The sequence below is a fragment of the Brachyspira suanatina genome, from assembly GCF_001049755.1.
GTDB classification, from domain to species: domain Bacteria; phylum Spirochaetota; class Brachyspiria; order Brachyspirales; family Brachyspiraceae; genus Brachyspira; species Brachyspira suanatina.
On record NZ_CVLB01000001.1, the window covers coordinates 1,499,310 to 1,556,980 of the forward strand.

The 57,671-nt window shown below is 27.4% G+C and carries 56 protein-coding genes (2 of these 56 cut by a window edge); 14 read left to right on the forward strand and 42 right to left on the reverse strand.

All coding sequences use genetic code 11. From position 1 onward, the window contains the following. On the forward strand, window positions 1-107 hold the 3' portion of the coding sequence (gene recO, locus BRSU_RS06390; RefSeq protein WP_048594432.1) for a DNA repair protein RecO. The gene continues 673 nt to the left of window position 1, outside the view; 107 of the gene's 780 nt are visible here — the last part of the coding sequence; its start codon lies off the left edge, out of view; the stop codon is at window positions 105-107. Here the strand turns inward: recO and BRSU_RS06395 are convergent. The 15 genes from BRSU_RS06395 to BRSU_RS06460 all read right to left on the reverse strand — a co-directional run bounded on the left by BRSU_RS06395 (window position 96) and on the right by BRSU_RS06460 (window position 14,933). Beyond that, window positions 96-761, reverse strand: coding sequence for an HAD-IA family hydrolase (locus tag BRSU_RS06395; protein WP_048594433.1), 666 nt, complete (start codon window positions 759-761; stop codon window positions 96-98). The two genes, recO and BRSU_RS06395, sit on opposite strands and share 12 nt — an antisense overlap. 25 nt (window positions 762-786) lie before the next feature. Further along, the gene (locus BRSU_RS06400) at window positions 787-1,752 is read right to left on the reverse strand and encodes a hypothetical protein (protein WP_048594434.1); all 966 of its coding nucleotides are present in this window, start codon (window positions 1,750-1,752) and stop codon (window positions 787-789) included. A 15-nt stretch (window positions 1,753-1,767) separates the two neighbouring features. Further along, window positions 1,768-3,747 (reverse strand): FapA family protein, encoded by a 1,980-nt coding sequence (locus BRSU_RS06405; RefSeq protein ID WP_048594435.1) that lies wholly within the window; start codon window positions 3,745-3,747, stop codon window positions 1,768-1,770. A 15-nt stretch (window positions 3,748-3,762) separates the two neighbouring features. Beyond that, on the reverse strand, window positions 3,763-4,581 hold the full coding sequence (whiG, locus tag BRSU_RS06410) for an RNA polymerase sigma factor WhiG (protein WP_041177314.1): 819 nt from the start codon (window positions 4,579-4,581) through the stop codon (window positions 3,763-3,765). 64 nt (window positions 4,582-4,645) lie between these two features. After that, entirely contained in the window at window positions 4,646-4,969 is a 324-nt protein-coding gene (locus tag BRSU_RS06415) for a sigma factor (RefSeq protein WP_048595144.1), read from the reverse strand. Window positions 4,970-5,024: 55 nt separating this feature from the next. Continuing rightward, window positions 5,025-5,684 (reverse strand): hypothetical protein, encoded by a 660-nt coding sequence (locus tag BRSU_RS06420; protein WP_048594436.1) that lies wholly within the window; start codon window positions 5,682-5,684, stop codon window positions 5,025-5,027. Window positions 5,685-5,706: 22 nt separating this feature from the next. Further along, complete coding sequence (locus BRSU_RS06425; RefSeq protein ID WP_048594437.1) at window positions 5,707-6,570, reverse strand: MinD/ParA family protein; 864 nt, start codon at window positions 6,568-6,570, stop codon at window positions 5,707-5,709. A gap of 50 nt (window positions 6,571-6,620) precedes the next feature. After that, entirely contained in the window at window positions 6,621-8,654 is a 2,034-nt protein-coding gene (locus BRSU_RS06430) for a flagellar biosynthesis protein FlhF (RefSeq protein WP_048594438.1), read from the reverse strand. Window positions 8,655-8,687: 33 nt separating this feature from the next. Next, complete coding sequence (locus BRSU_RS14585) at window positions 8,688-8,861, reverse strand: hypothetical protein (RefSeq protein ID WP_008725115.1); 174 nt, start codon at window positions 8,859-8,861, stop codon at window positions 8,688-8,690. Window positions 8,862-8,926: 65 nt separating this feature from the next. After that, the gene (locus BRSU_RS06435) at window positions 8,927-11,038 is read right to left on the reverse strand and encodes a flagellar biosynthesis protein FlhA (protein ID WP_209435148.1); all 2,112 of its coding nucleotides are present in this window, start codon (window positions 11,036-11,038) and stop codon (window positions 8,927-8,929) included. A 21-nt stretch (window positions 11,039-11,059) separates the two neighbouring features. After that, window positions 11,060-12,262 (reverse strand): flagellar biosynthesis protein FlhB, encoded by a 1,203-nt coding sequence (gene flhB, locus BRSU_RS06440; protein WP_048594440.1) that lies wholly within the window; start codon window positions 12,260-12,262, stop codon window positions 11,060-11,062. Beyond that, window positions 12,259-13,062 (reverse strand): flagellar biosynthetic protein FliR, encoded by an 804-nt coding sequence (gene fliR / locus BRSU_RS06445; RefSeq protein WP_048594441.1) that lies wholly within the window; start codon window positions 13,060-13,062, stop codon window positions 12,259-12,261. Before fliR ends, flhB begins: the two co-directional genes overlap by 4 nt. 49 nt (window positions 13,063-13,111) lie before the next feature. Next, on the reverse strand, window positions 13,112-13,381 hold the full coding sequence (gene fliQ / locus BRSU_RS06450) for a flagellar biosynthesis protein FliQ (protein WP_012669897.1): 270 nt from the start codon (window positions 13,379-13,381) through the stop codon (window positions 13,112-13,114). Between the two features lie 56 nt (window positions 13,382-13,437). Then, window positions 13,438-14,226, reverse strand: coding sequence for a flagellar type III secretion system pore protein FliP (gene fliP / locus BRSU_RS06455; protein WP_048594442.1), 789 nt, complete (start codon window positions 14,224-14,226; stop codon window positions 13,438-13,440). A 206-nt stretch (window positions 14,227-14,432) separates the two neighbouring features. Then, a complete protein-coding gene (locus tag BRSU_RS06460; protein WP_048594443.1) occupies window positions 14,433-14,933 on the reverse strand; it encodes a GNAT family N-acetyltransferase in 501 nt (166 codons plus the stop codon). Between the two features lie 402 nt (window positions 14,934-15,335). On the opposite strand from BRSU_RS06460, the gene BRSU_RS06465 reads away from it, so the two are divergent. The 3 genes from BRSU_RS06465 (at window position 15,336) to BRSU_RS06475 (ending at window position 21,228) form a co-directional block, all read left to right on the forward strand. Further along, the gene (locus BRSU_RS06465; RefSeq protein ID WP_048594444.1) at window positions 15,336-16,712 is read left to right on the forward strand and encodes an META domain-containing protein; all 1,377 of its coding nucleotides are present in this window, start codon (window positions 15,336-15,338) and stop codon (window positions 16,710-16,712) included. Between the two features lie 214 nt (window positions 16,713-16,926). Next, window positions 16,927-19,329 carry a penicillin-binding protein 1A gene (locus tag BRSU_RS06470; protein ID WP_048594445.1) on the forward strand — a complete coding sequence of 801 codons (2,403 nt, stop codon included), beginning with the start codon at window positions 16,927-16,929 and terminating at the stop codon, window positions 19,327-19,329. A 12-nt stretch (window positions 19,330-19,341) separates the two neighbouring features. Next, window positions 19,342-21,228, forward strand: coding sequence for a TraB/GumN family protein (locus tag BRSU_RS06475; RefSeq protein ID WP_048594446.1), 1,887 nt, complete (start codon window positions 19,342-19,344; stop codon window positions 21,226-21,228). A 63-nt stretch (window positions 21,229-21,291) separates the two neighbouring features. Here BRSU_RS06475 and BRSU_RS06480 read toward each other — a convergent pair whose 3' ends face one another. The 6 genes from BRSU_RS06480 to BRSU_RS06505 all read right to left on the reverse strand — a co-directional run bounded on the left by BRSU_RS06480 (window position 21,292) and on the right by BRSU_RS06505 (window position 26,872). Next, window positions 21,292-22,020, reverse strand: a complete 729-nt coding sequence (locus BRSU_RS06480; protein WP_048594447.1) for an outer membrane beta-barrel protein — start codon at window positions 22,018-22,020, stop codon at window positions 21,292-21,294. A gap of 131 nt (window positions 22,021-22,151) precedes the next feature. Further along, complete coding sequence (gene mnmE / locus BRSU_RS06485) at window positions 22,152-23,546, reverse strand: tRNA uridine-5-carboxymethylaminomethyl(34) synthesis GTPase MnmE (RefSeq protein WP_048594449.1); 1,395 nt, start codon at window positions 23,544-23,546, stop codon at window positions 22,152-22,154. Between the two features lie 9 nt (window positions 23,547-23,555). After that, window positions 23,556-24,587, reverse strand: a complete 1,032-nt coding sequence (locus BRSU_RS06490) for a hypothetical protein (protein WP_048594450.1) — start codon at window positions 24,585-24,587, stop codon at window positions 23,556-23,558. Further along, on the reverse strand, window positions 24,584-25,033 hold the full coding sequence (gene tsaE, locus BRSU_RS06495; RefSeq protein WP_048594452.1) for a tRNA (adenosine(37)-N6)-threonylcarbamoyltransferase complex ATPase subunit type 1 TsaE: 450 nt from the start codon (window positions 25,031-25,033) through the stop codon (window positions 24,584-24,586). Before tsaE ends, BRSU_RS06490 begins: the two co-directional genes overlap by 4 nt. Before the next feature lie 53 nt (window positions 25,034-25,086). Continuing rightward, the gene (locus tag BRSU_RS06500) at window positions 25,087-26,067 is read right to left on the reverse strand and encodes a WESB_1763 family membrane protein (protein WP_048594454.1); all 981 of its coding nucleotides are present in this window, start codon (window positions 26,065-26,067) and stop codon (window positions 25,087-25,089) included. 64 nt (window positions 26,068-26,131) lie between these two features. Next, window positions 26,132-26,872, reverse strand: coding sequence for a L,D-transpeptidase family protein (locus BRSU_RS06505; protein WP_048594455.1), 741 nt, complete (start codon window positions 26,870-26,872; stop codon window positions 26,132-26,134). A 110-nt stretch (window positions 26,873-26,982) separates the two neighbouring features. On the opposite strand from BRSU_RS06505, the gene BRSU_RS06510 reads away from it, so the two are divergent. Next, window positions 26,983-27,342, forward strand: coding sequence for a hypothetical protein (locus BRSU_RS06510; protein WP_047114229.1), 360 nt, complete (start codon window positions 26,983-26,985; stop codon window positions 27,340-27,342). A 7-nt stretch (window positions 27,343-27,349) separates the two neighbouring features. Further along, window positions 27,350-27,799 (forward strand): GNAT family N-acetyltransferase, encoded by a 450-nt coding sequence (locus BRSU_RS06515; RefSeq protein ID WP_048594458.1) that lies wholly within the window; start codon window positions 27,350-27,352, stop codon window positions 27,797-27,799. Window positions 27,800-27,855: 56 nt separating this feature from the next. Here BRSU_RS06515 and BRSU_RS06520 read toward each other — a convergent pair whose 3' ends face one another. Together BRSU_RS06520 and BRSU_RS06525 are read right to left on the reverse strand one after the other, a co-directional pair. After that, window positions 27,856-28,983 carry a hypothetical protein gene (locus BRSU_RS06520; RefSeq protein ID WP_048594460.1) on the reverse strand — a complete coding sequence of 376 codons (1,128 nt, stop codon included), beginning with the start codon at window positions 28,981-28,983 and terminating at the stop codon, window positions 27,856-27,858. A 164-nt stretch (window positions 28,984-29,147) separates the two neighbouring features. Continuing rightward, a complete protein-coding gene (locus tag BRSU_RS06525) occupies window positions 29,148-29,384 on the reverse strand; it encodes a hypothetical protein (RefSeq protein ID WP_048594461.1) in 237 nt (78 codons plus the stop codon). 277 nt (window positions 29,385-29,661) lie between these two features. Here BRSU_RS06525 and BRSU_RS06530 point away from each other — a divergent pair, with 277 nt between their 5' ends. From BRSU_RS06530 to hflX, 4 genes are all read left to right on the forward strand, one after another. Continuing rightward, entirely contained in the window at window positions 29,662-30,624 is a 963-nt protein-coding gene (locus tag BRSU_RS06530; protein ID WP_048594463.1) for an ABC transporter ATP-binding protein, read from the forward strand. 38 nt (window positions 30,625-30,662) lie between these two features. Next, window positions 30,663-31,658, forward strand: a complete 996-nt coding sequence (locus BRSU_RS06535) for an ABC transporter ATP-binding protein (protein ID WP_048594465.1) — start codon at window positions 30,663-30,665, stop codon at window positions 31,656-31,658. A 68-nt stretch (window positions 31,659-31,726) separates the two neighbouring features. Beyond that, window positions 31,727-32,296 carry a bis(5'-nucleosyl)-tetraphosphatase (symmetrical) YqeK gene (gene yqeK, locus BRSU_RS06540; protein WP_048594467.1) on the forward strand — a complete coding sequence of 190 codons (570 nt, stop codon included), beginning with the start codon at window positions 31,727-31,729 and terminating at the stop codon, window positions 32,294-32,296. A gap of 19 nt (window positions 32,297-32,315) precedes the next feature. Further along, a complete protein-coding gene (hflX, locus tag BRSU_RS06545; protein WP_048594468.1) occupies window positions 32,316-33,446 on the forward strand; it encodes a GTPase HflX in 1,131 nt (376 codons plus the stop codon). Here the strand turns inward: hflX and BRSU_RS06550 are convergent. From BRSU_RS06550 to BRSU_RS06595, 10 genes are all read right to left on the reverse strand, one after another. Then, window positions 33,435-33,887 carry a CAP domain-containing protein gene (locus BRSU_RS06550; protein ID WP_048594469.1) on the reverse strand — a complete coding sequence of 151 codons (453 nt, stop codon included), beginning with the start codon at window positions 33,885-33,887 and terminating at the stop codon, window positions 33,435-33,437. The genes hflX and BRSU_RS06550 overlap by 12 nt on opposite strands. Window positions 33,888-33,966: 79 nt before the next feature. Then, window positions 33,967-35,679: a DNA adenine methylase gene (locus BRSU_RS06555; RefSeq protein WP_048594470.1), complete on the reverse strand. Its 1,713-nt coding sequence runs from the start codon at window positions 35,677-35,679 to the stop codon at window positions 33,967-33,969. Window positions 35,680-35,758: 79 nt separating this feature from the next. Continuing rightward, on the reverse strand, window positions 35,759-36,952 hold the full coding sequence (locus BRSU_RS06560) for an ROK family transcriptional regulator (protein ID WP_048594472.1): 1,194 nt from the start codon (window positions 36,950-36,952) through the stop codon (window positions 35,759-35,761). A 91-nt stretch (window positions 36,953-37,043) separates the two neighbouring features. Continuing rightward, window positions 37,044-38,051, reverse strand: a complete 1,008-nt coding sequence (locus tag BRSU_RS06565) for an ABC transporter substrate-binding protein (RefSeq protein ID WP_048594473.1) — start codon at window positions 38,049-38,051, stop codon at window positions 37,044-37,046. Window positions 38,052-38,142: 91 nt separating this feature from the next. Then, window positions 38,143-39,156 (reverse strand): ABC transporter substrate-binding protein, encoded by a 1,014-nt coding sequence (locus BRSU_RS06570; RefSeq protein WP_048594475.1) that lies wholly within the window; start codon window positions 39,154-39,156, stop codon window positions 38,143-38,145. A gap of 72 nt (window positions 39,157-39,228) precedes the next feature. After that, window positions 39,229-40,176, reverse strand: a complete 948-nt coding sequence (locus BRSU_RS06575; protein ID WP_048594477.1) for a DUF7916 family protein — start codon at window positions 40,174-40,176, stop codon at window positions 39,229-39,231. 14 nt (window positions 40,177-40,190) lie between these two features. Further along, window positions 40,191-40,976: an ABC transporter ATP-binding protein gene (locus BRSU_RS06580; protein WP_048594479.1), complete on the reverse strand. Its 786-nt coding sequence runs from the start codon at window positions 40,974-40,976 to the stop codon at window positions 40,191-40,193. A gap of 49 nt (window positions 40,977-41,025) precedes the next feature. After that, entirely contained in the window at window positions 41,026-41,796 is a 771-nt protein-coding gene (locus BRSU_RS06585; protein WP_048594480.1) for an ABC transporter permease, read from the reverse strand. Between the two features lie 119 nt (window positions 41,797-41,915). Continuing rightward, on the reverse strand, window positions 41,916-42,899 hold the full coding sequence (locus tag BRSU_RS06590; protein WP_048594481.1) for an ABC transporter substrate-binding protein: 984 nt from the start codon (window positions 42,897-42,899) through the stop codon (window positions 41,916-41,918). 28 nt (window positions 42,900-42,927) lie between these two features. Further along, the gene (locus tag BRSU_RS06595; protein ID WP_048594484.1) at window positions 42,928-44,016 is read right to left on the reverse strand and encodes a hypothetical protein; all 1,089 of its coding nucleotides are present in this window, start codon (window positions 44,014-44,016) and stop codon (window positions 42,928-42,930) included. Window positions 44,017-44,274: 258 nt separating this feature from the next. Here BRSU_RS06595 and BRSU_RS06600 point away from each other — a divergent pair, with 258 nt between their 5' ends. Beyond that, complete coding sequence (locus tag BRSU_RS06600; RefSeq protein WP_048594485.1) at window positions 44,275-45,204, forward strand: tyrosine-type recombinase/integrase; 930 nt, start codon at window positions 44,275-44,277, stop codon at window positions 45,202-45,204. 82 nt (window positions 45,205-45,286) lie between these two features. On the opposite strand, the gene BRSU_RS06605 is transcribed toward BRSU_RS06600, so the two are convergent. Further along, a complete protein-coding gene (locus tag BRSU_RS06605) occupies window positions 45,287-45,955 on the reverse strand; it encodes a helix-turn-helix domain-containing protein (RefSeq protein WP_048595145.1) in 669 nt (222 codons plus the stop codon). A 139-nt stretch (window positions 45,956-46,094) separates the two neighbouring features. On the opposite strand from BRSU_RS06605, the gene BRSU_RS06610 reads away from it, so the two are divergent. Both BRSU_RS06610 and BRSU_RS06615 read left to right on the forward strand, forming a co-directional pair. Continuing rightward, on the forward strand, window positions 46,095-47,519 hold the full coding sequence (locus tag BRSU_RS06610) for an HD-GYP domain-containing protein (RefSeq protein ID WP_048594487.1): 1,425 nt from the start codon (window positions 46,095-46,097) through the stop codon (window positions 47,517-47,519). Between the two features lie 26 nt (window positions 47,520-47,545). Continuing rightward, entirely contained in the window at window positions 47,546-48,064 is a 519-nt protein-coding gene (locus BRSU_RS06615; protein WP_048594489.1) for a hypothetical protein, read from the forward strand. Between the two features lie 58 nt (window positions 48,065-48,122). On the opposite strand, the gene BRSU_RS06620 is transcribed toward BRSU_RS06615, so the two are convergent. From BRSU_RS06620 to BRSU_RS06640, 5 genes are read right to left on the reverse strand one after another with little or no spacing between them, the layout of a single operon-like run. Continuing rightward, entirely contained in the window at window positions 48,123-49,049 is a 927-nt protein-coding gene (locus BRSU_RS06620) for a UDP-N-acetylmuramate dehydrogenase (protein WP_048594490.1), read from the reverse strand. Further along, complete coding sequence (murC, locus tag BRSU_RS06625; RefSeq protein WP_048594491.1) at window positions 49,018-50,406, reverse strand: UDP-N-acetylmuramate--L-alanine ligase; 1,389 nt, start codon at window positions 50,404-50,406, stop codon at window positions 49,018-49,020. The genes BRSU_RS06620 and murC overlap by 32 nt, the downstream gene beginning before the upstream one ends. A 28-nt stretch (window positions 50,407-50,434) precedes the next feature. Beyond that, window positions 50,435-51,511 (reverse strand): UDP-N-acetylglucosamine--N-acetylmuramyl-(pentapeptide) pyrophosphoryl-undecaprenol N-acetylglucosamine transferase, encoded by a 1,077-nt coding sequence (locus BRSU_RS06630; protein WP_048594492.1) that lies wholly within the window; start codon window positions 51,509-51,511, stop codon window positions 50,435-50,437. Continuing rightward, window positions 51,508-52,602 carry an FtsW/RodA/SpoVE family cell cycle protein gene (locus tag BRSU_RS06635; protein ID WP_048594493.1) on the reverse strand — a complete coding sequence of 365 codons (1,095 nt, stop codon included), beginning with the start codon at window positions 52,600-52,602 and terminating at the stop codon, window positions 51,508-51,510. Before BRSU_RS06635 ends, BRSU_RS06630 begins: the two co-directional genes overlap by 4 nt. Before the next feature lie 14 nt (window positions 52,603-52,616). Then, the gene (locus BRSU_RS06640) at window positions 52,617-53,501 is read right to left on the reverse strand and encodes a hypothetical protein (protein ID WP_048594495.1); all 885 of its coding nucleotides are present in this window, start codon (window positions 53,499-53,501) and stop codon (window positions 52,617-52,619) included. Between the two features lie 181 nt (window positions 53,502-53,682). On the opposite strand from BRSU_RS06640, the gene BRSU_RS06645 reads away from it, so the two are divergent. Continuing rightward, window positions 53,683-54,705: a diguanylate cyclase gene (locus tag BRSU_RS06645; protein WP_048594496.1), complete on the forward strand. Its 1,023-nt coding sequence runs from the start codon at window positions 53,683-53,685 to the stop codon at window positions 54,703-54,705. Between the two features lie 243 nt (window positions 54,706-54,948). Here the strand turns inward: BRSU_RS06645 and pta are convergent, their stop codons facing one another. The 3 genes from pta to BRSU_RS06660 form a co-directional block, all read right to left on the reverse strand. Continuing rightward, entirely contained in the window at window positions 54,949-55,956 is a 1,008-nt protein-coding gene (gene pta / locus BRSU_RS06650) for a phosphate acetyltransferase (protein ID WP_048594498.1), read from the reverse strand. A 565-nt stretch (window positions 55,957-56,521) separates the two neighbouring features. After that, window positions 56,522-57,400, reverse strand: coding sequence for a DMT family transporter (locus BRSU_RS06655; RefSeq protein WP_048594500.1), 879 nt, complete (start codon window positions 57,398-57,400; stop codon window positions 56,522-56,524). Between the two features lie 76 nt (window positions 57,401-57,476). Beyond that, window positions 57,477-57,671: the end of an ankyrin repeat domain-containing protein gene (locus BRSU_RS06660; protein WP_048594502.1), read on the reverse strand. Its footprint extends 1,443 nt past the window's final position; only the last 195 of its 1,638 coding nucleotides appear in the window; its start codon lies beyond the right edge, outside the window; the stop codon is at window positions 57,477-57,479.

Here is a 57,671-nt window from a genome sequence, read left to right on the forward strand (position 1 = left end):
ATAAGTCTATAGATAATGTAAAAGACATCATGAATAAATCAATATTCAATCATATAAACAAAACAATAAAAAGTCAGAAAGTATTAGAAGAAATTTTACTTACTTAATATATCAAATATTTCTTTTGTATTATTAGCTATATAAGTAGCATTTTTGAACTCTTCATCATTTCCAAAACCATATTTAACAGCAATAGAATCAATACCTATATTTTTTGCTGCATCTATGTCATCTATTCTATCACCTATCATTATAGTTTTATCTTTAGCGAAATTCTCTTTTTCTAATGCTTCTTTTAATACATCTAATTTATTTTTAATTTTTCCTCCAAGTATAGGAGCATAAAAATTAGTAAAAAATTTTGTCATAGAAAAATGTTCTATTATTCTTAAGGCCGATTCTTTAGGCTTAGCAGTGGCTAGAAAAACTTTATAATTATTTTCAGAAAGGGTTTTAATCAAATCATATATACCATCATAAAGTGTACAATTAAATAAACCATCATTACCATTATAATCTTCTCTATAAAATTTTATAAAATCAAAAGATAATTTTTCATCATCTAAGCAATATTTTCTGAAACTAACATCAAGAGGAGGACCAATAAATTTTCTTAAAATAGTATAATCTGGAATATATATATTTAAATTGTATACTTCATTTATTTTCTTTATTCCATATAAAACAGCATTTGTTATACCAGGTGCTGAATCTGTAATTGTACCATCAAGATCAAATAATACATTAATATATCTCGGCATAATGACTCGCTTTATAATATAGAATCTATCGCTCTACAAAAATATATCCTGAAGCGGGTATAATTTCAAAATTTTCTTTAGTTTTATTTTTTATGGCTTTGAATAATAAATTGATTCCCAAACTATCGCTTGATATATGACCGGCACATACAATATTAATATAATATTTTTTACATTCATCTAAAAGCCTATCTGATATATTCATCATAACAATAGTACTCACTCCAGCTTTTGATAAAGCCTCAATCATTCCAACATCAAAAGAAGCTCCACCTGTCATATCAACTATAAATTTTCCTACTTTAGATTTACCAGAACCATTGAATATTTTAGGAGGATTAAATCTTTTAGCAGATATTTTATATTCATCTATTGTGTATAATAAATCAATAATATCTGATAATGTATATGGATTTTCTTTTTTAATATTTTCAGTTAAAAAAGATTCAACAAAATTATCAGCAACGGTATGCATACACATATAATTTAATTTAAGCAGTTTAGCAGAATCAACATCTCTATAATGATTAGAAGCAAAAACAGAACGGCTTACTTCATTAAGTCTTTTATTTGTTAAACCTTCAGAAATATTTATAGCTACATTATGCAAAGCATTTTTATCAGCCTGCATAAATATAACATCATAAAAATTAACAAAACCGTATCCATTTGGATGATGTGTTATAACTAAATCTATATTGTAGTTTTTTTCATTCAATCTATCTACAAGTAATAATTCAGATGTCTGCATATCTATACCACAGATAATTTTCTTTATATCTTTATCTTCTGCAATATTTAAAATCCTAGTATCTGAATAAGGATTAAAAAGTGTATCTTTATCAAAATATTCTTTCTTTTTATCATCTAATTTATCATAATATTTTTTTATGTTCCTAAGCTCTTTTTCTACAGTATCTCTTCCCCTAGGATCAGTATCAATTGCACAATCTATAGCAGTTCTGTAAAAATCATTTATTTTTAAAGCCATATTATATCCTATTTATCATTCATCATTATCAATCTTTCTTTCATTTTTAGGTTCGCCTCTATACTTCTCAGTTTGTATCATTCCATCTTGTTCAAAGAATGTTATAGCTTTATAACTTTGTCTTATAGAAAATTCTGCACTACCTATAACAAGCTCTACACCTGGGAGCATTTCTTTACCGGCGCTTACTGTAGAATCAACTTTTTCTATTTCCATTTCTTGAATTAATGCTTCTCTATTTAATACTATTTCTTCTCTTCTAGTATTAGCTTGTTCTAACTGCTCTTTATAACTTTGAAGCTGTTCTTTTTTTTCATCATCAAGTTTTTTAAGTTTTCCAGCCTGTTCAAGAGATTTTATATTTCTCTCTGTTTCTTCTATAGAAAGATCTAATTCTTCTTTTTCTTTATCCAAATCATCTATTGCACGTCTTTTTGCTGGGCTTATTCCTGTTTCTATGAATGTTTTAGCTCCTGCCTGAGAACCTAATACTTTACCATTAACTTCTCTTAAAGCTCTTAATCTTCCTCCGCTTGCTGAAGCTCTCTTACCTATAAGTATTATTCTATTATCAGCATCAATATTAGAGTTAAGTATAGCCTCAGTAACTACAACATTATTTCCAGCTTCAATATTTGAGAACTGTATAAACTTAGCAATAACATCTCCGCCAGCTTTTACATGGCTGTTTTCATTTCCTTGAATACCAAGCTTAACCATAATATCACCTTTAGCTTCAAGATCACATTTTCCAACAGTTCCATGTACATCGATATTACCTTCAGCTTTAATAGAATAGTTATCACTTACACTTCCTTTAACAACAACACTTCCTATAAAGTTAATATTTCCTGTTTCAGGTCCTACATCTCCTGACACTTCAAATATCGGTTCTACACTTAATAGTTTACCTTTAAGTACAACCTGTCCACTTATAGATGCTATTATTGATTCTCCGTCTTCTGACATCTCAACATTATCACCTACTACCTCTTTTATATCGATGTCTTTTCCGCTCTTAGTTTCTATCTTCACACCTAATACAGTTCTTCCAACTTCTCCATCTGTAGCAGGAGTTTTTCTAGCCAATTTCTGACCTTGCTCTACATTCTCAACTATAGTCAAATCTTTATAATCTATACTTTGATCTTCACCTATAAATTTAGGTATAACTTTTTTATTAACATTTACTAAATATTCTATTTTAGCATTCTGTCCGTTTACAGGCTGACGTCCTTCTGCTGCTAGTATAGGAATATTAAAAGTACCTTCTTCTAAGCATTTTGTAACATTCTCTTCCTGAAAGCCAAACGTTACACCACTATTCTCGAGAAGCTCTTTAACATCTTGTAAATCCATTTCTCTTCCACCTTTATTAGGATTAGTAACCGTAACATAAGCACGCATTTTATCTTCTGTTATTGTATAACTAATTTTAGCATTATTTGCAGATTTACTTATATCCCATTCAGCAATTTTTTCATATTGACCTGTCTGTTCCTGAAGCATTTTTCTAGCTAAATGAGAATCATATTCTTTTATACCTGCATCTATTAATTTTTCTTCTAATACAGTTATGTCTTCTATTCTTTTACCATCTCCAACAGGGGGATTAACTTTCAAAAATACTCCGTCTCTCTTTACTCTTACAATTATTTCTGTATCTTTATTAATTACAACTTTTTGTTGAACATTTCCTTCTGAATATATATCTTCATAAGTATTAGTACTAGCAACAGCTATATTAGACTTGTCATAAGTAATATGAGTATATCTCACCAAAAAAGGCTTAGCTCCTATATTAAAAAATCCCTTATTTCCGTCCTCAAGAACTTTATAACTTAATTCATAAATAGGACACTGGAATATAGCAGCTGCTTCCTGCATCCCCCTCTCCAAAGAAGCAACTGATAATTCCACTGAACGAGTATTTTTATTATTATAAATCTTTTTATAAAAATCACTTTGCAATATTTTTTTCTTTAATTCATTCATAAAAAATCACCTATTTTATAATAATTGTTTTTTTATCTCAGAAAGACTATATCTTAACTGCTGTATTGCTTTTGTATGAAGCTGAGATATTCTGCTTTCTGACACGTCTAATACCTTACCTATCTCTTTTAAAGTAAGGTCATCATAATAATATAATATAAGAACTTGCTGCTCTTTTTCAGGAAGTTTTTTCAAAGCAGCTATTATTTTATTTTTAACATCTTCCCTCTCTGCTAAATATTCAGGATTGGTTTTATCATTTGATTTCAATGTATCTATTACAGATATTTCATCAGAATCATCACCTACATACCAAACATCGCTTAATGAAGTAGGAGAAGCCTCTATATATCTTTTCATAGTTTCATTATATTTACTTATTGGTATTCCAAGCATATCCGCTATTTCCTGAGGCTTTATATTTCTGCTTAATCTAGCTTCTAATATTTCTCTTGCCTTTTCTATCTCTTTTACATCTTTACGAATAGATCTAGGAAGATAATCCAATTTTCTAAGCTCATCATATATTGCACCTCTGATTCTAGTAACAGCATAAGTTTTAAACTTAATATCTCTATTGGGATTATATTTATCAATAGCATCCATAAGTCCAAAAGAGCCGAATCCTACTAAATCTTGAAATTCAATATGTTTATGAGATCCCATATTAACGGATATCTTGCTTGCCACATACTTTACTAAAGGAGAATATTTAATAATTAGAGCTTCTCTTATATAAGGCGAAAGAGTCTTTTTAAACTCAAGCCAATATTCCTGCTCATTCTCATTAGTAATATTTGGTATTTTATCTTTGTCTTTTTTATTCATCTTCATAATGTTCACTCTAACTATTAAATTTTTATTTTTATTATATATTTTTACTTATTACATTATATTTTTAATCTAATCTTCTAAGCTCTTGTCTTATTATATCTTTGATTCTAGCAATAGCATAAGTTTTAAAGTTAATATCTATATTAGGATTATATTTATCAATAGCATCCATAAATGCGAAAGAAACAAATCCAACCAAATCTTGAAATTCAATATGTTTATAAAATTCCATATTAACATATATCTTACTTGCCACATATTTTACTAAAGGAGAATATTTAATAATTAGAGCTGTTCTTATACAAGGCGAAAGAGTCTTTTTAAACTCAAGCCAATATTCCTGCTCATTCTCACTAGTAATATTTGGTATTTTATCTTTATCTTTCATAATATTAACTCTAAATATTAATTTTTTATTTTTTAAATATATTACTTAATATATTTTATTTATCATCTTTTTCATCTTTAGCCATCATAGTTCTAACAGCTTTAGCAACTTTTTCAGGATCCTCTTGCACTTCTTTCAACATTTCACTATCTGAAACTTTTTTATCAGGAAACATACTGCTACTTGAACTGCTATAACTTGTATTGCTGCTGGAAGGAGATTTTCCAAATACTATATCTCCTATATCATCACCAGAACTAGCAGATGTATTTACTTTAGCTTTAGGTGCTCTATCAAGATTTATAGAATCAGGAGATATGGTTATATTATCTGGATTAAAATCTTTATTATTATTATTATTATTATTATTATTATTATTATTATTATTATCTATAATATTAGCAGAATTATCATTTATACTATTTACTATAGAATTGTCTTCTATTGGATTGTAATCAGTATCCATACTAGTACTAACATTACTGCTTTCTATAATATCTCCCAAATATCTTTTTAATAACATTCCTATCAAAAATAATATTACTAAAGTTATAATACCCGCTAATAGAGCTTTAAATAAAGATATATCTATTCTATTTTTATAGAGTACGGATAATACAAGTGTTATAATAAATGATAAAATAGATATTATACCATCTAATTTTCCAAAATTAGATGAAAAATACTGTTTTACTTTTTCTACTATACTATTCATAAATTACCTCTGCAAACATTTATCATTTCTTACTAACAAAAGATAATAAAGATTCCATAAATCCTCCGAAACCCTTTACCTCTCTGCCATCATCATACTCCATATCAATTATTCTTTTAGCTATATTATATATTGACATAGAAGCCTGACATTTATTATCATATTGATAGAATGGAAGCTGCTGAGACACCGCATAAGGAATTGTTTTATCTTCCATAACATGTCCCAAATATTTAACATCCATATCCAAATACTTTTTACTTGTCATAATAATTTTATCACTTACTTCTTTACCTTCAGAAGCCTTAATAACTCTATTAACTAATATTTTTATATCAGCATTAGCATTTTCAGGAGCTATTGATTTTATTACACCATAAGCATCTAATATAGCTGTAAGTTCAGGAGTTGTAACTACTATACTTTCATCAGAAGAAAGCAAGAAATACAAAACATTATCTGAAATTCCAGCACCTGTATCAACTATTATTATATCAGCATCATTCAAAGAATCCATGCTATTAACTAATTTAGTCAAAGCTCTTCCAGATAAATTAGCCAAAGAAGAAAATCCGGAAGCTCCTGCTATATATCTTATTCCATAATCTGTTTCAATTATAATTTCATGTATCTTTTTTACACCTTTAATAACATGATACAAATTATATTCAGGCATATTTCCAAGTATAACATTAACATTACCAAGTCCAAGATCTGCATCAACTAAAATCACATTCTGTCCAAGCTGCTGCAATGCTATGGATAAATTAATTGCTATATTAGTTTTACCTACCCCGCCCTTACCGCTAGCTATACTTATTATACGCTGAGGACGTTTATCTTTCATACTCATCATTTTTCTTAATTCATCAGCTTGATCTTTCATAATATTTTATAAATTTCCTAAATTATTTTTTATTTTTTGTAAAACTTTATTTAATGTCCAAATAACCCTTCCATTATTTTATAACCATATTTCTTGGCAGTAGATATATCCTTAGGAACACCCTGTCCATGAGTTATATAAGTAATAGGAAGTTTTTTCTTTGTAATTGCACAAATTGAAGAAGCCAAATAGTCTGTTTCATCAACTTTTGTAAGTATCACACCTTTATAATTTGTAGGCTTAAATCCATTTAATATTTTCAAAGCATCTTTATATTTTGCAGTAGCACTCATAACAAGCTGAATATCCATATCAAATCTTCCAACTGTTGTGAAATATTTTGACATAGCGACTATATCTTCAGCACCTTTAGGAGAACGGCCCATAGTATCTATGAATAATAATGAAGAATTATCCATCTTTCTAATCTCAGCTCTCAAAGCTTCAGGAGTGCTGGCACTATTAAATGGTACTTTCATTATACTGGCATATCTTTGAAGCTGATCTACTGCTGCTATTCTGTAATTATCTATAGTTACAAAAGAAACTTTTTTACCAGACTTCATATACTGAGCGGCTATTTTAGGTATTGTAGTTGTTTTTCCTACACCAGTAGGTCCTACAAACACTATTATTTTTTTCTTTGTTCCTACCTCTATACCATTAGAAAGTATTAACCTTTCAGCAAAATATTTTTCTACTTCTTCTCTTATAACATCTTTAGATTGGAAGAATCTAGCATTGCTTGAAGTAAGTAAATATTCTCTTAACTCAAGTAATATTTCTTCAGGAAATTCTCTGTCTCTTAAATAATTGAAACTCTCTTCCATTCCATCAGCAACATTAGCATCAGAAGTATTTTCAATATCATCATTTGAATCTTCATAATCTATATCTTTACTTTCATCTTCAAAGTAATCTCTAATGTTATTTTTTCTTTCTCTTACACTATTTTCTTCTCTATTGTATTTATGTGCTCTATTATCTAAATACTCTCCGTATTCTCTTCTTGATTCTTTTATTTCTTCTATAGCATTTTTTATTTCATCTTCAGAATCAGACACATAAGAAGCCTTATTTTGATATTTTGAATCTTCATTTATATTAGAATTACTGGAGTTATTTTTATTTAAATTTATATTAGGAATATTAGTCTCTAAATATTCTTTTATAATATCTCTTATCTGTTCCTGAACTAATTTTTTTACATTATCATCTACAGAATTATTAGAATTATTTTGATTATTATTATTTGAAGAGTTAGTATGATTATACATAACATTATTATTGAAGTTATTCATACCACTATTCATAAAGCTATTATTATTGTTATTATTATTAGGAACACTATTATTAAGAATATTATTATTGGCAAAATTACTGTAATTGTTGATAGGAGAAAAACTGTTATTATTAGAATAATCTGAAAGCATAGGATTTCTCATATTAGCAAATGTTGAGCCTTGAAAATTAGAATATTGATTATTACTAAAATTAGGCAATGGAATAAAATTATCAACACTTTTTTCTCTGGTATTATTATCTTCTGTTTTTTCTTCAATAACATTAACCTTTGAATTATTATTATTATTATTATTATTGCTACTGTCATTAAGCAATTCTTCAGGAATATCTTCATTTTCACTGTTATAAGAATTTTCTTGAACATTAGAACGAGATGCATTATTAGTATTATTAGAAAAACTATTATTTCTATTTGCACTCTTTTCTTTTAAAGCTTTAGTAATAGAAACTATTCTATCAGCCATTTCACTTGCATCTATAGTTTCAGATGAATGTTTTTTCATTTCTATTCTATCGCTTAAAAGTTTAGTTCTATGCATATCATCATCTTCTTCTGAATAAGAATCTCTATCTTCATTCATAGAATTATTCTTTCTATCATAAATAGAATTATTAAGCATGATTCTAAGTTCATGTTCAGTTTTCATTCCAAGTCCTAGAAAACCGCCCACTTTTACATCTTTACTAGTTAAAATAACAAAGTTACCACCGTATTCAACTCTGGCTTTAGCGAAAGCGTCTGTCTTATCCTTCCCTCTAATAGTGCGTATATCTACCATTTTATAACTCCTCTCTTCTTCTTTAAATCACTATTAATATTGTTCTAATATACCGATAGAAACTTCAAACTCTTTTTTAATCATTCCAAATATGTTTTTTCTTTTGCTCTCTCTCACACTAATAATAAAATAGCTTTCACCATACTTATCTCTAGCCTGTTTTTCAATTTCTTCTCTGTTTTTTCCAAAAATTTTTATTGTTTTCATCTTGTAACTCCAAGTAATATATTATTATTTATATCTTAATTGCCCAATAAGGCATTCATCATTCATTATTTTATACTAGCAATACCCTGTACATTGTATCCTTGCGCTATTTCAGTAGTAGCTATAACCTTGTACTTACCAATATTCTTAGCTATAAACTGATACAAAGGTCTTCTAATAATAGGAGAAGTTAAAAATACTATATCATCAACTCCTGAATCACTTACAAGTTTAACAGCATCTTTTATATTTTTAATTAAGTTCTGCATACTTTCAAAACTCATAGCTATCATCTGAGAACCTTGTAAATTACCTGTATTAGCAAGATTCTGAGCTATATTGTTTTGAAGCTGCTGACTTAAAGTAATAACTCTTATATTTCTATCCTGATCAGCAACCATCTGCGATATTTGAGATGCTAATCTGCTTCTTACCAATTCAGTAGCCTGTTCGCTTCCCATAATTGATATAGCATCAGCAACACCTTCTAATATAGCAACACTGTTTCTGATAGGTACTTCCTCCTGAAGAAGATTCTGCAATACTTTCTGTATATATCCAAGAGGACTTTCATTATGAGGCTTAGCTGCAAGTACTTCAGATACAAGAGCTTTATGATCATCTTTAATAAGATCAAGCATATTCTGTACTTCTTCACGTCCGATAAGAAGATTAGCATTTCTCTTAATAGTTTCGCTGAAGTGAGTAGCAATAACTGAAGTAGGCTGAAATAACATAAAGCCTTTTTTCTCAGCCATATCTTTTTCATCAACCTTAATCCAATAAGCAGGAAGTCCAAATGCAGGCTCTCTTACTTTCTCACAATCAGGAGAAGGTCCGTCTGGAGAATTAGCATTCAAAGCTAAAAGCATATTAGGACGAACAAATCCTTTAGCCATTTCAGTACCATTAATACTTACTGTATATTCATCAGGTTCTATTACACTGTTATCCACAATACGAACAGGAGGAACTACAAGTCCAACTTCTAATGCAAGCTCCCTACGAATCTGACTTATTCTGTTAATTAAATCTCCTCCCTCAGATTCCAATGCCAAAGGTATAAGAGAAGCACCTACTGAAAGTTCTATCTTCTCTACTTTTAAGAAAGGAGTAACATCCAAAGGCCCTTGCTGTACCTGTTCGCCAGTATCTGTTTTTGTACCATCTTCATTAAGTCCAAGTTCCTGCTGTTCTTTCTTCAAAGCATATCCTGCTAAAAATAAAGCTAAAGCTATTACAAATAATGCAATTTTTGGGAATCCTGGTAAAAGCATTAAGAAGAAAGCAAATCCAGCACCTATGAATAAGTTTTTAGGCTTAGCAAAAACTTGTACTGCTATTTGAGTAGACAAGTTATCTTCGCTGCTGCTTCTAGTTACCAACAAACCTGTAGCAAAACTCATAAAGAATGAAGGTATTTGGCTTACTAAACCATCACCAACAGTAAAACGAGTATAAGCATTTACTGCCTGAGTAAAACCCTCTCCTCTCATTGTCATACCAATGATGAGTCCGCCTACTATATTTATTACAGTGATTATGATACCAGCTATAACGTCCCCTTGTACGAACTTTGAAGCACCGTCCATAGTACCATAAAAATCACTTTCACCTCTAATCTTTTTTCTCTTCTCTTCTGCCTCTTTATCTGTGATAGCTCCTGCCTGAAGTTCGCTTTCAACAGCCATCATCTTTGAAGGCATACTATCTAATGCAAATCTTGCTGCTACTTCTGATACTCTTGTAGCACCTTTAGTGATAACAACAAATTGTACTATTATAAGAATGATAAATATTACAACACCTACAACAATATTTCCGCCTACTACGAAGTCAGCAAATGAAGTAATTACCTTACCATTAAAATTAGCTCCTTCAGTAAGAATCGCTCTAGTTGTAGATACGTTCAAAGCAAGTCTGAATGCTGTCATAACAAGGAGCACAGAAGGAAATACACTGAAATCATTAGCACTTCTTATACTAAGCACCATAAGCAATATCAATAATGATACTATAATATTTATTATAAGTAAGAAATCCAATATTATTGATGGTAATGGTATGATAAGCATCATAATTACCATAACTGCACCTATAGCAAACATTATATCGCTATGTCTGCTTAAATTGGAAGGCAGCTTTATATTATCTAAAATTGATTTAGCACCATTCATTGTTGCCACTTTTTATTCCTCCTATATAGCCCTTGCCATTTTTTCATTACGTAATCTATATACCTCGCCAAGTATCCTTGACACAACATGAAATAGCTTTTCAGGTATATATTGTCCTAACTCAACATTGTAATATAATTCACGGGCTAAAGGTTTATTCTCTACTATTTGAACATCATTTTCCCTAGCTATTTCTTTTATTTTTAATGCTATATGATCTGCTCCCTTAGCTGTTACTACAGGGGCATAATCTCCATTCTCATATTTCAAAGCAACTGCAAAGTGAGTCGGGTTTGTAATAACTACATCCGCTTCAGGTACAGATTTAAGCATTGTTCTGCTTACAATCTTTCTAGCCATCTCCTGCAATTGACTTTTTACCAAAGGATCTCCTTCCATCTCTTTAAACTCTTCCTTCATCTCATGCTTTGTCATTTTCAAACTATTAATGTATTGTCTTTTTTGAAAGAAATAGTCGAAAGCGGAAACTATTATCATAAATATAATTACTTTAGCAAGCATTTCTAAAACTATAAAGAAAAACAAATTCATAGCCTGACTCAAACCCATATTAACCATATTAAATAATTCTGTACGTTTTCCATATATAGTAGTAAAAGTAAGAAGTGATATAACTATCATTTTGAAAAGTATTTTTGCCAAATTCATCAAGTTTTGAGATGATATAAATACTCTTTCTTTGAAGTTAGACCAAGTAGGTGCTATTCTTTTAAAATTAGGTTTTAATTTCTTTGTAGTAAATAAGAACTGAGTCTGAGCTAAATTAACTCCAACACCAACTACTAAAGCAACAGCCATAATGATGCCCGCAGTTTTTGCTAAAAGAACAAATATCTCTAATAACATATCTGTATAAGCTGCATTATTTATTGAAGCATCAGCATTAGATATTTTATTCATTACGCTAGTAAAGAATTGTGCTACTGTATGAGTAAAATATGTAGTTAATAGAGCTATTACAGCTATTGAAACTGCTAAAACTAAAGTCTGGTTTATCTCAGCCGAGTTAACAACACGTCCTTCTTCCTCTCTAGCTTTTCTTTTCTTTCTCTCTGTAGGAAGTTCAGTTCTGCCTTCATCTTCAGGAGCAGCAAATAATGTTAATACATATCCTTTTCCTGTAAGACGCAAATATTTTCTGTATAGCTTAGCTTTTAATATAATGAACAATTCAAATATAGAAGAAAGTATTTTTTTTATCATACTGTTCCTCCGGATAAGAAAGTTATTATATTATTAACATCTGCTATAGTAGTTTCTAATACTTTCATAAAATTAGAAACAAGAACTGGTATCAAAATATAATAAGCAGCTACACCAACAGCTATCTGCATAGGAAAACCAAGCATTAAAATATTCATCTGAGGTGCCGCCTTAGCTAATAATCCCAAACTTAATGATAATAAAAATAAAGTAAGCATTATAGGTAAAGCTAATGAAAGAGCCACAGAAAATAAAGAACTCATATAATATATCATTCTATCTATAACGCCGTTAAACGATGAAGTAAATACTGCTTTTGAAGCATCGCTCAATACAGGCATAGCCTTAAAGCTGTAAAATAAAGTTCTGATAACCCAGCTAGGTCCGTCTATGGCTATAAATAATAATATAACTACTAAAGACTGTAATTGTCCTAGTACTGGTACTGTAACTTGAGATATAGGGTCAACAGTTTCTGATATACCGAATCCCATTTGTATTTCAAAGAAATTCGCCATAACTTGATAAGCAGTAAATATGATTGACATCAAGAATCCTATCAATATTCCTATTAATGCTTCATTTACTAATGTCAAAAAGTATTCAACAAAAGTAGGAGCCACCTGAACATTGATATTAGCAACTAATGGAAATATAGCTGCTGTAGCAATGAAAGCTAATGCCATTTTTATAGTATTAGGAATAACATTAGAAGAAAATAATGGAGCTACCATAAGTATAGCTATAAATCTTACCATAATGAGCAGGTAAATTTGAAAGAAATTCACGAAATTATCCATTATTAATTCCCTAATCGATTCTCTAAACTATTTTTTACACCCAACAAAATTATCTAGCTATACTTGGAAGTATGCTGAATAATCTAACAGTAAATGCACTAGTATAATTCAGCATCCAAGAAGCTAACATATATATCACTGCCAACATTGCTATCATTTTAGGAACAAATGTTAAAGTCTGCTCCTGAATACTTGTAGTAGCTTGAAGTATTGAGATTATCAATCCAACAATAATTGATACTCCCAAAACCGGAGCTGATAGCAACATGAATACCCATAAAGTTTCTTGCACTAAAACAATAATCGAAGTATCACTCATAAAATTTCCCTTAAAAAATTATTAACTATATAAAGCAGCAAAATACATTTCTATATTTATTGGAAACTCTGTACTATCTGAAGTATTAAAAGTTTCCATCCGTCTACCGCAACAAATAAAATTATTTTAAGCGGTAATGATATCATAATAGGCGGAAGCATTATCATACCCATTGCCATAAGTATGGAAGCAACTACCAAATCTATAACTATAAATGGAATAAACAAATATATTCCCATCTTAAATGCTATTGTAAGTTCATTAATAATGAATGCGGGAACAACAACAATGGTAGGAATTCTGTTTAAATCATCAACTGTCTGAATCTCTCTAAGTCTTATATCTGTATTACTTATACTCAAGAACAAATCCAAACTCTTCATACCATTCTCACCACGTAAAGAGTTAAACATAAACATTCTTATAGGCTGTATACCTCTGCTGTATAATTCATTGACACCTATAGTACCATTTAAATATGGCTGAAGTGCCTCATTATTTACCTGAGTTAATGTGGGCATCATTATAAAAAATGTCAAAAACAAAGAAAGCCCCATTATCAATGCTCTTGGAGGGGTTTCTTGTAAAGACAATGCCCTTTGAACAAAACTTAATACTATTGAAACTCTTATAAAACTTGTTGTCATTATTATTATAGATGGAGATAATGACAATATTGTTAAAAGAAATAATATTTGAAGCCCCAAGCTAACCTGCTGAGGTGTCTGAGCCTGAGTAACATTTAATCCTATTGTAGGTATTGGTATCTGAGTATTATCTTGAGCGTAAGCTACCGTAGGTATAAGTAAACATAATACCAAAAATACCATTAGAAACTTTCGCATCTTGAGAACTCCAATCTTATAAATTTTTTCCTAATCTTTTTTCTTCTGAAAACGATAATATTTAAGACTTCAATAAAGTTAACATATTATCATAAAATAGTCAAGCATTATGTTAACTAATTTACAATCCCTTATAATAAATTTTATCGATCCTATATTATTTACAGTATCAATACAGTGTACAAATTTTTTTATACAGTATTAAACTAAATAAATAATCCCATTATATAGCAATTGTAATAAACATCATCAATACAAAAAAAGCCTTTTATCTCTCCCTCTATAAAAAAACCAAGTGATTTATAGAGTTTTAATGCTCTTTCATTATCAGTTCTAACCGTTAATTCTATCTTTTTTATAGAATTTTCTTTAGCATAGGCTATAGCATAATTAATAAGCTTTTTAGCGATTCCATTACCCCAATATTTTTTTAATACACTTATTCCTAAATTTACCCTATGTTTTACCCTTTTCTTATCAATACCTTTTAAATTACATATTCCGATAATTTCACCGTCTATTTCGCATAAAAACATCTTAGTAGTTATGCTTTTTTGTATATTTTGTAAAAATTCCTCCTCTTTTTTTACATCTAATTCCCTTTCATTAGAATCAGACATCATAAAATTTGTTTCATCAGACACTTTGACTATGTAATTTACAACATTTTCAGCATCTTCTATATGTGCTTCTCTTATACTACACATAAACACCTGCAATATTGATTATCGGATTTTATTATGTAAACTATAATATGATAACTTATTTTTTCTTATTTTTCAATTGATTTTTTAGAATTTTATATTATTTTTAATATATATAAATTATACATAATATATATTTTTTTAATAATCAATATTATTAATTTTACTAAAAAGATTATATTTGGTTATAATAGTTGTATATGTATTTTTGTTAATAACTTATTTTACTAATAGATAGAAAATAAGTTATTATATTTAACAAAGCAATTATTCATTATTATCAGACTCCTAACACTATTATTGATGGGCTTATGGTTTTCCTTAATCATAAGCCCATTGTTTTATTGACAATAGTACTTTTTTAAAATAGAATATAAAAAATATAATTATTATTGGGGTAAAAAAATGAAAAAAACACTATTATTACTATCATCTCTATTCTTACTACTATCATGCTCTCAACAAAAGAATCAAAATATAAACATATTTGAAGCATTAAATGGCAGTGAATTCTATCTCACAAGCAATCCTAAAATAACAATAGGATTTGAAAACAGTAATGTTTATGGAAATGCAAGCATAAATAGATATTTCACATCATTCAGCATTAGCAATGATCAAATAATTTTAGGTACAAATATAGGAGCAACTTTAATGGCTGGAAACGAAGAAGATATGAAAAGTGAACAAGAATTTTTAACTGATTTAAGCAAAGCTAACTCTGTTTCATTAGATAATGATAAATTAATAATAAAAACTTCTGAAAACAAAGAATTATTTTTCATAAAAAGAAGTTTAAATTACAATGATTTATATGGCAGAGAATTCATTCTTGAAAATAAATACCCTGAAATCGGTATAACAATAGGATTTGACACTAATAAAGTTTATGGTTTTTCTGGAGTTAATAGATACTTTGCAGGATATACCTTAACTAACAATAATGTAATATCAATAGGGGCATTGGGTTCTACTATGATGGCAGGCCCTGAAGAAAATATGAAAGCAGAACAAGAATTTACAACATTACTTTCAGAAGCATCTAATATCACATTATCAATAACAAATTTAGAAATAACTACAAAATCAGGTGAAAAATTAATATTTAAAGATGATTCTATATCAGGCAATAAATTATTAGGAAGAACATTTTTATTGAAAAATTTCTATAAATATCCTAATGTAGAAATCACTATGTCTTTTTATGGTAAAGAGAATCAAGTAAATGGTTTCTCTGGTGTAAACACTTACAAAACTTCATATAGCAATATAAACGGCAATGAAATTAAATTTAATGGTTTAGCTATGACTAGAATGGCTGGTTCTGAAGAAAATATGAATGCTGAAGCAGATTTCTCAAAATATATTGAAAATGCTAAATATATGTACTTAAAAGGAAAAGAACTTATTATAATAGCTAATGACGCTACAATATTAAGATTCGTAGAAGATTATTTTGATGTTAATGAGTATTCAGGAAAAGAATTCAAATTATCAAATATGCTTGAAGGCACAGAAATCACTTTATCTATAACTAATAATTCATTTGTTGGAAAATCTGGAGTTAATAACTACAATATACCATTTGAAATAAAAGATGGTAAAATAACAATGAGTAAAACAGGAATATCAACTTTAATGGCAGGTCCTGAAGCTGATATGAATGCTGAAGATGAATATTTAAAACTTCTTAATAAAGCTAATTATATATCTTATAACAATAATACTTTATGCATAAAAACATCTGATGATGATATATTACTTTTTAACATGGTAAATTAAATATATTTTTACTGTTTCTTATTTATTATGTTATATATAGTATAGCTACAAACGTCATTTGTTGCGCTCTTAAGATATATATACAAACCCATTACTTTCACTCTATGAATTCAAATTTCATAGAGTGTTTTTTTATGAAAATATGATAAAAAATATGTTGATTAATTAAATAATTATTTGTATAATATCATAAATATATATTAGGATAAGAAAATTGGGAAAAATATTAAAAAAAATATCTGATAAATACAATAGTATAAATATAGAACAATTTAAAAAATTTTATATAGTATCAATGACATTAATATTTTTAATAATAACTGTCATATTTTCTATTTTGGTTGCTGACATAGTTCTGCAGCCTGATGTTCAAGCTGTAGAATTGTACAAGCCTACAATACCTACAAAAATTTATGATATAAAAGGTGAAGTAATATCAGAATTTTTCACAGAGCAAAGAGCATTAGTAGAATATAAAGATTTACCTCCTCAATTAATAGAAGCAATAATATCTATGGAAGATAATAATTTTATGTCGCATTTTGGAATAGATATTATAGGTATATTCAGAGGTACAATAGGAAACATATTAACCGGAAGAAGAGCAAGAGGTGCAAGTACATTAACTCAGCAGGTTGCTAGAAACATTGTATTAAAATCTACAGAAAGAACAATAACAAGAAAATTAAAAGAAATATGGGTTACTTTCCAAATAGAAAAAAGACTTACTAAAGAAGAAATAGTTACTTTATATTTCAATCAAATATATTTCGGACACTCTGTATACGGAGTTCAGGCAGCAAGCAGATTTTATTTTAACAAAGATGTACAAAATTTAGATTTAGCAGAATGTGCAATGCTAGCCACACTTCCGCCTGCTCCGAATGCATACTCCCCTATCAATAATCCTAATATATCAATAGCAAGACATAAAGTTGTTCTTAACAGAATGGCTGATTTAAATTTCATAACTAGAGATGAAGCTAAGCAGGCACATAAAGAATTCTGGGAATCATATACAGGAAAAATCGGAAGAAGAGGTTCAACAGCTTATAGTGCATCAATAGACAGAGCTCCTTATGTTACTGAATATGTTAGAAGACAATTAGTAGATAGATATGGAGAAAAAGCATTAAAAGAAGACGGACTTAAAATATACACAACTATAGATATAGAAAAACAGGAAGCTGCTCAGAAATTATTAACAGAGGCGCTTACAGAATATAATAATAAATATGAAGGCGGTTCTATGGATATAGTTAATCTATATAATAGAGAAACTATAGATAAAATGAAAATGATTTCTATATTATTTAATCTTCCTGAAAATACAGCTTATAATAAATTTAATATTGCAGTAAGAGATACTTTAAATAAATATACTACTTTACCTTTGGCATTGATGTCTGATATATTTGGAATGGAAGAAGTTAATGACATTACTATGGAAGTAATGAAAGCTGATGAAGCAGAACTTTCAAGACAAATTGAAGGAGCTTTAGTTTCAATAGACCCTAGAAACGGATATATTGTTTCAATGGTTGGAGGTTCAGGATTTACAGCTAGAAACCAATTCAACAGAGCTACTCAGGCAAGAAGACAGGCTGGAAGTGCTTTCAAGCCTTTTGTATATGCTGCCTCAATGGATGTTACTAATTATAGCCCTTCAACTATTGTTAGTGATGCTCCTATAGGTTTTGTGCCTGAAGAAGGAGAAGACGGAGAAGTTTGGATACCTAAAAACTATTCAGGAAATTTCAAAGGCGATGTAAGTTTAAGATATGCATTGTCTGCATCATTAAATATAGCTACAGTTAACGTACTCAATTATGTAGGAATAACAAACACTATAAGATATGTAGAGCCTATATTTAAAGCTGAACCTGATTCTGATAAATCTAAAAGAATGTTTAATCCTGATTTAACATTAAGTTTAGGTACAGGATTATTCACACCATTAGAACTTACAACAGGATTTGCTGAATTTGCTAACGAAGGAAAAGAAGTCAATCCTATACTTATAAGATATGTTACTGACAGATACGGAATAGTAATGGACAACTTTGAAGATGAATTAAAGAAAAAAGTAACATTAAGAGGCGGTCCTAAACAAGTTATAAGTAAAGAAGTTGCCTACATGATAAGCGACATATTAATGGGAGTATTAAGAGGCGGTACTGCTACAAGTGCTATGTACGAAGCTAAATTCACAAGAAGAGGCGCTGGTAAAACAGGTACTTCTAATGACTGGAAAGATGCTTGGTTTGTAGGATATACTCCAGAGCTTGCTACAGGAATATGGATAGGATTTGACTCATTTAAATATTCTTTAGGAAATAATCAGGTTGGAGGAAGAGTTGCTGCTCCTATATGGGGTAAATATATGGTAGAAGCATTGAAAGAGGTTAAGCCTACTTGGTATACAAAACCTGAAAATGTTATAAGCATGCAGGTTTGTGCTATAAGCGGAAAATTGCCTGGTCCTTTATGCTATTCTTTCCAAACCGACTTATTTGTACAAGATAAAATACCTATTGATACTTGTAATGTATGTTCTCATTATTTGGAAGATTCTAATGAACTTGATAGCATAATAGATTCATTCCTCAATTATTAAAGGGAATATGGAATGGATAAAAAAATAATAGAGAATATAGATTCTAAAATTCTAAGGTATAAAAATATATTAGCAATACCTTCAATACATTCTAGGGTTTATTTTTCTTTAGCTGTAAGAGAAGCTTTTGAAAATTTTAAACCTGATATTGTAGCGGTAGAACATCCTGCCAATTTTGCTGATTCATTAAGAGAGGCTGTAAGCAGACTTCCATTTGTAAGTTTGATTATAAGAGAAATTGAAAATGAAGCTGTTTATATACCTATAGATCCCTGTGATTCTATAATAGAAGCTGTTCGTCTTGCTATAGATGAGGAAATACCATTCTTTCCAATAGACAAAGATATCACTTCAATAAACTCTAATTCTCATTATCTTATGCCTGATGATTATGTTATGAAAAATATAGGGCTTGAAAAATTCTATACTGAAGTAAAAAACAATTATATATTTCATAAAGATGAAACAGATGAAGAGAGAGAAATATTCATGGCTAAAAATCTTCATGAACTCTCTAAAAAATATAATAAAATACTTCTTGTTATAGGAATGTCGCATTGGGAAAATATTGTTGAAATATTAAAAAAATTAGACGATGAAAAATTAAAAGAAGAAATATTAAGTAAAAAGTTTTCAGAAGATGATGAAGAATATATATATTCAGAACCTAAAATATATAATGTACATAAAGAATCATTAAATAAAATGCTTGGAGAGTTTCCATTCACAACTTATATGTACGAACTATATAGAAACGGAGAATTAGAAACTTTTGATAAGATACATATAATAGAAACTATTTTTAGAGAAGCAAAGATGAGGTATAAACTTCCAATATCATTACTTCAGCAAAAAAATATGATGAAGTATTTAAGGAATTTATGTCTTCTTGATAATTATATAATACCAGACTATATAGATATGCTCACAGCAGCAAAATGCATGATAAACAATGATTATGCATTAGAAGTAATGGAAGGTATGGAATATTATCCTCATTACACCGAAGAAGATGAGAACTACCCTACCATAAAATTAAATAGAGATCCAAGCACAAATGGTATGGAAGGAATGCTAAAAGATAAAAAAATCAAACTGCATAAATATGATAATGTATGGAAAACATCTTTCAAGAAAGTTAATGTAACAACTCGTCCTAGTGAAAAATATGAAGGAGAATGGGAAGATGTTTGGAATAAAAGAACAAATCTTCTTTCTCATGTACCTGAAGATATACTTATGGAAAAGCATATGAATATACTTAGAGATAAAATAAGAAATATGCTTACAGAAGACAAAGCAAGAATAGAACCTTTCACTGTAAGCATTAAAGACGGTATTGATATGCGTGAAACTATAAGAAACTATTATAAAAATGAAATATATGTAAGAGAGATTCCAAAAATCAAGGGAAATATCGGACATATGGTTGTAATATTTGATGATGAGCATGACGAAGATTATGATTGGAATATAGTTTGGTATAGTGAAGCACATGATGACAGCGATTTGATATTATACTCTACTGAACCTGGAAATACTTTAGTAGGTCCTGGAATTTCTAAATGCTATTTTGGAGGTTATGCTTCTTTAATGCCTCCTCAGGCTCCGCATGATGTTTGGAGAATGTATAAGCATTTAAAAAAAGACGGAATAGTTAGAAATTATGCTGATTTACTTTTATATACGGCAATAATATATTCTGTTGATAAATATTTAGGTTATGTTGCCCCTACTCCTCCTTCAAGCATATTAAAAGAATTTGCAAAAAAGAATTCAGTTGAAATAGTTTATGTTCCTCTCACCACTTTTTCAAGTGAAACTCTAAGAAAGTTAAGACATTTTCATGTACTTGGAAATAAAAGACTTAGAAAAATTGCTGATGATTATATAATATAATTTATAAATTAATTATCAAAATAAGATTAATATAAACAATTAAAACTAGATTAACTAATTAAATTATTCTTTTTTATCTTTCTCTTTACTATCTAGAGCAATTTGACGGCTATTAAAAGGACTAAATCTTAAACCTATCTGCAGACCAAGACCGAATGCATCTGTAGATACATATTTTTTTTCATCAATTTTTTGCCTTACACCAAATTCATAATCAAAATACAATCCGAAATTGGCACCTACATTATAATTATTAAATACAGAATAATCTACCGTTAATTTAATGTAAGGTATTACATTCATTTTATCGTATTTATTAACTATATCAACCATATTTACAGTACTTCCAACTGATGTGTAATTAGTACCATAACTAACTGTTTTTACCTCTTCAATTCCTGATACAGGTATTTTTAATCCTCCTCCAACACCTATAGAAAAATCATAAATATTTACTTTTGGTAAAATTCCTATTTGAAAGCTATGAAAAGCAGAAGTAGAAACAACAGATTTTGCTTTGTCAGAAGATATTGAAGAAGAATAAGTATCATAACTATATCCTGTTTCAGCCAATATACTAAGTCCTATATTATTTTTAAAATCTATTACATATCCGAATTGTGCTGTAATACCAATATCAAAACCCAATCCTACTTCATGTTCTGGTGTTCCCATAGGTATTCCTACAGCCATACCAGCAGGTATATTTATTATTCCTTCAAATCCGCTTGCTGCCAAAAGTGATAAGTTAATTGATATAAAAATACTTATAAATAATAACAGTTTTTTCATATTGGCAACTAAACTCCTCGTATACTTTTCATTACAATATTATCATCAATTTAAATATACATTTTTTTCAAAATTTATCAAATGATTATATATATTATCGTAAATAATTACTTATTTTATATAATATGAAGTTATTTACCTATACAGAAATTAGCAAATATTTCATTAATTACTTCTTCAGCATCAACTTTTCCGCTAACGTTTCCAAGTATATTATTCAATATATTCATCTCTTCAGCAACTTCATCCAATGAATAAGACTCTAATGATTTTTTTATACATATGTCAATCTGTTTAAGTCCGCTTTCTAAATATCCTCTTTCTCTGTTATTGACATAAGTTTCTTTATTGAAAATATCCATATCAGAATCTGAAACATAATTTTTCAAAGCAGATATCAATTCATCTTTTCCTGATTTTGTTTTTGTACTTATATTAATAATATTAGCGCTTACTATTTCTTTATTAAACTTTTTATCTTCATCGCTTTTATTAAGTATATATATAATATTTTTATTATCTAATGTATTTAAGAACTCTATTAAATTAATATCATCTTCATTTGCTATGTCGCTTCCGTCAAACACTGCAAGTATAATATCAGATTCACATGCACATTTTTTAGCTCTTTCAATTCCTTCAAGTTCAATATCATTATCAGCTTTTTTATGAAATCCAGCAGTATCCATCAAATAAAAAGGTATATTCTCAATATAAATGTTTTCACTCAAAAAATCTCTGGTAGTTCCAGCAATATTTGAAACAATAGCCCTTTCTCTGTCCAATATCATATTAAATATACTGCTTTTACCAGCATTAACTCTGCCCAATATTGCTACTTTTATACCATTAATAAGATTTTCAACCCTTTTGGAATTTGATAAAATATTTTCTATATCTCTTTTTATAATCTCAAAATTTTCTATAAGCTTATCATAAGAAAAATTTTCTGTTTCATCTTCAGGAAAATCTAATTCTCCATAAACAAGCATAAGAGAATTTTTTATGTTTTCTCTTAGTTTATCTATTTCTCTTGTAAGCCTGCCTCTCATTTTATATATGCTTGCTTCAGCCATAAGTTTATTATTAGAATCTATCAAATCATGTATAGCCTCAGCCTCACTTATACCTATTCTTCCATTAATATATGCTCTGTATGTAAACTCTCCTCTATTAGCTGCCCTTGCTCCGTTTCTTATTAAAAGATTCATAAGAGCATCTATTACAACAATGCTTCCATGAGATATAAATTCTATTGTATCTTCAGATGTGAAAGTATTGGGAGATAAAGAAGATAATACTATAACTTCATCAACAGGAATATTATTTTCATCTTTTATTAAAGCATAATAACTTTTTCTATGCTCAAAATTATTTATATTCTTATTTTCATTATTAGCATAGAAACATATTTTTGAAGCTATTTCTAATGCCTTGCTTCCTGACATTCTTATTATAGCCAATGCACTCTTTGAATATGGTGTTGATAATGCCGCTATAGTATCTTTTATATCATACTCATTCATATTTTACTCTTAACTATTTTCTTGCAAATGTTCCATTTTCTTTTGAAGTTTTTTCTGCTCTTTTAATTCTTTTCTTAGCCTTTTCTTTTCTTCTTTTCTTATCTTTTTATTTTCTTTTTCTTCTAATTTTAATGCAGTATATAAATTACCATTTTTTACTATATAATCAACACAGAAATCATAATCTTTCTGCATTATTTGAAGTTCAGGAATTTGTCTTGCAAATTTTACATAATCAGATTCTTCAAACATTTTTATTATATATTCACTTTCATTAAATACATTTTCCTTGAATAATTGATTTATTTCACTAGTAGTCATATCTTCTATATTGAACCTAAATCTTTTTGTAAGATATCTTTTAAATATAAATGTTAATTCAAAATAATACTCTGCATATTTACTTTCATTATAATAAGTATTGCAGTCTACGAGTTTTAATGCATTCAATGCTTCTGTATCTTCTTTTATATTTATTTTCTCATTGAATTTTCTTTCTATATATTTTACTACAGCAAATATTAATATTATTATTCCAATAATAGCAAAAACTATAAGAACAACGAATAGCCATACATATTTAGGCATAGGTATACCAATAGTACCTTTCATAGGAGGCAAAGTTTCTCCGTCAGAGAAAGGATATACCAATATAGTTATATCTTCACCATTAAGTTCTTTGTATTCATTATTATAATTATATGAAATCTTAAATGGATAAACAACAAATTGTCCTACATCATAAAAACCTAATTTATATTTTATGATTCTCTCTTTATATTCTCCTGAATCTATAGTTTTATTTTCAACAGATATGATTCTGCATTTATTATCTCTATCATCAAATGATAAATCCTCAAAATTATATTCTATATTATTTTTAGAAAGTATACGAACTTCATAATCTACAGTATTTCCAATAACAACATTAACAGATGAAATACTACTCACCACATTTACTATAGTACTTTTATCTATTTGTTTAGAACATGATATTAATATAGTAAATATCATTATAAATAATATCAATATTTTTTTCATGAAATTAAACTAATCCTATATAATCTATTATTTTCTTCATACATTTCTATTTCAAATAAATAGTATGGAGCTTCAAAATAATCTTTAAATTTACTGCCCCATTCTATCATAGTAATTCCATTCTCTCTTATTTTATCTTTGAAGCCTATATCATCAAGTTCTTCTTCTTTTTCAAGTCTGTATAAATCCACATGCCTCAAAATACTTTCTTCGCCATTTAAAATTATATCATACTCATTTATCAAAGTAAATGAAGGACTGCTTACAATATCTTCGCTTTCCATTAATCTTGATAATATTCTAACAAATGTAGTTTTACCAAATCCAAGATTACCTTCCATTATAACTATATCACCGTCTTTCAATATATCTTTAAAAAATTTAGCAACTTTTTCTATATATTCAAGGCTTATATTTTTTTCTTCTTTAATAATCTCTTTTTTCATATTTGTTAATGTCAATATCATAAAATAATAATTTAAATTATAGAAATAATATATTATAGAGTATTATTTGTCAAATGCTCATCATAGTCTTTTTTATCATTACATATACTAAGCATTTCCATAATGGCAAATATAGAAATTAATCTTAATCCAAAATTACTCATATCAAGTCCGGCAAGCATAAATAAAGTGAATACTATCAATTTAGGACAATAATATTTTGATACCAAAGAACTCATAAAAGATGTAAATAAAGTCATTAAAAACATTATGATAACTACAAGATAAACAGTAAAAGGCAAATACATAACAATTCCTAAAGCACCAAAGAATGACACAACAATCAAAAAGAAAGAATTACCAAATACTAATATTGCTATTATTGATAATATCACCATAATAATAATAAAAAAGAACGATTTATTAATATTTTTCATAACAACTTTTTTCATAAATATAAGTATATAAGCTATCATTAATATAAAAAATGAGAAAGATGATAATTTACTCATATAAGTTGATATAAAATTAGATATATAGTGAAAAACATCTGTATCTATTATTTTATTGGCTGATATTAAAATATAATTGATATTAGATGCCGCCATAGAAATAAGCATAAAAACATATATTCCTCTGTCTAATTCCATTATATTATTTGATTTTACTATAGAAACAAAAATTTTAATTGTAAGTATAAATATTGATAAAAAATATAATAATTCTATATAATTATAAATATTAATTTCTATAGCATAAAGTCTCAAAGTACCTGATATTAAAAACAATATACCAAATAAAGCTAAAAAAAGTTCAGAATTAAATATGCAGCTGTAAAATTTATAAAATACTAGAAGAAAAAAAGATATTAATACAATATAATTTAAAATAAATGTAAATATATATAAAAAAGAATTATTATCAATTACTAAAGTTCTAAAAAACAAATAGTTAAAAAATACAATGGCAATCAGCAAATATGACCAGAAATTGTATGCACTTACAAAGGAAGTATTTTTATTCATTTGAATCATTAACTATTACCCAATTATTATATATGCTAATATAGTAATATTTTTATAGAAAAATTGCAAGAATTTAAAACACATAGTTTCCTTTAGAATCCACTTTAATCTTTAATTCTTTTTTATAATTTTGAAATATATCATATCCTTTTTTTATATTTGACCAAAAATCTATTAAAGATTCATCATAATATTTTTTATAATAATCAAAATTCTTGTCTGTCATTTGAAAAGGAAATATATAAACAGGTATTCTATTTTGACCATTATCTTTAGCATATACAGCATATAAATATATTTCTTTTATTTTATCATCAGTCATAGGCATGCATCCTATAGTAACATTAGCACCATGAATAAATATATCTCCGCCTAATCTTGAAGCATTACTTTTCTTTTTGTCGGATTCATTGGGATAATTAATGCCTAATGAAAGATAATAACTGCTTGCAGGATTGAATCTGTCTATATAATAAAAACCTTCAGGAACCTGTAAATCTCCTTCCATTCTTTTAGGACCCAATATTCCTGATTTTGCTGCTATGTTATATGAAGCTATTTTCTTGTATGTACTATCTGATTTATTTTTTGCGTATATTTCAAGTATATCTTCTTGTTTGTATACTGTTATTAATATATTTAATTCTTCTAATTTTATATTATTATTTTTTAATGTATTTTTTACAATATTGTCTTTTTCTTTTATGGCTGTTCTTACCCTATTGTATCTTTTCTGATCATCAAGAAAATCTCCAGCGAATAAAAAAGAATTAATCATATTTAAAACAATAATAGCTATAATAATTTTTTTCATAAAACGCCCCTATTAAATCAAATATCGTAATTAGAAATATTTCCTTGATTAAAAATATATTTTACTGTATTATTATTGCATTAATATATAGAATTTAAAAGGAGTAAGTTATGTTAACTTTTAAAACCATTGATGATAAAGAAATGCAGCATATAATGGATACTAAAGAAGTAAGCGATGATATAAAAAAATCTTCAGAAAATGTATTGGCTATATTCACTCAAGATTGGTGCGGTGATTGGAAAGGATTGCAAAGAGAATTAAATGCTAATAAAGATAATTCAAATATTGATATAACTATTTTTATTTGTATGTACAATGAAAGTCCTTTGTATGAACCTTTTATGAATTTCAAAGAAACAGTATGGGGCAATGATTTAATACCTTATTTAAGATATTATAAAAATGGTTCATTTGTTAAAGATACTAATCATTTACCTTTCCAAAGATTAATAAAAGCATTTCAATAAAAATACAATGTTTAAAATTGAGAAGGCGGGGATTGAAAATCTTGATGATATTTCTCTTCTCGCCAAAAATATATATTTGAAATACAATTCCAATTTAGATACAGATGAAGGAATCAGCAATGTATTAACTTTTATATCAGTTAATAATATGAGGCTAAGATTTTTTATGCAAGGCTCTTTAATGCTTATTGCTAAAAATGAAAATGATATAATAGTTGGAATGCTTGAGATAACAGATTTTGATCATATTTCCCTTTTTTTCGTAGACGACAAATATTTTAAATTAGGTATAGCCAGCAGTTTATTTGAAGAAGCAAAAAACATTTTAAATTCAGATAAATACACCGTAAAATCTAGTCATTATGCATGCGAATTCTATAAAAAATTAGGATTCGTAGAATTATATAATGATATTCAGGAAGAAAACGGAGTACATTTTCATTATATGATTTATTAGTCGCTAATATTATAAATGGGCAGATGATATTAAAATCAAATGCCCATTTCTTATTATTATTTTATTTTTTCAAATTTAAATTTAATTTTTAATTCTATTTGATTATTCAATCCTGTAGCTCCATTTCCGCAATTATCTTCATTGTCAGGGCCGTCCATACCATCAATTATCATAGATATCTCAGCTTCACTATTTTCATTAACAGTTAAACTTGAAGTTTTAGATTTTATTCTATCTCCATATTCATCTGTTATAGAAGCTAATTCAAAAGTATTATTATTTTTATTGTATTTGAGTTCTATCTTTATCTTGTCATTTTCACTATAAGCATAAGGATAATGTACTTCATATAGGAAATCTCCGGATCTTTCATCATATTTTGTTAAATTGACTGCCATTGATATTGTTATATCATCATTATCCTCATAAAGTAATGAATGTTCTTTTGATGTTATATTAATACTTCCTACAGAATCAAGTTTTACTTTTAATGCCTGATCTATTTTACTAGGATTTAAAGTAGTAAATGGAGATAAAGAATGAACATCGCTTGAAGAACTATAAAAATCTAACTTCATATCATATCCAAACAATGCATAATCAAGTACTTTTCCAAACCAACCAACATTACCAGTAATGGCATTTCTACTTGCCGATTTAGTATCTATATTTCTTAATTCCATAGAAGTAAAAGTCAATTTCATCTCTTTTTTATTGTCGGAAGCATTCTTATTGAAATAAGGTGAAGTTCCAGCACCTTGATATGATGCTATAGGTCTGTTCTCATCGTGAATTGAAGGAAAATACCCTGTAGAATTCAGTCTCATTTCATTTTGATATTCAGTATATAAAGTAACTTTTCCATCTGCATGCACTATACCTATAGGATCATATTCATAAAATTTCTTTTTGCTTTCAAACAGCTCTACAGCCTTAAACTCTATAGGATAAGGAGTACCAACTACAGGAGCACTAGCAGTCTTTGTTATTTTAGCATAGGCAAATACCAATTTTGAATGAGTATCCACAGCTATTAGATAGTTATTCAAATCTACCCCTATACCAGCAACTTTAGCAGATCCCTTTATTCTATAAAATAAAAATCTATTCATTCTATCAGATTGATTATATGAACTATCTATGGTTACTAAAGGGTTTTTAAATTCATATTTATATACAGTCATAGGATTTATAGCAATACCCTGTGCTTTATTTCCATCTCCAGAAGCATCAAAATTATATTCAACTATAGAAGGATCGCTATAATACCATGATTTAGAGTTATCCTTATAAAATTCATATATAGGTACATTATCATCATCAAAAGATACTTTTAAAAACCAATCTTTTATCTCATTTCCATTAAAACCATTATACCTATATCATTCCAAGGACCATTTTTAAATGGGTCTTCATCTTCGGGTACAGTTTCATCTCCTCCAACATCATCTGGATTACTTTCATTTGTATTTCCGCTAGATATATTCTTTTTATTATAATAGTATCTAGGATTGAAATAACTTCCACAAGATGTAATAAATAAAGAAAATATAATCATTAATAATATACTGCTTCTGTTCAACATAATACCTCACATGAAAATATACATAATGAAAAAAACGTCTACTTTTATAGTATATATTATTAAATTTAAGTAAATAATATTTTTTAATATTTATCATAATTTTTTTATACTTATTCAACAAATAAAAAAAATACAATACATTTTATACAAAAAACATACGTTATAAACAAACTGTCTATTTAAAAATATTAATTATCATTTTTAATGTAATGTTAATTGTAAAAATATTAATATTATATTATAATTAACATAATATGTTATTGTAATAGGACGATCAATGGAAAATATACTAGAAGTAGAAAATTTAAAAATGTACTATCATACCTCAAAAGGTTTAGTAAAGGCTATTAATGATATCAGTTTTAAAATAAAGAAAGGTGAAACTTTAGGCATTGTAGGTGAATCAGGATGCGGAAAAACTAGTCTTGGTACGTCTCTTTTAAGGATGCCTTCTATACCAGGAAAATATGAAGGAGGAAGAATAATACTTGATAATGAAGATATTATTCCGCTTAAAGAAGAGCATGTAAGAAAAAATATAAGATGGACTAAAATATCTATGGTGTTTCAGGGAGCTATGAATTCCCTCACTCCTGTATACACTATAGAAAAACAAATGATAGAAACTATAAACAGACATATTGATATGAGCAAATCAGAGGCTAGTAAACTTATAGAAGAATATTTAGGATATGTAGGACTTCATGCTGATGTTGCAAAGAGATATCCGCATGAACTTTCAGGCGGTATGAAGCAAAGAGTTGTTATAGCTACTGCCCTATTTTTGAAACCTAAACTAATTATACTTGATGAGCCTACTACTGCATTAGATGTTATAGTACAGGCACAGATTATAAACTTATTAAAAAAATTAAAAAAAGATTTTGATTTGTCATTTATTTTTATAACGCATGATTTGGCATTAGAGGCTGAAATTTCAGATAAAGTATGCGTTATGTACGGAGGAAAGATTGCAGAGCTTGCAAGCAATGAAGATATATATAAAAATGCTAAACATCCGTATACAAAAAGACTTTTAGCTGCTACTCCTAGATTAAATAAAGCTGTAAGTAAATTGGAGTTCATAGAAGGTACTCCTCCTGATTTACTTAATCCACCTAAAGGCTGTATGTTTTATGATAGATGCAAAGAAAGAATAGATAAATGCAAAAATAAAGAGCCTATATTAAAAGATATAGGAAACGGACATTTATGTGCATGCCATTTGATTAATAACTAAATATAATTAATAATAAATAATAATAAAAAAGAAGAAAAATTATGAATAATATAATATTAAAACTTGAAAATGTAAAAAAATATTTTTATCCTCGTACTAATATAGTGGAAAGCTTGATTAAAAAATCAAATGAAATAAAAGCAGTCGATGATATAAGTATAGAAGTAAAAAGAGGAGAAATACTTGCCATAATAGGAGAATCCGGAAGCGGAAAAACTACTATAGGTAAACTTGTAATGAAATTGATAAACCCTACTTCAGGAAATATTATATTTGAAAATGAAAATATTAATAACTTTAATAAAGAAGAAACCGCTAAATATAGAAGAAATGTTCAGATGATATTCCAGGATCCTTATGCCTCTATGAATCCAAGATTTAAAATAAAGGATGTGTTAAAAGAACCTTTATATATTCATAATATTGAGGGAGATGAAAAGATTTATGATGAAATGGTTATAAAGGCATTGAAAGATGTAAAGATAAATCCTCCGGAAGAGTTTATGGAAAGATACCCTCATATGCTTTCAGGCGGACAGCGTCAGAGAATTGCAACTGCTAGAGCTTTGATACTTAATCCTAAATTGGTTGTTGCTGATGAGCCTGTTTCTATGATAGATTTATCTACAAGAGCTGAAATACTTTATATGATGAAAGAACTTCAAACAGAAAAGAATTTAAGCTATATATACATTACTCATGATTTATCAACAGCAAGATATTTTGCAGATAGAATAGCAGTTATGTATTTAGGTAATATTGTAGAAATTGGAGATGCTGATGAAATAATAGATAATCCTAAACATCCTTATACAAAGGCTTTAATTGCTGCAGTACCAGATGCATCATCAGGAAGAGTTAACATAATAAAAGAACTTCCAATCAAAGGAGAAATTCCTAATGCATCAGATATTCCTTCAGGATGCAGATTCCATACAAGATGCATATATGCAAAAGAAGAATGCCAAAACAATATTCCAAATTCTAAAAAGATTTCAGAAAATCATTCTGTTTCATGCCTATTTGCCGAGTAAATAATATTGAAATTACAAAATAATTTCAGTATAATAAAATAATTAATGATAAACAGGAATAAATTATTATGAAAGAATACAATGATCAGGAAAAAAAAATAGCTGAATATATAGAAAAATATTTACCATTCAGAGCAAAACATATATTTTCTACAAGAGATCTTTCCATTCAAATAGCAGAAAAATATAATGTTGATACAAATAAAGCCTCCATTGCTGCATTATGTCATGATTTAGGAAAGAGATATAAAGATGATGAAATGCGTAAAATAATACTTGAAAACGATAATAAAGAATATCCAAATTATATAACAGGTGCTTTACTACATGCCAGAGTAAGTTCTATAATCACAGAAAAAGAATTCTTAATAAATGACAAGGAAATTTTAGATGCAATAGAAAGTCATACAGTAGGACATGGAAATATGACTATGTTAGAAAAGATAATATATGCATCCGATTATCTAGAGCCTACAAGAAATATACCTGCCGCTGACAAAATAAGAGAGAAAATTTTTACTGATTTTGATAATGCATTTTTAGAAGTGGTGTTGGAATCTATAAATTTTGTTTTGAGTAAAAGGCAGTATTTATCAGATAAAACCATAGAACTTTATAATTCATTAGTTATTAAATAATAGTATTAGGTAATTTTTTATGAATAACGATAATCTAAAAAAAGCGTATATAATATTTGTAACCGACAGCAGACAATACAGAAACAGCAAAATAAATATAGATAATATTCTAAATGAACTTGCTATGCTATGCGATACTGCTGGTTATGAAGTTGTAAATAAATATTCATTCATACAGCCTAAAATAACAGCCGGAACTTATATTGGTACAGGAAAATTGGAAAGTTTAAAAGAGAGTGCGGCGATTGATAATGTAGAATATTTCATATTCGATAATGAGCTTAGCGGTTCTCAGGTAAATGCTATAGAAGAAGGTTCTAATATAACAGCTCTCACAAGAACAGAAATAATATTAGAAATATTTGCATTACGTGCTAAAACTATGACAGCAAAAATGCAGGTGGAATTAGCTTTTTTAGAATTTGAATATCCAAGATTAAAAGGTAAAAGAACTAATCTAAGCCAAATAAAAGGCGGTATAGGATTAAGAGGCGGAGCCGGAGAAAAACAGCTTGAATATGACAGAAGAAGAGCAAGAGAGCGTATACATAAATTAAAATTTCAATTAAGCAAAGTAGAAAAATCAGCAAGTACAGGAAGAAAAGGAAGAGAAAATACATTTAGAATAGCAATAGTTGGATATACCAATGCCGGCAAAAGCACATTATTTAATCTGCTTTGCAAAGAATCTGTTTATGTTGAAGATAAATTATTTGCTACATTAGATACTCATACTAGAAAACTATATTTAAGCGATGATACTCCTTTAGAAGTTATAATAAGCGATACTGTAGGATTCATAGATAGGCTTCCTCATACTTTAGTGGCCTCATTTAAATCTACATTATCAGAAGTTGTTGAAGCGGATTTACTTCTGCATTTATCAGATGCAAGCGATGAAAATATAGAAGAAAAACTTCTGCATGTAGAGAGCATAATAAAAGAAATAGATGCCTCTCATATAAAAAGAATAGTGATATTTAATAAATCCGACTGCATAGACGAAGTACAAAAAAATAAAATATTAACTTCTTATGATGATGCTATGTTTATAAGTGCTAAAAACAATACAAATATAGAAACTTTAAGAAAGAAAATACTAGATATTATATTAGAATTAAATACTAATAATAATGAATTACCTTCTTAATTGAGCAAATATAACTACCCAAAAATCCTCACCATTAATAGCATAATGAGCCACTCCTATATGGGTAAATTTACTGCTTAAAATATTAACTTTGTATTTATTAGAATTCATCCAATAACTAGCAACGGTTTCAGCATTTTTAAATCTGTAAGCGATATTTTCATCAGATGAAAAAACAATTATTCTATTTTCATAAAGCAATTCATCATATTTTGTATTATTAGGTCTTATATGTGAAAAATTGATAGCAAGTTCTTTAGATCTAGTATCAGCAATATTGTTTAATCTATCATCAATCTCAAATGGATATAAATTTTCATTATCCCTTATTTCATTGAATATCTTCAACATAGAATTAACATCATCATTATAATTTTGTGCTGATAAAAAGCTAGCACTACATACAATGATAATAAACATCTTTATTAAAATATTAATCATATATTTTCACTTTACTATTAAAAAAAATTATACTTCCATAAAATCCTATTTTTATATGAATAAATATAATATTTTTTCATTATTTTTCAAGTCTAATAAGTAATTTATTTTTATTAATTTCGGAAATATTTGAATGCTTTATATTATAAATTATTCTTTGTTTTATCTTAGAAATAATGCTTATTTCATCATTCGAATACGACAAAATATCCAAAATACTATTTGTAATATCAATAAGGTATTCATTGGATTTTCTAGAACATAACCTGCTATAAATTTGAAGTATATATTCACCAAAATATTTTATAAGCCTTATATCATTAGCTAGTATGGCTGCATTAATATGATAAAAATAAATCTTCAATGCATCAATATTATTATCTCTAGTATATTTATCCAAAAATATAGAAAACATTTTTATATATTCTAAACTTTTATATTTAAGTTTATCACATATTTCATCTTTATTTATTATATGAACAGAATATTTTAAATTTAATACTATAATATCATCTTTATCATAATCAAATATTAGATTATCCTTAGAACAATCTAAAGGATTATCCATCTTTAATCTTATATTATCTATATACCTTAATTTTTTATTAACACTGCTGTAACTTGTTTTTGAAGTATCTACTACAAATAAATATTCTATATTTTTAGTTTTATTAACTATGGATCTTTTAGCACCTCTATATTTAGTATATTCAGAAGTAACAATATCCAATTTACCTCTGCTTTCAAGTATTGAAATTAAATCATCATACTCTATTATTCCGTCAGTAGAATAACTCATAACTATATGCTTAGAATCTATATTATCTAATAAATTTATTAAAGTATCCTTTGCGGTTTTCTTATAACAGTACATAGACTTAGTTTTTACCCAATCTTTTCTTATTCCGCCTTTATCTGTTTTTTTACCGTTTATATATATATTTTTATTTATTGCTGGTTTATCCCATAAAGCTATTGTGTTTAGCAAATGATAATTACTTCCATATTGATGCTGATTATATGGAGGATCTAAATATACCAAATCAAAATGCTTATCTTTATTTTTTACAACAAACTCATTAGCGTCATTCATGCTTACATGACATTTTTGGCCATTATACAAAGGTATAGACTTTAGTGATATAGGAGCCATTATCCTATGCAATGCATCTTTATTCCTTCCTCCGAAACCTGCATGAAATGCCTTAAAAACTCCGGAAGTATTTGTATGCGTAGCAGATTCATATATAATAGAAGCTATCAAATAATAATATTCTTTTTCATTTATCACTTTATTTTTATAAAGCATTTCTATATTATGTCTTATAATATCAATTCTCTCAGCATTGTAATGAGTATAAAAAAGCCTTTCATTTATTAGATCAGGATTTTCATCATTTGAAGGAGCATAATATTTTGATATATATCTGTCATCATCATCTATATACTTAATATTGTTAATCATATTTATTGTATTCTCTGCTCCGCCTGTATGAACAAACATATTATTTAAATCTTCTTCATTAATACATAAATGAGCATAGTTTAAAATATAAGAATAATATTCCCAATCATTAGAATAAACTTCTAAGTCCAAAGTTTTCAAAAGTCTTGAAACACTGCCGCTTCCTGCAAACAGATCTAATGCTGTTTTTATATTGCTGTCTTCTTCCAAAATTCCAGAAATGGTATTTTCTATAAAAGAAAGCAGTCTTCTTTTATTTCCAATATATGCTATTAAATTTTCTTTTAGATATTTATCTTTAATATTCGCTTCAGTATTAGTTATCATAATCTTATTATCATAATATAGTTTACATAATAATATTAACATAATACTAAGAAAATATCAATATTGTATAAAAAATATATTACTTAGATAAATATTTATAAAGACTATAATTATAAAAATCATATATAGCTACAGAAGCAGCTGCATATATTTCTATATCTTTAAAATTATTAATAAAGTTGATTTCTGTAAGAAAGTTATAAGAATTATATTTATTATTAATATTATTTTTTATTTCATTAATAAAATCTTCACCCAAATAAAGCATTTCTCCACCTATAAATATTGTTTCAGGGTCAAAAGTATTAACTATATTATATATTCCTATTGAAACCCAATAAGCTGAAAAATTTTTATAAGTTTCAATTACAATATCATCGTCTATATGATTTTTAATAATTTCTTCATAACTTAAATTCTTATATTTGCTATTTTTACTTTGAAGTTCTTTCATAAATGCATTTATGCTAGCAACAGATTCCCAGCATCCTTTTTTACCGCACATACAAATATAGTCTGAATCAGTTACTATAGTATGCGAATAGTTAGCAGCTGTATCATGTGTTCCATATAAAATTGAACCATTATTAGAAACAGATACTCCAATCCAATTACCCAAATAAATATATACAGATGAAGTTTGTATTGGCATATACTTTTTCATCTCTTCAAGCATACCATATGTAAGCATAGCACATGCATATCTATCAATTATAACATCAATACCAGTATTTTGTTCTATATATTCTTTTAATGGTATATTTCTCCATTCAGGTATCCCCATACAATCTACAAGCATATTATTATTTTGTTTACTTATTTTACCAGGTACTGACATCCCTATGGCAAATATTTTTTTATTTTTATGTTTATTTTTTAATTCTTTAATTTTTTTGATTATTGGATTGAATGTTATTTTATAATCATCATTTATATTTACATTTAATGAACATTGTTCTATTATTTCATTTTCTAAATTAACTATAGCTACATTGCATAGTTCTCTTCTAAAATGTACAGCTAGAAAATATCCTATGTTCTTATTTATATCTAATAATATAGGTTTTTTACCTCCAAGAGAAGATGATTCTCCGTCACACTTTTCATATACTATACCCATATTAATTAAATCATCTACTAGTACAGATATACTTGCTTTGCTTAATTCTAAATTATAAGCTAAATCAGCTCTTGAATAATTTCCTATTTTTAATAGCTTTACTATATCAATATAATTTTGTTCTTTTAAATTTTTTGCTTTTAATCTTTTCATCTCTTATCTTTATAAGTTATTTTATAATAGAATTAAAAAAAGCGATGCATATTGTATTATACACCGCTTATAAATTCAATATAAAAATAATTTATTCACTTAATACATTATCAACCATATACTTTATCTGTACATAATTATTAATATCTACATTATTTGTAATGGTCTTAGTATAAATAAATATATTTTGCTGTGTTTTATACCATTTAGAAGCATCTCCATTAGTATATGCTTTTTTTATATCATCTCCAGAAAGCCATACTGCTGTTTCTCTTTCTAAATCAACTTCTTCAGTTGTTTTATTATTCATATCAGAAACCAATTTTACAGTTTCACTCATATTAAGCTGTCTATAATCCATAGCTTTAAGTATAGCTCTTGAAAATCTCTTGACTATCTCAGCATTGCTATTTTGATAGGAAGGTGTAACTATCCAACTGCTGGGAAAAGATCCAACATCAGAATAATCAACAGTTGTTGCAATAGATTTTACTTCATTTCCAAGAGTATTTAATATCTCAAAAGTATAAGGAGCTTGTACAGAACCGGCATCAATACTACCATCTATCATAGATTCCACTATTGTATTTCCATCCATATTTATAATATCTACCTCATTTGTTTTAATACCCAATGACTGAAGAGCTAAATATAGTAAAATTTCTGAAGAAGTTCCTAATTGAGTACCAATTTTTTTACCTCTTAAATCTTTAACTGATTCTATTTGAGATGAATTTCTTACTATAATTTGTTCAGATTTACTTAAACCATTAGGAAACAATACATTAACTTTTCCTTCAATAGCTAATGAATGTGCCCCATGTCCTATATAAGCAAAATCTAAATTTTTCAAAATCATCTCTTCAACTTCAGAAGGACCATCTAAAAACTCTATTAATTCAACATCTAAATTTTCTTCATCAAAATATCCTTTTTCTTTTGCTATAGCTACAGCAGATGATCCAGAAAAATCAGGCATATATCCAACTCTTACTGGATATATCTTTTTAGCTGCAGTATCTTCTACTTTTTCAATTTTTTCTTCACATGATACAAATAGTATCATAATAAATAATAATATAATGTTCTTTTTATTCATATTACAGACCACCTTATAATTAATAAAATTATTTTATATATTTTTTATTAATTATAAAAAATTTCAATATGAAAATATGAAAAATATTTTTTTATTTTAGAACATTTTCAATTATATAATTTATTTGTACATAGTTATTAACATCTACTACTTCAGTAACAACTTCTGAGTTTAAGAATATTTTTTGCTGAGCTTCGTACCATTTTGCAGCTGTACCATCCATATAAGCATTCTTTATATCAGATGAATTAAGCCATATAGCGGTTTCTTTTTCTAAAGCAACAGAATCAGCAGGAGTTCCATTTAATTTAGCTACTATTTCAACTGCTTCATCCATATTATCAGTTCTATAATCCATAGCTTTAAATATGGCTTTAGAGAATCTATTAACTATATCAGAATTATTTTTTTGATAACCAGGAGTAACTATCCAACTGCTAGGAAATACTGCTTCATCTAAATAATTTGTAATAGATGCAATTACAATAGCTTCATCTCCAAGCTGTTTACTAATTTCAAAAGTATAAGGTGCCCATACAGAAACAGCATCTACTTTTTTACCAATCATAGAAGATACTATTCCGCTTACATCCATATTAACTACATTAACATCTTTTTTAGAAAGACCAACTTTTCTTAATGCAATATCTAATACTATATCCCCAGAAGTACCAAGCTGAGTACCTACTGTTTTTCCTTTTAATCCTGCCAAATCACTAACATTAGCCCATTTACCAACTATAATCTGTTCAGATTTACTCAATCCATTAGGAAATAATACATTAACTTTACCTTGAATAGCCAATGAGTGTGCACCATGCCCTATATAGGCAAATTGTATATCTCCTGAAAGCATAGCAGCAACTTCAGAAGGTCCATTTAAAAATTTTACCAATTCTACATCTAAATTTTCTTCTTTAAAGAAACCTTTTTCTTGAGCTATAGCAGCTGCAGAAGTTCCTGCAAAATCTGCAAGATATGCAACTCTTATTTTATCAGCTGTATCATTTGATAAAGAAACAGATTGTTTATTTTCTTTTGAACATGATATTATTAAAGAAATTAATACTATTGATAAAATAGAAACTAATATAGTTTTTTTCATTTTATCCTCCTTTAATTATTTTATAAAACTTATTTGTATCAAAAAAGAATTTTTAACTAATTATAAATTTAATCATCTTCTTAAAGCCATTCTTCTATATGTATGTACTTCTCCTCTCAATACCAATGATATAGCCATAGCATTCATAGGACTTGATATTCCTCCTACTCCTGCATCACCTATATGCATTATGTCGGCACCAGACATTTTAGACATTAATGCAATTTGTTTTATTGTATCTATAGGAGCACCTTCCTGAGCAGTTCCTATAGCTGTTTTTGTAAGCATACCAAGTCTTTTAGCTTCATCTATTAATTCATGAACTTTTTCTACAGTGTATCCAGGTAAAGTTCCTGGAGCACCAAACATTATCACATCCGCACCTGCATCTGCAATTTGTTTTACAGTACCCAAAGTATCTATATTTCCTGCACCTGCTCCATGCATTTTACCAGAAATTATCATCATTTTACCCTTAGCAATAGAAGCTAATTCCTCTGTTGCTTTTGCTATAGTATCCATAGAAACTTTTGTATGAGGATTACCTGTTAATACTATATAATCAATTCCGAAATCTAATGCTCTTTTATAATTGTCTTTAGTAGCTTTCAAACCTTCAGGATAATCAACGCCTTCTCCAACAGGTTCCAGATTAATTCCTATAAATCTTCCTGTATATTTTTTAATTCTTTGTATATGATCATTTTTCTTTCTTGAAGATTCATATAATTTAAGCTGTCCTTTGAAAGTTCTTTCAACTAAAGGCATAGATTCATCAGCTTCAACTTCATCTAAATCATATATAAAAGGATTAAGTAAATCAAATATGTTTAATGTAATTAAATCTACTCCCATAGCTGCTAAAATTTCAGGGTCTGTAACTCTTTCTATTAATGGTCTTTTATATATTAAAGATTCGGCCATTAATGTTCTGCCTTCAGAATTCCTAATAGTTTCTATCAATGTATTAGTATCCATATTAAATGTATCAGTATAATTTAATTCAAATATCCTTTTCATTTTAGCCTGCTCCTCTATTTTTTAGCTTCTAAATATTCCTGATATACTAATTGCCATAATTGATTTTTAATATCATTAAATTCAGCAGATAATTTAGTTTCTGGTACTCTAGGATATCCAATAGGTACTTCAACTATACTTTTTATTCTTCCTGGTCTTGGACTCATTATAACAACTCTTTGAGCCAAAAATACAGCTTCATCTACATCATGGGTAATAAAGAAACAAGTTTTCTTTTCATTATCCCAAGTATTTAAAAGCTCTGTTTGTAATTGCGCTCTTGTCTGTGCATCCAAAGCTCCGAAAGGCTCATCCATAAGAAGTATATTAGGATTAACAGCATAAGCTCTGGCTATAGCTACACGCTGCTTCATACCTCCTGAAAGTTCCTTAGGATATGCATTTTTAAAATCTATCAAACCAACAGCTTTAAGATAATGGTCAACTATATCATTGATTTCAGATTTAGATTTTTTCTGCAATTCCAAACCAAAGGCAACATTCTTTGCAACAGTAAGCCAAGGAAATAAAGCATACTGCTGAAATACTACACCTCTGTCAACTCCTGTACCTTCTATAGGTTTTCCGTCTATTTCTATACTTCCTGAATTTGGTGTATCAAGACCTGCAAGTATATTAAGCAATGTACTTTTTCCGCATCCTGAAGAACCTATTACACATACAAACTCATTTTTATATATATCTAAATTTACATTATCTAAAGCATGAATATCTTTAGTTGTACCTTTATATATTTTACTGACATTAGAAATTTTTACTTTTACTTCTTTATTTGACATATTATAATCTCTTTTTATATAATTTTTTTACTATATAACTTTTTAATTATTATCTTTTTTTCTTTTCCTGCCATACAGTTAACTTGTTTTCTATTAAACTTACTATAAAATTTAGTATTAAACCTGTAATACCAATAAGTATTATTCCAAGCATAACTATATCCATTCTAAAGTAAAGACTTGCTTCCTGAATCATCTGTCCTAATCCTGAACTAGATCCTGTTAATTCAGCAGCAATAAGAGTTGTAAGAGAAGCACCTAATCCTAAACGCATACCAACTAATATATATGGAACTGAAGCGGGTATTACAACTTTTAAGAAAATATCTTTATCTTTTGCTCCAAGAACTCTAGCAGCTTTTATTAAAGTTTGATCAACCTCTCTTACGCCTTGATAAACTGTTACAATCATTACTAAGAAAGTAGATATAAATATAACTGTTATTTTAGCACTTTCTCCAACTCCCTGTGCAACTACAACCAAAGGTATATATGCTAAAGCAGGTATATTCCTCACAAATTGTATTACAGGTTCTATTAATAATTGAACAGGCTGATACCACCCCATTAAAAATGCTATAGGTATTGATATAATAAAAGCTAATCCGAAACCGGACAATACTCTAAACAAACTTATACCTATATGATTTAACAATTTACCATTGCTAATCTCTCTCACAAATGATTTTAATACATCAGCAGGACTTGCAATAACTGCCCCTGCTACAGAAGAAGATACTAACTGCCATATTAATAAAGCTATAATAATAGAAGCAGCGGTAAATATATATTTCTTTTTACCCATAGGTTTACTATTCATGGTTATTCCTCTTAATATTTAATAAAAAGTATAGCATATACAAAAAATAAATTTATTAAATTTAATAGTTTATAGTTAAAACAAATATATATTTTAACTATAAACTTTATAATTAATTATTAATTTAATGCTTGTTCTATAATATCAATTCTAACATATTTATCTACAGGAACAGGATCAGAATTTAATCTATTATTTTGTACAAAATATTCTATTTGTTTTTTGTAAATATTACTTATACTTCCGTCACTTATTCTGCTTTTCATTGTTTGAGAATCCATCCAATCAGAACTGTATTTCTCTTGTGAAACTGTAGCTATATCTAAACCAATAAGATTTGATACATTTGTAATAGCTTCATCTAAATTTTGTTTTCTATAATCCATTGATTTATATAATGCTCTTGTGAATTTTATAACTGTATCAGTATTAGCTTCCAAATAGTCAGGAGTTACTATCCAGCTTGCAGTAGAATCAACACCTACATCCTGAGGTTTTATAATATATAAATTCTCTATACCAATTCTATTATCTATTTCAACAGTATAAGGAGGCCATACAGATATAGCATCAACTTTATTAGCCAAGAAAGATGCAACAGCACTTGAAACTTCAGCATTAAGTATATTTATATCTGTTTTATTGACACCTGTTCCAGCCAATACCTGATCTATAATAGTTTCTCCTGATGTACCCAATTGTGTTATTAAACTTCTTCCTTTTAATTTTTCAACTGAATTGATACCTGAAGTTTTTAATGTTCTAATACCTTCTACAACGGCTATACCGTCAGTAGCTATTATTTGAACTTTTCCTTCAGCTGCCAATGTATGTGCTCCGAAACCTATATAACCTATTTGTATATCTCCTGAAACCATAGCTGCTATTTCTGTAGGTCCGCTTGTAAATTTAACAAGTTCTATATCTAAACCTTCATCTTTGAAATAATTCTGCTGTATACCAGTAATAATTGCAGAAGCTCCGCCTACATTTGGGTGATATGCTACTCTTATTTTACCTGTATTTTCATTAGTTTTTTTACCGCATGATATTAAAAAAGTAAATAACAAAATAAATGTTATAGCTAATAATGCTTTTTTCATAATTTTACTCCATTATAAATAATAATTATTATCTTAATATATCTTCTATTTCAGAATTAGTCAAAAAATTCATAACTAAAGGCTGAGATTTATTATCCTGAGACTGCTGCCAAGTAGCATACATACCATCTTTAGTTCTTAATACATCTACATACCTTGAACAGCCTGTACCATAAGGGCTTATAAATAATGGTAATTCTTTACTTATTCTTTCAATATGTGAGAACGATCCGTTTTCTATATATGCCACTCCGCCTAATTCTTCGCATGAATATCCTCTAGGTCTTTTTACAGCTTTTTCATGCTCATCTAAATTTCTGACACATTCTCCGCCGTCATAGAAGAATAAGCTTATTCTTTTATTTTTTAGTACTCCAACCTGAGGCATATCAATAACGCAAGTTCCTCTAGTCATAGCAATATCCCAAGTATGACCTTTTTCAAAGAAATAAAATACAGGTGCTTCAAAATTGAGTTTCTCACCTCTTCTTATCATATATCCTGTATTTGAACTAGTCCAGTTATAAGGATGTGTACAGAACATTAAATATTTTTCACCATTATAACTATCATATACAAAAGGGTCTTTCAAATGAATAAATCTTGAATCTTCGCCTTTAATAAGTTCCTGAACATTAGAAACACTTAAATTTTCTATTTTATCAGCTACTATAACATCAATATCCCATACACCAGTTCCAGGTTTTAAATATTCCTTAAGATGATCAGGATATTTATTTTCAGATTTCTCTGAAGATATATAAAGTTCTACCTCGTTATCTTTATTAAATCTTAAAGCAGTACCTTCTATAGATAAAACACCTCTAGGAAGTTCTTTTTTTAATATACTTTTTATTTTTTTCCAAGTATTTCCTTTATCTGAAGATTTAAATATTGCTAATTCAGCTCCCCTATCTCCTAAATCCAAACCTGTTCTTGAATCTCCGGAATTTCTGTATCTTCCTGAAATATACAAATTACCTTCTTTATCTTCTATCATATTTCCGCCGCCGAACCAATATCCTGTTTCCGGTGTTACAGGTACTATAATTTTAGCTTTTTTTTCATCTATCAATCTAAGAGAGAATTCCATTAACTTTTTTTCTAAATTTGTCATAATAATTACCTCGTATATTATTTAATATATTAATTAGTATAGTAAACTAACTAACTAAAATCAATTTTTTTATAAAAAAAGCATTCAAAAAATTATTTTTTTTACACTCTTATACTTTCATATCAAAATACATGTATTAATAATTTAAATTAATTTTGAAATAATGTAATTTTTTATATCAAGTTAACATACTTCATAAATTTATAATATAAACTTTCGATAATAATTGAAAAGATATATTTTTATGGGGTTTTTATTATGAATATGCAAAATGATTATGTTTTCAATGATGAAAAAATATATATTTTGTTGGAAGAATTTAGTGATTATTTACAAACTTTAAATTTCGCTGCTCATACTATTAATAGTTATAATAAAGATTTAAAAGAGTATTTTCAATTCTTGCATAATAAAAATATTCCATTAGATGAAGCTAATCATTATACAGTAAGAGATTATTTAACTTTTTTAAAAGAAAAATCTTTAACCAATTCCACTATGTCAAGGCATTTATCATCCATAAAAAAATTTTATAAATATTTAATAAGAAATGGATATTCTGATAAAAATAGAATAGTAGATATGAAAAGTCCGAAAAGGGAAGAACATATAGCAAAATTTTTATCCATAGAAGATATAGATAATATATTGGCAATAGATGATGAAGGAGATTTTACACTTATCAGAGATAAAATGATGGCCCTATTTATGTATGCAATAGGACTAAGAGTATCAGAACTAGCTTCATTAAAACTCAGTATGATAAAAAAAGGTTCCGAAACATTAAGAATATGCGGTAAAGGTTCAAAGGTAAGAGATATACCAATACTTCCAATAATATATGATAATTGGGATATTTATATGGAAAAAAGAAGAATAATTCAAAGAGAATATTCTGAAAATAATGACTATCTATTTATAAACAGATTCGGAAAACCAATAAGCGATAGAAGCATAAGAACATCTATGAAGCGTTTAATAAGAAATGCAAATATATCTATAGATTTTTCACCTCATACATTGAGACATACTTTTGCTACTCATTTACTTAATAATGATGCTGAAATTAGAGGAGTTCAGGAATTATTGGGACATGAAACAATAGCTACTACACAAAGATATACTCATGTTACAAATTCAAGATTATTTGAAGTATATAATAAATTTCATCCTCATTCTAATAATTAGAATTTTTATTAAAAATCAAATCTTTAAAATAAAAAATAATATGTAAGATACATATTCATATAATTTTTATTTATAATAAAAATTATTTGTTATTTTTCTTAGATCTTTTTATACTTCTAAGATGCAAATATACTGTATGATGAGAAATGTTTAAGTAATTTGCTACTAATTGAACAGACTCTTTAAATTCGAATATACCCTGGGCATATAATTTTTTTATTATTGTTTTATTATAAACAGAAGGTCCAACTTCATCTTTATCAACAGTTCCTATAACTTTCTTAAGTGCATCTACAATAATATCTTCTGACTTACTATTTTTGTTTCCTTTTGAATCTGAATTAATATTATCAGGAATAAATACTTTTAATGTATTTACCAAAGAAACATCAAATTTCCAACTTATAACCATCATAGCTATAGGAATACCGTTAGAATTTTCTATAACTGTATAATTTATTTTATGGCATTCACCTGTAACAGTTTCAATAAAATTATTTTTAAAAAATTTATTATTATTTTTATCAAGCATTTCATTTAGTATGCTTCTGTCTTTATCGGAAATAGCATCACCAATATTTTTATTATGCAAACATTCATTAACTACAAAAACTATAGGACAATCCTCATTTTCAAAAGAATATATCACTATTTCAACATTATCACCAAGGTATTTACCTAATGATATAGAAATGTTTTTATAACTATTTAATATGCTAAAATCTTCTTGGGTGTATATATAATTATACATTGCTTCTCCAATTTTTATTATTAATACTGTTATAATATAATAATTTTTTTTCATTTTCCAAATTTTTTTCACTAAAATGTTTGTTTTATTATTTTATATATGTATAATTATATTGATAATAATCAATATAGGTAATTAAATGGAAATTAATTTAGATAACTACGCAATAATACCATTAGAAAAAATAAAAGATTATAGAAAACTAATACTAAAAGATAAAATAGAAATCATTTCTAAAAATGAAAATGGAGTAGTTAATGTTATACCATATAATAAAATTGATTATTTATTTAATAATAATTTGGAAGAAAATACTTTATTTGCAGGATCTAAATATTATATATACAAATCTTATTTAGAAATGATAGAATTCTTTATTAATCCAAATGAATTAAACAGTAAAGACTATTTTTATTCTATTTTTACAAATTCTAAGGATCCTATAGAAAATACAAGAAATGCTCAAGAAGCTATACTTGAAGATATATTATCTATGAATGAATATAAAAGAGTTGAAAATATAAAAAACTTATTAATAGAATTAGAAATAGAAGAGAATAGAGATAAATTCACATCTAAAGCTGCAAAACTTGTAGGAGAAATATTAATAAGATTAGGCCTTATGATAAGGATAAATGTAATAGGCAATATATCTGAAAACACTGAAAATCATAAAGGTATATATGACAGTAAAAAATATAATACAAACTATGAAGAATTAATGAAGAGTATTGCTGAAAGTGCTTTCGTATTATTAAATAAAAATTACGAAAAAGAAGATATGTTTAGTGATGTAATAGGATTTACGGGATGTAATATAATAGATCATAGCAATAGACTATTTATTAATACTATAGAATTTATGATATTTTACAATAAAAATATAAGTATGGGAATGCTTTCAAAAATAAGAGCTAAATGGAAAAATGATTATATGCCTTATTATGTAAAAATATCAAGAAAAAATAATTTTATAAAGGACATATCAAAATTAGATAATATATTCAAATTAGGAATAAGACAATTTGATTATACTGAAATTGTGAATATGTCTATAGCGGCACTCCTTCATGATATTACATTAACAGAAATAACTAATTATTTACCAACAGAAAGTGTTAGTATAAACAATGAAATATATTCACATGCTATTAAGTCTTATAATTATATAAAATATTCTATATCTATCAATCAAGATATAAACTTAGCTGTTGGAGTTCATCATGAATATTATGGATACGGACATGGACTTGCTATAACATTATACGAAGCTATGAAATCAAAAAGACCTCATTTTGAATATCCATATTTAATAAGTTTCGATTCCAAAGATATATTTAATTTTACGGCTTTTATATACTATCCTGTAAAAATAATAGAAATACTTGATTTATATGATTTCCTAAAATATAAGCATGATATTTGCATAAGTGAAATAAATACTGATATAGAAATAATAGATTATATGTTTGATAACTTTTTAAAAGATGAAGTAAAAATAGATTATATAATATTTTCAATTTTCAAAAATTATTTGTCAGATATGAAAACTTTTAATCAATAAATACTAAATTATAAAAAGGATAACATATGATAACTATTCGTTTAATTACAATCTTATTTATTATTTTATTCAGTATTTCATGCTCAAATAATGCAAGTAATACTGATAAAAAAGAAACTACTACATCTGAAAGCATATTAGATTATGTTCAAGTGGATTCTCCAAATTCATTTACTCCTTTGGGGATAGGCATAACAGTTGCTCCTCCTGAACATGGACAAAATGGAAAATATTTTATAGTTAATAAAAATATTGCAGAATCAACATTCGATTATATGAATAATGCTTATGTATACAGAGCTTCAAAAGATAAAGAGGCATTATTATCTCTTTATGGGGATTATCAAAATAATACAAATAAAAATTTCATAGAAAATGAGAACAAAATAGATATAGAATATAATATAACTTCTCTTAATGAAAAATTTACTCTATGGCAAGTAGATGATATATATTATGCCTTATCTACAAAAATAGAAGATGATAAAGATTTAACCAATTTGTCTATATTATATGTTAATTCTATATATTGGCATAAAAAGTAATAATATGAAAAATAAAAGGGCTTTATATTAAGCCCTTTTTTAATTCTAAATTAAATAACTAACTAAGCAAAACTATATTAATTCTTGGATTAAAAGCATAATGCTGTTCTATTTTTTTTCTTGTATCTTCTATTAAATTAATAACATCTTCTGCCCTACATTCTGTTTCAGAATCATATAAAGATTCATTGATAATATAATTAGGAAATCTTCTATGCCATTTCATAGCACCAAATTTCATATCAAGTCCACCTACCCTTTCTACCATTTCATAAGCCTTAACATCATAAAAATCATCAAATACAGGACCTATGTTAGCCTCTGTAGGTGCAACAGAACCTCTTATATATCTAAACCAATCTATTCTATTATCAATACTTTCCGGACTATCCTTTTCTAATACCAATACAGCTGATAATATAATTATAAATCTTTTCTCTTTGTCAGTTAAAGCCAAATATTCATCTTTACTTAATTCTATTACTGTGCAGTCTTGTTTATTAAATAATGTTACTGATTTAATCAAATTAAGCAGAGATATTCCGAAAGATTCTAATTTATCGTATATAGCAGCACCTATTCTAGTATTAACCAAAGCAACAAATTCTAATCCTGATAAATTTCTAATTCTTGATTCATGAGAAAGTCTTTCCAAAATAGCAGAGCTATTAGATTTTAAAACACCATCTTCCAAAAACTCAAAAGATTCAAACTCACCCTCTAATGATACTATTATACCATTATACCCATTATCAGAAACTATAACTTTACTAGTATCTCCCATCACAAAATAATCTATAACATTCTTATGCAAAAAATTAGCAAGCTCTAAAAAATCAGATATTTTTTTTACAATAATATATAAATCAATATCTCCACCTACATTAAAACGGCTAAATTTACTAAAAGCTTGATTTATATGATATTCTATATTTCTTTCTTTGAGAAAGTTCTCAACCATTTTGTAATTTTCTTGCATATTCATTACTAATCCTTACTATATTGCCTGCTCCCAAAGTCAATATTATATCTCCATCTTTTTTCATATCATCAAGTACTGGCAATGCATCTTCTATATTTGGCACATATCTTATATGATTATTTTGTTTTTTTACTACATCACATATAATCTCACCGCTTATTCCTGGTATAGGTGCTTCTCCTGCTGCATAAATATCACTAATAATAACTTCATCAGCATCATTAAATGCAGATTCAAAATCATTAAGAAGAAGTTCTGTCCTGCTGTACCTATGCGGCTGAAATACAGCTATTATCCTTCTATTTTTATAAGCATTTCTAACCGATGAAAGTGTTGCTTTTATTTCTGTTGGGTGATGTGCATAATCATCAAACAAAGTTATCTCTTTATCATAAAGTTTATTCAATCTTCTTCCTACACCCTCAAAAGTTTTTAATCCTTCTTTTATATCAGCAATATCAATACCTAAATGAATACCAACACCTATTGAAGCCAAAGAATTCAATACATTATGAATTCCTATAAGAGGAACAGAGAACTCTCCTAAACATTCATTATTATGATAAGCGGTAAAATAAGTTATAGGAGCTTCAACTCTTATAGAATCTTTATCAACATAAAAATCATAATCCTTTGAAAAACCATAAGAATAATATTTTTTATTAGCACTTTTTGATAAATCCTTTACAACATTATCTTCAAAACATAAAAATGAACAACCATAAAAAGGAACTTTATTAATGAACTCTAAAAATGCAACTCTTAAAGCCTCTACATTTCCATAATAATCCAAATGGTCATTATCAATATTAGTAACTATATTAATAACAGGAGAAAGTCTTAAAAAACTTCCATCACTTTCATCAGCCTCACATACCATATACTCACTGCTTAAATCATTACAAGCAGCATTACTTTTCAAATTAAAATGATTTCCGCCTATTATACAAACAGGATTAAGACCTGCATGCATCATTATTTGGCTTATAAGAGATGTTGTTGTTGTTTTTCCATGAGAACCTGATATTGCTATACCATATCTTAAACGCATAAGTTCAGCAAGCATTTCACCTCTTGATATAACTGTTATCTTTTTTGATTTTGCTTCTATAATTTCTTCATTAGTTGGACTTATAGCTGATGAAGTTACAACTGCTGTAACATCATCTTCTATATTTTGAGCTTTATGCCCATAATACACCTTTATTCCTGAAGATTCTAAAGATTCTGTTTTTGCTGTTTTAGCTAAATCGCTTCCTGTTATAGTAAAACCTATAGCATTTAATACACTTGCTATAGCACTCATTCCAATTCCGCCTATTCCTATAAAATGTATCTTTTCTTTTCTCTTTGTAAACATATATTCCTCAATTTTTCATTATTTTTAATTAATTATTTTTTCCTAGAATTCCAGTTATATCATCAACTATTGAAGATACAGCCCTTGCGCTCCAATTGTTTTTAATATTTTCTCTAATTTTTTTCAATCTCTCTTCATTATTTAAATTATTAACAACAATATTCTCTAATTTTTCCTTATCTAAATCAGATTCTTCTATCAAATATGCCATATCTTTATTAAGCAAATCCAAAGCATTAAAATACTGATGATTATCTGTAGCATAAGGAAAAGGTACTAACAATGAAGGAACATTCACAGCTAATATCTCACTGATAGAACTGCTTCCAGCTCTAGATATAACAAAATCTGCTGCATGAAGTAAATTGGCCATATCTCTATAGTAACTATGTACAAATACATTTTCAAATTTGGCATTATTCACTTTAGCAATTATATCATTAGCCCATTTAGGACCTGCAAGCCATACAATATACAGATTATTAACCTTTGATTTTATATCTTTTATACATTCAAAAAATAATTCATTCAATTTCAAAGCACCTTGAGAACCGCCCATAACAACTAAAAGTTTATCATCTTCTTTTAATTTCATAACAGTCCTAGCACTTTCTCTATGAACCACAAAGAAATCATTTCTAACAGGATTTCCAAAAACCTTTCCATTAGGCATAAACTCTAAAGTCTTTGAGAAAGTCAAATATGCTCTTTTAGCATTTTTATAAAATATTCTATTAACTTTACCAGGTATTGAATTCTGCTCGCATAAAAATATTGGTATGTTTTTGTTTTTTGCAGCATAAAGCATAGGAAAAGAAACAAATCCGCCCATACCTATTACACAATCAGGTTTATGCATCTTTATTATACGATATGATTTCATCAAAGCCGGTATAAATTTTAGTATAAATACTATTTTCTTAACAAAATTGCCTGGAGAATTAATATTTATAGTATTAAAATCATAATTGCTCGGTATCAATGGATAATCTTTTTGAGCAACAACAAGTCTTGGTTTATGTCCTTCTTTTTTCATATAATCATATATAGAAATAGCAGGAGTTATATGTCCGGCAGTTCCTCCGCCGCATAAAATTACATTCATTGTTCTCTCCTTTGAGTTATTTTTAATAATATACCTATCATTATCATATTAACAACTAAAGCATTTCTTCCATAACTAATGATAGGAAGCGTCATACCTGTTGTAGGCAGCATAAGTGTAGCCACCATTATATTTAAATATGCCTGCACACTAATGAACATAGTAATAGCAAATGAAAGATTTTTTAAAAACAGATCATTAGTACGCGACGATATTATAAATCCCCTTATAGTAAATGATAAAAATAAAAGCAATATAATCAAATTACCTACTAATCCATATCTTTGCGAAACAGAAGCATATATAAAATCAGTTAAAGCAGCAGGCAAATGCGTGCTAACATCAGCTATATATTCATCTGGAATTCCAGTAATCCCCCCGTAATTGAATGCCAATTTTGCCCTTCTAATTTGATAAACCTCTTCTTCAGGCTGACTTTGAGGATCTAAAAATGACACGACTCTGCTTTTCATATAAGGCGTATTAAAAATAAATATAGCAAAAAGAATTAATAAGAGAACACCTGAAAGAAGTATAGATCTTAAAGGTATGCCTCCATAAAAAAATATAGCAAAACCAACTATAGAAAATAAGAGTGCTGTACCTGAATCCGGCTCTATTAAGATAAGTCCGGACACTATTATTAAAATTAATAACGGAGGAAATAACCCTCTTTTTATATCTATTAATTTCTCTCCTTTCTTACTCAAAACACTAGCAAAATATATACTGCAAGTTATCTTTGCTATCTCAGAAGGCTGTATAGTAATACCTAGAGGAAGAAGGAGCCATCTTTTTGCATAACTGCCAGCAACCGTTATTCCAAATAAACATACAGATGCAAGAAGCAGCAAAGTAAAAAGCAGAATAAAAGGCACCATCTTATCTAAAAATGTAAAGAAATCAGGAATTATCATCATAATAATAGTAACAATAAGCATAAATGATAATAATTTCAAATGATTAGAAAAATATGCTGTATTAGGCTCATGTATAGTTTGCGCCCCATATATAGAAACCAATCCAGCTACAAGTAAAGCTATATATATTATTAATAAATATTTATCAGGAAACAATTTTCTATTTATCATATCACTCTTCTATTTTATAGTATCTTATAACCTAATGACATTTTTAATTCTATAAATGTCGTATTATTATAATGAGGAAGCCCGACATGAAGCCCAGCCGATGCTCCTATATTAAAAATTAAAGTTTCTTTTAAAAAATTGAAGTTTATAATACCAGCCATACCAAATTTATGAGATAAATGTTTTGAATTAATTAAATATGTAAGCCCATAATATCCGCCTATATAGAACATACTTATCTTACCTAAAAGATAAAAATCATTAATTAATTCAAACTCACTTTTTGCATGCAATATTGAAGTTCTGGGATCATAATAATATTTTTTATCCCCAACATTAACATAAGACATATTAAGATTATCTATTAAAATAAAATTATCAAATTTAAATACAAAATACGGAGAAACATTTATTATATACCCAAAGGCATTACCTTTTTCCATGGCATATAATTCATCAAAGGAATAGCTTACATTTTTACTATCAAATCCTGCATAACCAAAATTCATAGCATTAAACATAAAATCAGCATACCCGCTTACTCTAATGCCTAAAAATGATAATGGCCTAATATCTATATATAGTCCAACCATATCTGAAGACAATGAAAAATTATTCTCTATACCAAAATCAACTTTTGTATTTTTAAATAAAAAATTTGTAGCATTTTTATAAAAATATAATCTATAATATAATCTAGTCTCTAAATTAAATTTTATATAATTAAATCCCCCCAAAGCTGTTTGTTCTATAAAAAGTTCATTGCTATAAACACCTGTATTGGTATTAATAGCTAAATTCCTTTCATATATATCCATATTAAAAATAGTATTTATATCTGCAAAAACAATCTTTGAATATATAAAAACTAACACTATAAGAATATTTATTTTTTTCATTCAAATCTCAAAAATTATGAAAACTTTTTAATATGATACTTTATAAAATAAAAAAATCAAGATAAAAAATATAATTTTACTATTTTAATATATAACTAATATATACAAAAAATAGATTGAAAAAAAAGGACATATATGTTAATATAAGATATATTTTGTATCTTACTCAAGGTATGTTCTAATGTATAGAAGTATTATCAAATCGATAATGGAAAACAAAATTGAAGTAATAAAGAAAGACTCTACTTTAGTAGAGGTAGCTTCTCTTGTCTCTAAATCTTCTAATAAAATATTAGCTGTTATTAATGATTCAGACAAAATAGTTGGAATAATTAACTATAATGAACTATTGGTAAATATATTAAAGAATATTAATAAAAAAGATTCAAAAAATATTTTTAATAAAGAAATATCAGCTTTTATGAACAAAAACCTTGTAATAGCGCATCCAGAAGATGATATAACAGTTGCATTTGATATAATGAAAGAAAATAAAATAGATTATTTAGTAATAATAAATAATGATAATTATCCCATTGGAATCGTTAATATATACGATATATATGAAACTATAATAAAAATAAGAATGCGCAGTATGAATATTGCAATCAATGAAGTAGAAAAAAAATCTTCTATGGAAAAAGATAAAGTAATAAAAAAACTAATGAAAGAAATTGATACTTTGCATGCTCAATCAACTATAGATCCTTTAACAGGTTTATTCAATGTAAGATATTTTAATAAAATTATAGAAGAAGAAGTAGAAAGAGCTAAAAGATACAAATATAGTATATCTATTATATTTATGGATCTTGACCATTTCAAAGATATTAACGATATATACGGACATGACTGCGGCAATGTGGTGCTTCATGAAATAGGTAGATTATTAAGTAATACTTCTGAAAATATCAATATGCTTAGAAAGAGCGATATTGCTATTCGTTACGGCGGTGAAGAATTTATAGTTATATGTCCTAATACTAAAAAAGAACAGGCTTATATAGTTGCTGAAAGAATAAGAAAAACAGTAGAAAAAAAGAGATTTAATTATGAATCTACTGTTATAAATGTAACAGTAAGTGTTGGAATTGCTGAACATAAGGGAACATCTAAAAAACCTATAGCAGAAACTATCAAAAATGCTGATACAGCAATGTATGAAGCTAAACATCTTGGAAGAAACAAAGTAATTTTGCATTAATATTATTTTAATTCAAACTATTAAACTGTATAATCAAAGCAACAATATGAATACTATTTTAGAATAATACAAAGAATAAAAGATTATTGTATAAAAAAGGCCGCCAATAAATTAATTGACAGCCATAAATACTTTTTTATTGTTGCTAGAAATAAAGTTTTTATTTGTAACTTCTCTTTTAAAGATCAGAGAAAAAATGAAGTTATAAACTATTCATTTATCTCTTTATAAATCATATACAATTTATTTAACTTGTAAAGAAGTTATAACAGCTAAATCAGCAATATCCTGAGCAGAACATCCTCTTGAAAGGTCATTAGCAGGTTTAGCTATACCTTGAAGCATAGGACCTATAGCAGTACATTTTCCTACTCTCTGAGCTATTTTGTGACCAATATTTCCAGAGTTTAACTCAGGGAATATAAATACATTAGCATCACCTTTAATAGGAGAACCAGGAGCTTTTTGAGCAGCAACTTTTTCAATCATAGCTGCATCAAGCTGCATTTCGCCGTCATAAACGAAATCTACTACCTGTGAATCTAATATTTTTTTAGCTTCTCTAACTCTAGTGATTGATTCATGTTCAGCAGAACCTTTAGTAGAGAATGAAAGTAAAGCAACTTTAGGCTCATTACCTGTCATATTTCTATAAGATTCAGCTGTAGCCTTAGCTATATCAGCAAGCTGTTCAGGTGTAGGCTCAGGTATAACAGCACAGTCAGCAAAACAAGATATACCATTTGTAAATAAAGATTTATCAGGGCTTTCAAGGAAGAATGTAGATGATAAAGTTCTAATTCCTGGTTTTAAGCCTATTAAGAATAAAGCAGCTCTAAGCATTTCACCTGTTGAATAAACAGCACCGCCTACCATACCATCTGCATCATTGTCAGCAATCATTGCAGCAGCTGCATATATAGAATGATTTGTAATTAAATCTTTAGCATGATCTTTAGTCATACCTTTCTTTTCTCTAGCTTTAAAAAGCATTTCAATATATTTTTCTGTTATAGCTTCTTTGGTTGGATCAAAAATTTTGACAAAACCATCATCTAAGTTTAAATCATTTTCTTTAGCTAAACCTTGTATTTTAGCAGTATCTCCTACCAATATAAGTCCTTTAACTAACTGTTCTTTTTTTAGTATAACAGCAGCCTTAACATGTCTTTCATCATATCCTTCTGCCAATACTATAGTTTTAGGATTAGATTTAGCTTTTTCTTTTAAATTATCCATAAATGATGCCATAATAAAAACCTCTTAAAAAATAAAATTCTATTTATATATTTTAATATATAAATTAGAATTTTGCAAACATATACTAGGCATCAGTATAATTTTTATTTAAAATAATTAATATTACTAACATATCTTAGCAATATTTTATTGCTGTTTAATTTTTATTACTAAATTGCATCACTATAAACAAATCAAAATTAATTGATTATAAACAAAACAGACTTTAAAATAAATGAAATCTAAAAATTATATTTAAATAATAATACTTAAAACTACTAAAAATATTCTAATTACAGTTTATTTGTATTGGTGCATTTATGTTATATAGTATACTTCTTTTATAAGATATAGTTAAACAAATAAGCAAAAATCATAAATGTATAAATAGATTATCAATATTAAAAAACAAGTATTAAAATGTTGCAAATTTACAGCAATAAACAAATGTATATGGCAACTTTCATTAAAATATTAAATCAATGCAATTGCATCGGTTTAATAATCTTAATTTATATTTATTTTTTATAAAACTAAACTTATATTAAAAATTATTAACTTTATAAAAAACTATATTTTATACATCTTTTTTTATATTGCTTCCTATTTCGCATATAAATACTGCCGCTATCATACATGCCCCGCCTATAACAAAATTGATGGTAACAGGATCCTTCATAAAAATAACACCTCCCAAAGCTCCCAAAAATGATTCCAAACTTAATATAATTCCTGCTTTGCTAGGATTTACATACTTTTGGGATACAGTTTGAAGTAAATAAGCAATTCCTGTAGCTCCTATAGCCAAATATATAAGAGAATAAATTGCCTCATTTGAGATATCATTAATATTAAAAGGAGTCGATGTTATTGCACCAACTGAAAGAGATACTATACCTGCTATAATAAGCTGCAATGCTGCCATTATTATACCATCTACATATTCAAGCATTTTATCTATAAGCATTAAGTGAACAGCAAATACAATAGCACAAAGTAAAGCAAATAAATCCCCAGCTTCTATACCTGAAAAGCCTTCAAAAGAACTTAATAAATATAAACCTAAAACTGTAATTACCGCTGCTATAAATGCTGAAATATGAGGTCTTTTTTTATATATTAACCAAGAAAAAAATGGTATGAATATAACATATGAACCTGTAAAAAACGCTACTTTTGAAGCAGTTATGAATTTAGAACTCATAGTTTGTAAAAAGAAACCTAAAAATAACGCTATTCCAACAGGTATTGATAATATTATATCCTTTTTGGAAATACTCTTCATTCTTTTGAAAAATACAAGAGATAAAAAAATTCCTCCGGCAAAATTTCTTATTCCTACAAGATAAAAAGGTTCGATTTCTCTAACAACAACTTTAACAGCAACAAAGCTATATCCCCAAATTAATGCTGTTAAAAATATACCTATAGTGCCTAATCTTTCTTTATTAGCCATATACTACTTAACCTAATAATTAAATTTATTAGTATTAAATAATATAATATTTAGATTAAAATGTCAAAATATATTATTATGATTTAAGTTTATTATTAAATAAATTTACAATACTGTTATAGCCTTTTTCTTTAGCAACATCATATTCTTTTTCAAATATATTATTGCTAAAGTCATTTATTTCATAATATTTAACTAATTGCTCACATATCTCAAAGTAACCTTTTGAAGAAGCTATATATAAAGCAGTATCACCATTTATATTCTGTTC

Excerpts from the sequence above, each read along its gene's own strand:
- BRSU_RS06480 (WP_048594447.1), bottom strand. The coding sequence starts at position 22,020 with ATGAAAAAACTGTTATTATTTATAAGTATTTTTATATCAATTAACTTA.
- BRSU_RS06510 (WP_047114229.1), top strand. The coding sequence starts at position 26,983 with ATGTTAACTTTTAAAACCATTGATGATAAAGAAATGCAGCATATAATG.
- BRSU_RS06655 (WP_048594500.1), bottom strand. The coding sequence starts at position 57,400 with ATGGCTAATAAAGAAAGATTAGGCACTATAGGTATATTTTTAACAGCA.
- BRSU_RS06605 (WP_048595145.1), bottom strand. The coding sequence starts at position 45,955 with ATGTATAATTATATATACACCCAAGAAGATTTTAGCATATTAAATAGT.
- mnmE (WP_048594449.1), bottom strand. The coding sequence starts at position 23,546 with ATGAATGAGTATGATATAAAAGATACTATAGCGGCATTATCAACACCA.
- BRSU_RS06430 (WP_048594438.1), bottom strand. The coding sequence starts at position 8,654 with ATGGTAGATATACGCACTATTAGAGGGAAGGATAAGACAGACGCTTTC.
- tsaE (WP_048594452.1), bottom strand. The coding sequence starts at position 25,033 with ATGAAAAAAGAGATTATTAAAGAAGAAAAAAATATAAGCCTTGAATAT.
- BRSU_RS06610 (WP_048594487.1), top strand. The coding sequence starts at position 46,095 with ATGGAAATTAATTTAGATAACTACGCAATAATACCATTAGAAAAAATA.
- fliQ (WP_012669897.1), bottom strand. The coding sequence starts at position 13,381 with ATGAGTGATACTTCGATTATTGTTTTAGTGCAAGAAACTTTATGGGTA.
- BRSU_RS06620 (WP_048594490.1), bottom strand. The coding sequence starts at position 49,049 with ATGAATATGCAAGAAAATTACAAAATGGTTGAGAACTTTCTCAAAGAA.
- flhB (WP_048594440.1), bottom strand. The coding sequence starts at position 12,262 with ATGATAAAAAAAATACTTTCTTCTATATTTGAATTGTTCATTATATTA.
- BRSU_RS06580 (WP_048594479.1), bottom strand. The coding sequence starts at position 40,976 with ATGTCAAATAAAGAAGTAAAAGTAAAAATTTCTAATGTCAGTAAAATA.
- BRSU_RS06590 (WP_048594481.1), bottom strand. The coding sequence starts at position 42,899 with ATGAAAAAAGCATTATTAGCTATAACATTTATTTTGTTATTTACTTTT.
- BRSU_RS06600 (WP_048594485.1), top strand. The coding sequence starts at position 44,275 with ATGAATATGCAAAATGATTATGTTTTCAATGATGAAAAAATATATATT.
- BRSU_RS06505 (WP_048594455.1), bottom strand. The coding sequence starts at position 26,872 with ATGAAAAAAATTATTATAGCTATTATTGTTTTAAATATGATTAATTCT.
- BRSU_RS06585 (WP_048594480.1), bottom strand. The coding sequence starts at position 41,796 with ATGAATAGTAAACCTATGGGTAAAAAGAAATATATATTTACCGCTGCT.
- BRSU_RS06550 (WP_048594469.1), bottom strand. The coding sequence starts at position 33,887 with ATGATTAATATTTTAATAAAGATGTTTATTATCATTGTATGTAGTGCT.
- BRSU_RS06645 (WP_048594496.1), top strand. The coding sequence starts at position 53,683 with ATGTATAGAAGTATTATCAAATCGATAATGGAAAACAAAATTGAAGTA.
- BRSU_RS06415 (WP_048595144.1), bottom strand. The coding sequence starts at position 4,969 with ATGAAAGATAAAGATAAAATACCAAATATTACTAGTGAGAATGAGCAG.
- BRSU_RS06570 (WP_048594475.1), bottom strand. The coding sequence starts at position 39,156 with ATGAAAAAAACTATATTAGTTTCTATTTTATCAATAGTATTAATTTCT.
- BRSU_RS06565 (WP_048594473.1), bottom strand. The coding sequence starts at position 38,051 with ATGAATAAAAAGAACATTATATTATTATTTATTATGATACTATTTGTA.
- BRSU_RS06405 (WP_048594435.1), bottom strand. The coding sequence starts at position 3,747 with ATGAATGAATTAAAGAAAAAAATATTGCAAAGTGATTTTTATAAAAAG.
- BRSU_RS14585 (WP_008725115.1), bottom strand. The coding sequence starts at position 8,861 with ATGAAAACAATAAAAATTTTTGGAAAAAACAGAGAAGAAATTGAAAAA.
- BRSU_RS06435 (WP_209435148.1), bottom strand. The coding sequence starts at position 11,038 with ATGAATGGTGCTAAATCAATTTTAGATAATATAAAGCTGCCTTCCAAT.
- BRSU_RS06460 (WP_048594443.1), bottom strand. The coding sequence starts at position 14,933 with ATGTGTAGTATAAGAGAAGCACATATAGAAGATGCTGAAAATGTTGTA.
- BRSU_RS06595 (WP_048594484.1), bottom strand. The coding sequence starts at position 44,016 with ATGACAAATTTAGAAAAAAAGTTAATGGAATTCTCTCTTAGATTGATA.
- whiG (WP_041177314.1), bottom strand. The coding sequence starts at position 4,581 with ATGAAGATGAATAAAAAAGACAAAGATAAAATACCAAATATTACTAAT.
- BRSU_RS06615 (WP_048594489.1), top strand. The coding sequence starts at position 47,546 with ATGATAACTATTCGTTTAATTACAATCTTATTTATTATTTTATTCAGT.
- BRSU_RS06530 (WP_048594463.1), top strand. The coding sequence starts at position 29,662 with ATGGAAAATATACTAGAAGTAGAAAATTTAAAAATGTACTATCATACC.
- fliR (WP_048594441.1), bottom strand. The coding sequence starts at position 13,062 with ATGGATAATTTCGTGAATTTCTTTCAAATTTACCTGCTCATTATGGTA.
- fliP (WP_048594442.1), bottom strand. The coding sequence starts at position 14,226 with ATGCGAAAGTTTCTAATGGTATTTTTGGTATTATGTTTACTTATACCT.
- BRSU_RS06560 (WP_048594472.1), bottom strand. The coding sequence starts at position 36,952 with ATGAAAAGATTAAAAGCAAAAAATTTAAAAGAACAAAATTATATTGAT.
- BRSU_RS06500 (WP_048594454.1), bottom strand. The coding sequence starts at position 26,067 with ATGATTCAAATGAATAAAAATACTTCCTTTGTAAGTGCATACAATTTC.
- BRSU_RS06515 (WP_048594458.1), top strand. The coding sequence starts at position 27,350 with ATGTTTAAAATTGAGAAGGCGGGGATTGAAAATCTTGATGATATTTCT.
- yqeK (WP_048594467.1), top strand. The coding sequence starts at position 31,727 with ATGAAAGAATACAATGATCAGGAAAAAAAAATAGCTGAATATATAGAA.
- BRSU_RS06420 (WP_048594436.1), bottom strand. The coding sequence starts at position 5,684 with ATGAATAGTATAGTAGAAAAAGTAAAACAGTATTTTTCATCTAATTTT.
- BRSU_RS06465 (WP_048594444.1), top strand. The coding sequence starts at position 15,336 with ATGAAAAAAACACTATTATTACTATCATCTCTATTCTTACTACTATCA.
- BRSU_RS06575 (WP_048594477.1), bottom strand. The coding sequence starts at position 40,176 with ATGAAAAGGATATTTGAATTAAATTATACTGATACATTTAATATGGAT.
- BRSU_RS06490 (WP_048594450.1), bottom strand. The coding sequence starts at position 24,587 with ATGAAAAAAATATTGATATTATTTATAATGATATTTACTATATTAATA.
- BRSU_RS06395 (WP_048594433.1), bottom strand. The coding sequence starts at position 761 with ATGCCGAGATATATTAATGTATTATTTGATCTTGATGGTACAATTACA.
- BRSU_RS06635 (WP_048594493.1), bottom strand. The coding sequence starts at position 52,602 with ATGATAAATAGAAAATTGTTTCCTGATAAATATTTATTAATAATATAT.
- BRSU_RS06555 (WP_048594470.1), bottom strand. The coding sequence starts at position 35,679 with ATGATAACTAATACTGAAGCGAATATTAAAGATAAATATCTAAAAGAA.
- BRSU_RS06400 (WP_048594434.1), bottom strand. The coding sequence starts at position 1,752 with ATGGCTTTAAAAATAAATGATTTTTACAGAACTGCTATAGATTGTGCA.
- BRSU_RS06630 (WP_048594492.1), bottom strand. The coding sequence starts at position 51,511 with ATGAATGTAATTTTATGCGGCGGAGGAACTGCCGGACATATAACTCCT.
- BRSU_RS06425 (WP_048594437.1), bottom strand. The coding sequence starts at position 6,570 with ATGAAAGATCAAGCTGATGAATTAAGAAAAATGATGAGTATGAAAGAT.
- murC (WP_048594491.1), bottom strand. The coding sequence starts at position 50,406 with ATGTTTACAAAGAGAAAAGAAAAGATACATTTTATAGGAATAGGCGGA.
- hflX (WP_048594468.1), top strand. The coding sequence starts at position 32,316 with ATGAATAACGATAATCTAAAAAAAGCGTATATAATATTTGTAACCGAC.
- BRSU_RS06640 (WP_048594495.1), bottom strand. The coding sequence starts at position 53,501 with ATGAAAAAAATAAATATTCTTATAGTGTTAGTTTTTATATATTCAAAG.
- BRSU_RS06475 (WP_048594446.1), top strand. The coding sequence starts at position 19,342 with ATGGATAAAAAAATAATAGAGAATATAGATTCTAAAATTCTAAGGTAT.
- pta (WP_048594498.1), bottom strand. The coding sequence starts at position 55,956 with ATGGCATCATTTATGGATAATTTAAAAGAAAAAGCTAAATCTAATCCT.
- BRSU_RS06520 (WP_048594460.1), bottom strand. The coding sequence starts at position 28,983 with ATGACTGTATATAAATATGAATTTAAAAACCCTTTAGTAACCATAGAT.
- BRSU_RS06525 (WP_048594461.1), bottom strand. The coding sequence starts at position 29,384 with ATGTTGAACAGAAGCAGTATATTATTAATGATTATATTTTCTTTATTT.